This window comes from Pseudomonas asplenii (assembly GCF_001293465.1).
GTDB lineage: Bacteria > Pseudomonadota > Gammaproteobacteria > Pseudomonadales > Pseudomonadaceae > Aquipseudomonas > Aquipseudomonas fuscovaginae_B.
The window spans coordinates 72548-117648 of sequence record NZ_JSYZ01000010.1; the positions used below are offsets into that span (position 1 = coordinate 72548).

Annotated in this window: 43 protein-coding genes and 4 pseudogenes; 22 read left to right on the plus strand and 25 right to left on the minus strand. The window is 57.4% G+C overall.

The genetic code is table 11. The annotated features are described in order from the left end of the window. The 7 genes from PF66_RS15385 to PF66_RS15410 all read right to left on the minus strand — a co-directional run. Positions 1–2686, minus strand: a 2686-nt coding sequence (locus tag PF66_RS15385; protein WP_275044502.1) for a calcium-binding protein, incomplete at its 3' end; no start/stop codon positions are given. A 53-nt stretch (positions 2687–2739) separates the two neighbouring features. After that, positions 2740–3210 (minus strand): hypothetical protein, encoded by a 471-nt coding sequence (locus PF66_RS15390; RefSeq protein WP_054063158.1) that lies wholly within the window; start codon positions 3208–3210, stop codon positions 2740–2742. Positions 3211–3408: 198 nt separating this feature from the next. Next, positions 3409–3954, minus strand: coding sequence for a hypothetical protein (locus tag PF66_RS32745; protein WP_152973031.1), 546 nt, complete (start codon positions 3952–3954; stop codon positions 3409–3411). A gap of 40 nt (positions 3955–3994) precedes the next feature. Beyond that, a complete protein-coding gene (locus tag PF66_RS15395) occupies positions 3995–5419 on the minus strand; it encodes an HlyD family type I secretion periplasmic adaptor subunit (RefSeq protein WP_054063159.1) in 1425 nt (474 codons plus the stop codon). 6 nt (positions 5420–5425) lie between these two features. Beyond that, entirely contained in the window at positions 5426–7570 is a 2145-nt protein-coding gene (locus PF66_RS15400) for a type I secretion system permease/ATPase (protein ID WP_054063160.1), read from the minus strand. Positions 7571–7737: 167 nt separating this feature from the next. After that, positions 7738–9201: a TolC family outer membrane protein gene (locus PF66_RS15405; RefSeq protein ID WP_054063161.1), complete on the minus strand. Its 1464-nt coding sequence runs from the start codon at positions 9199–9201 to the stop codon at positions 7738–7740. A 270-nt stretch (positions 9202–9471) separates the two neighbouring features. After that, on the minus strand, positions 9472–10164 hold the full coding sequence (locus PF66_RS15410; protein WP_152973032.1) for a hypothetical protein: 693 nt from the start codon (positions 10162–10164) through the stop codon (positions 9472–9474). A 143-nt stretch (positions 10165–10307) separates the two neighbouring features. Between PF66_RS15410 and PF66_RS15415 the strand changes: the two genes are divergently transcribed. The 3 genes from PF66_RS15415 to PF66_RS15425 all read left to right on the plus strand — a co-directional run bounded on the left by PF66_RS15415 (position 10308) and on the right by PF66_RS15425 (position 13647). Beyond that, positions 10308–11969 carry a hypothetical protein gene (locus tag PF66_RS15415; protein ID WP_054063163.1) on the plus strand — a complete coding sequence of 554 codons (1662 nt, stop codon included), beginning with the start codon at positions 10308–10310 and terminating at the stop codon, positions 11967–11969. A gap of 87 nt (positions 11970–12056) precedes the next feature. After that, positions 12057–12497: a hypothetical protein gene (locus tag PF66_RS15420; RefSeq protein ID WP_054063164.1), complete on the plus strand. Its 441-nt coding sequence runs from the start codon at positions 12057–12059 to the stop codon at positions 12495–12497. Between the two features lie 739 nt (positions 12498–13236). Then, positions 13237–13647, plus strand: coding sequence for a hypothetical protein (locus PF66_RS15425; protein ID WP_054063165.1), 411 nt, complete (start codon positions 13237–13239; stop codon positions 13645–13647). 173 nt (positions 13648–13820) lie between these two features. Here the strand turns inward: PF66_RS15425 and PF66_RS15430 are convergent, their stop codons facing one another. Then, a complete protein-coding gene (locus PF66_RS15430) occupies positions 13821–14372 on the minus strand; it encodes an STY4526/YPO1902 family pathogenicity island replication protein (RefSeq protein ID WP_054063166.1) in 552 nt (183 codons plus the stop codon). Between the two features lie 48 nt (positions 14373–14420). After that, positions 14421–14618, minus strand: coding sequence for a hypothetical protein (locus PF66_RS15435; RefSeq protein ID WP_054063167.1), 198 nt, complete (start codon positions 14616–14618; stop codon positions 14421–14423). Positions 14619–15460: 842 nt separating this feature from the next. On the opposite strand from PF66_RS15435, the gene PF66_RS15445 reads away from it, so the two are divergent. The 11 genes and pseudogenes from PF66_RS15445 to PF66_RS15490 form a co-directional block, all read left to right on the plus strand. Then, positions 15461–15853 (plus strand): hypothetical protein, encoded by a 393-nt coding sequence (locus PF66_RS15445; protein WP_054063169.1) that lies wholly within the window; start codon positions 15461–15463, stop codon positions 15851–15853. 88 nt (positions 15854–15941) lie between these two features. Then, positions 15942–16592, plus strand: a complete 651-nt coding sequence (locus tag PF66_RS15450) for a hypothetical protein (protein WP_054063170.1) — start codon at positions 15942–15944, stop codon at positions 16590–16592. A gap of 364 nt (positions 16593–16956) precedes the next feature. Beyond that, on the plus strand, positions 16957–17697 hold the full coding sequence (locus PF66_RS15455; RefSeq protein ID WP_054063193.1) for a TIGR03747 family integrating conjugative element membrane protein: 741 nt from the start codon (positions 16957–16959) through the stop codon (positions 17695–17697). A 250-nt stretch (positions 17698–17947) separates the two neighbouring features. Continuing rightward, the gene (locus PF66_RS15460; RefSeq protein ID WP_081009866.1) at positions 17948–18283 is read left to right on the plus strand and encodes an RAQPRD family integrative conjugative element protein; all 336 of its coding nucleotides are present in this window, start codon (positions 17948–17950) and stop codon (positions 18281–18283) included. After that, positions 18280–18513, plus strand: coding sequence for a TIGR03758 family integrating conjugative element protein (locus tag PF66_RS15465; protein WP_054063171.1), 234 nt, complete (start codon positions 18280–18282; stop codon positions 18511–18513). The genes PF66_RS15460 and PF66_RS15465 overlap by 4 nt, the downstream gene beginning before the upstream one ends. A gap of 38 nt (positions 18514–18551) precedes the next feature. Next, positions 18552–18926 (plus strand): TIGR03745 family integrating conjugative element membrane protein, encoded by a 375-nt coding sequence (locus PF66_RS15470; protein ID WP_054059682.1) that lies wholly within the window; start codon positions 18552–18554, stop codon positions 18924–18926. Positions 18927–18938: 12 nt separating this feature from the next. Then, complete coding sequence (locus PF66_RS15475) at positions 18939–19343, plus strand: TIGR03750 family conjugal transfer protein (RefSeq protein WP_054059681.1); 405 nt, start codon at positions 18939–18941, stop codon at positions 19341–19343. Beyond that, a complete protein-coding gene (locus tag PF66_RS15480; protein ID WP_054063172.1) occupies positions 19340–20008 on the plus strand; it encodes a PFL_4703 family integrating conjugative element protein in 669 nt (222 codons plus the stop codon). The genes PF66_RS15475 and PF66_RS15480 overlap by 4 nt, the downstream gene beginning before the upstream one ends. Positions 20009–20072: 64 nt before the next feature. Further along, a complete protein-coding gene (locus PF66_RS32750) occupies positions 20073–20312 on the plus strand; it encodes a DUF3438 family protein (RefSeq protein ID WP_152973033.1) in 240 nt (79 codons plus the stop codon). Continuing rightward, the gene (locus PF66_RS15485) at positions 20309–21781 is read left to right on the plus strand and encodes a TIGR03752 family integrating conjugative element protein (RefSeq protein ID WP_054063173.1); all 1473 of its coding nucleotides are present in this window, start codon (positions 20309–20311) and stop codon (positions 21779–21781) included. The genes PF66_RS32750 and PF66_RS15485 overlap by 4 nt, the downstream gene beginning before the upstream one ends. Before the next feature lie 103 nt (positions 21782–21884). Beyond that, a pseudogene (locus PF66_RS15490) lies at positions 21885–22277 on the plus strand (hypothetical protein); the annotation flags it as partial. A gap of 22 nt (positions 22278–22299) precedes the next feature. Here PF66_RS15490 and PF66_RS15495 read toward each other — a convergent pair. Continuing rightward, positions 22300–22815, minus strand: a complete 516-nt coding sequence (locus tag PF66_RS15495) for a hypothetical protein (protein ID WP_054063175.1) — start codon at positions 22813–22815, stop codon at positions 22300–22302. 47 nt (positions 22816–22862) lie between these two features. Between PF66_RS15495 and PF66_RS33465 the strand changes: the two are divergent. Next, positions 22863–23030 (plus strand): annotated as a pseudogene (locus tag PF66_RS33465) (IS5/IS1182 family transposase); the annotation flags it as partial. A 330-nt stretch (positions 23031–23360) separates the two neighbouring features. Further along, positions 23361–23492, plus strand: coding sequence for a DUF2256 domain-containing protein (locus PF66_RS32090; RefSeq protein ID WP_081009867.1), 132 nt, complete (start codon positions 23361–23363; stop codon positions 23490–23492). Positions 23493–23704: 212 nt separating this feature from the next. Here the strand turns inward: PF66_RS32090 and PF66_RS15500 are convergent, their stop codons facing one another. The 4 genes from PF66_RS15500 to PF66_RS15520 form a co-directional block, all read right to left on the minus strand. Further along, on the minus strand, positions 23705–24346 hold the full coding sequence (locus tag PF66_RS15500) for a DUF1349 domain-containing protein (protein WP_054063176.1): 642 nt from the start codon (positions 24344–24346) through the stop codon (positions 23705–23707). Positions 24347–24396: 50 nt separating this feature from the next. Next, complete coding sequence (locus PF66_RS15505) at positions 24397–24684, minus strand: hypothetical protein (RefSeq protein WP_152973034.1); 288 nt, start codon at positions 24682–24684, stop codon at positions 24397–24399. Between the two features lie 216 nt (positions 24685–24900). Next, positions 24901–25080, minus strand: a complete 180-nt coding sequence (locus PF66_RS15510) for a hypothetical protein (RefSeq protein ID WP_054063178.1) — start codon at positions 25078–25080, stop codon at positions 24901–24903. 703 nt (positions 25081–25783) lie between these two features. After that, the gene (locus PF66_RS15520) at positions 25784–26242 is read right to left on the minus strand and encodes an Hsp20 family protein (protein ID WP_054063179.1); all 459 of its coding nucleotides are present in this window, start codon (positions 26240–26242) and stop codon (positions 25784–25786) included. 155 nt (positions 26243–26397) lie between these two features. Here PF66_RS15520 and PF66_RS33470 point away from each other — a divergent pair. Together PF66_RS33470 and PF66_RS15525 are read left to right on the plus strand one after the other, a co-directional pair. Next, positions 26398–26493: pseudogene (locus PF66_RS33470) on the plus strand (DUF2256 domain-containing protein); the annotation flags it as partial. A 30-nt stretch (positions 26494–26523) separates the two neighbouring features. After that, the gene (locus tag PF66_RS15525) at positions 26524–27012 is read left to right on the plus strand and encodes a PAS domain-containing protein (RefSeq protein ID WP_054063180.1); all 489 of its coding nucleotides are present in this window, start codon (positions 26524–26526) and stop codon (positions 27010–27012) included. A 73-nt stretch (positions 27013–27085) separates the two neighbouring features. Here PF66_RS15525 and PF66_RS15530 read toward each other — a convergent pair. The 11 genes and pseudogenes from PF66_RS15530 to PF66_RS15580 form a co-directional block, all read right to left on the minus strand. Beyond that, a protein-coding gene (locus tag PF66_RS15530) for an IS3 family transposase (protein ID WP_152973035.1) occupies positions 27086–28238 on the minus strand; the annotation gives its coding sequence in 2 pieces (ribosomal slippage) (positions 27086–27998 and positions 27997–28238; 1155 coding nt in all). A 103-nt stretch (positions 28239–28341) separates the two neighbouring features. Next, complete coding sequence (locus PF66_RS15540; RefSeq protein ID WP_054063195.1) at positions 28342–29289, minus strand: GGDEF domain-containing response regulator; 948 nt, start codon at positions 29287–29289, stop codon at positions 28342–28344. 17 nt (positions 29290–29306) lie between these two features. After that, positions 29307–33362, minus strand: coding sequence for a CHASE domain-containing protein (locus PF66_RS15545; RefSeq protein WP_193394209.1), 4056 nt, complete (start codon positions 33360–33362; stop codon positions 29307–29309). Between the two features lie 26 nt (positions 33363–33388). Beyond that, positions 33389–33631, minus strand: coding sequence for a GGDEF domain-containing protein (locus PF66_RS15550; RefSeq protein WP_152973036.1), 243 nt, complete (start codon positions 33629–33631; stop codon positions 33389–33391). 41 nt (positions 33632–33672) lie between these two features. Continuing rightward, positions 33673–33894: a hypothetical protein gene (locus PF66_RS15555; RefSeq protein ID WP_054063183.1), complete on the minus strand. Its 222-nt coding sequence runs from the start codon at positions 33892–33894 to the stop codon at positions 33673–33675. Positions 33895–33951: 57 nt separating this feature from the next. Continuing rightward, positions 33952–35028 (minus strand): HD-GYP domain-containing protein, encoded by a 1077-nt coding sequence (locus PF66_RS15560; protein WP_054063184.1) that lies wholly within the window; start codon positions 35026–35028, stop codon positions 33952–33954. Further along, positions 35018–37891 carry a sensor histidine kinase gene (locus PF66_RS15565; protein WP_054063185.1) on the minus strand — a complete coding sequence of 958 codons (2874 nt, stop codon included), beginning with the start codon at positions 37889–37891 and terminating at the stop codon, positions 35018–35020. The genes PF66_RS15560 and PF66_RS15565 overlap by 11 nt, the downstream gene beginning before the upstream one ends. A 99-nt stretch (positions 37892–37990) precedes the next feature. Beyond that, entirely contained in the window at positions 37991–38872 is an 882-nt protein-coding gene (locus PF66_RS33945) for a methyl-accepting chemotaxis protein (RefSeq protein ID WP_416773525.1), read from the minus strand. After that, a pseudogene (locus PF66_RS33950) lies at positions 38849–39604 on the minus strand (MCP four helix bundle domain-containing protein); the annotation flags it as partial. The pseudogene PF66_RS33950 and the gene PF66_RS33945, both read right to left, overlap by 24 nt. A 236-nt stretch (positions 39605–39840) precedes the next feature. Continuing rightward, positions 39841–41208 (minus strand): ATP-binding protein, encoded by a 1368-nt coding sequence (locus PF66_RS15575; protein WP_054063187.1) that lies wholly within the window; start codon positions 41206–41208, stop codon positions 39841–39843. Continuing rightward, positions 41205–41867: a response regulator gene (locus tag PF66_RS15580; RefSeq protein ID WP_054063197.1), complete on the minus strand. Its 663-nt coding sequence runs from the start codon at positions 41865–41867 to the stop codon at positions 41205–41207. The genes PF66_RS15575 and PF66_RS15580 overlap by 4 nt, the downstream gene beginning before the upstream one ends. Before the next feature lie 259 nt (positions 41868–42126). Between PF66_RS15580 and PF66_RS15585 the strand changes: the two genes are divergently transcribed. From PF66_RS15585 to PF66_RS15595, 4 genes are all read left to right on the plus strand, one after another. Beyond that, positions 42127–42678 carry a cytochrome b gene (locus tag PF66_RS15585; protein ID WP_054063188.1) on the plus strand — a complete coding sequence of 184 codons (552 nt, stop codon included), beginning with the start codon at positions 42127–42129 and terminating at the stop codon, positions 42676–42678. A gap of 17 nt (positions 42679–42695) precedes the next feature. Next, positions 42696–42947, plus strand: a complete 252-nt coding sequence (locus PF66_RS32755) for a hypothetical protein (RefSeq protein WP_152973037.1) — start codon at positions 42696–42698, stop codon at positions 42945–42947. Positions 42948–43238: 291 nt separating this feature from the next. Beyond that, on the plus strand, positions 43239–43604 hold the full coding sequence (locus PF66_RS15590; RefSeq protein ID WP_054063189.1) for a DUF6124 family protein: 366 nt from the start codon (positions 43239–43241) through the stop codon (positions 43602–43604). A 196-nt stretch (positions 43605–43800) separates the two neighbouring features. After that, positions 43801–45101 (plus strand): chloride channel protein (locus PF66_RS15595; protein ID WP_054063190.1); only part of this gene is annotated, 1301 nt, incomplete at its 3' end.

Here is a 45101-nt window from a genome sequence, read left to right on the forward strand (position 1 = left end):
CGCCTTCCAGGCGGTCATCGCCACTCAGGCCGTGAAGAGAGTCGTTTCCTCCCAGGCCCCTAAGGTCGTCATTAACCTGATCCATACCAGTGAGTGTGTCGTCATCTCCCGTGCCGTAAGTCGTGATCACGGCAGCAGTTAGCTCTTGCTGTCCCCAGACAGTTCCATCCGCGAACTCAATACGGCTCAACTGTGAGTAGTTGCTGAAGCTATAGGCCGTTAGGAGCCAGTTCATGATCGTGACACGGTCTTGACCATTAATGTGCTGCAGCACCAGATTCGCACCGTCTCGACTGACCTGGATGTCCGAAGCCTTGATGCCAGCACCGAAACGCAACACGTCGGTGCTCCACATGGACTCTGCTTCATAGATAGTGTCCTGACCATCCCCCAGATCAAAGAGGTAGGTGTCGCTGCCAGTGGAGCCTATCAACACATCGTTACCGGTGCCGCCTGACAGGATGTCGATACCATACCCACCATTGAGCGTATCGTCGCCTAAGCCTCCGTTGAGAGTGTCGTTACCCTCACCACCGTCCAAGTTGTCGTTACCCGCACCGCCGATCAGCGTATCGTTTCCAGCACCTCCGGTTAGGCTATCGTTGCCCTCGCCGCCATCAAGCTGGTCATTGCCCGAACCACCAATGAGCGTGTCATCGCCACCCATCCCGTTTAAAACACTGTAGTAACCATCGATGCTGGTAATCTTGTCATTCGCTTCTGAGCCGACAACATCAAGTTTCCCATCTTTAAGCCACAACCCCACTTCAGAAATAATCTGATTTTTTACTTCTCCGGACAGCAAAGGGCTTTGGATCAGGTCCTGAAACTCCTCGAAGGCGTTAGTCAACGATACGGCGGATCGTTCCAGAAAAATCGCTTTGAGAGGAGACCAGTCCATACTCAGCGTTCCGCCTTCGAGCTTCATTTCGACGCTATCGATGTACGGTTTTAGGCGAGTCTGAAAAAGCAAGCCGGCATAGACGGACCGACGTAACTCTTCGTATGCACGATTGATAAAAGATGCCTGGGTTCCATCTATTCCCAGATTCGCTTCCGTAACAGTCGCCTTTCCATCTTGGGAAGAGATCAAACCAAGCCCATGAAGTGTTCCGAAAGTCATTGACAGCTGGTAGTAATTATTAACAACCACTCCAGAATTAAAGTTAAAGAAATTCTGAGAATTGAAGACTTCCAGTACCTTTATTCGTTCCAAAAGCTGCCGAGCGCCCTGCTGAGCAAGTGTGGGCGGTGCGCCACTTACATCCCATGAGTATTGAAAGCGAACGTCTAAGCCAGCCGTATCGAGTGCATCAATACGCTTGTCAAAGGTGGCATAGTTGGCACTTTTTGCCCAATCTGCAAGTAACTGGTCAATCAAACCAAGCTGCTCATCACGACTGTGCGCCTGACTGTAGGCCAACAATGTGGTTTTCAACTGATCATCCTGCATTGATGCCTCACGCAGATCGCGCACTGCACCAGAGCCAGTCATATTAGGCAAAGCCTTGACTGTCTCATCTAAAGGGATCTTGTCAGTAAACTCTCGATAGAACGGATTGGACGCCAGGTCCAGATTTGCAGCGAGGCTCTGATTGCCATTTACCGTGCCAGTATGTCCATCAGCAAAAGTAAAAGTACCGGTAGCACTGATGATATTGCCATTTGAGTTTTTATTAGAATCAGTCGATGCCAGATTTATCGACTGAATATGTAATTCATTCAGGCTTTTTAGCTCACCGGCTTGCGAGATACCATCTTGATTTTTATCTTGCCAGACAAGGACATTTTTGAACTCGGCATCTTGGGCATCGAACACACCGTCGCCGTTACTGTCCAAGTCACTTAGGGCATCAAAACCATTGCGAGCTTTCGCGCCATCTGACTTGACTGTATCGACACCAAACAGCTCACGCCCACTATCGATCAGTCCATTACCATTTCGATCAAGGACCAAGAACCCATCATCGCCCTTTACCCATCCAGTACCAGTCTTAACGCCATCACCATCGAAATCGAATGTAATACCGGTATCTGCAGAGGCCGTCTCGATTCCATCACCATCTAGATCTAGCGTAAGCGGATCAGCTCGCGGGACGAAATTTAGCGCTCCAACAAAGGAGTCGTTCACCCCACTACTTACTTCACTGCCCCCTCCAAGGCTAGATGCAAGCATGGATTTCACGCTCTTAGAGATCCAGTCATAGCCTGCACCCAAAGCCTCCTCAATAACTTCTTCAGTTGACCGTCCGGCTGACGCAAGATCTTCTATTACCTTAGCAACATCGATGTCAGGGTAAAGATCGCGCAAACCATCTGCCAGCCCATCGATATTCTCCGGTTCGGAAAGCCAATCTGACACTTCCTTTAGAACATCACTGAGCTCATCTCTTGACAACATCAACCCAAGCACAGCACTGACAATGGCGACCGGAACAGAGGCTTCAAGGACAATCGCAAATGCAGCCACGGTACCAATAATGGCCCCTGTGGCCCCCAAGATATCTTTACCAGATATGGAACCTTCGCTACCACCTTTTATTAATACACCTCCCTGCCAAATCAAATTAGAAAGCTGCAGGCCGGGGTTTTTTGCAAAAATTGCTGAAATCAGACCAAAAGAATTCGTCACACCTTCAAAAACAGTCTTTGAATCAATCAGGTCATCACCAGACTTGTTGATCATCAAGGCATCTATTAAATCTTCAAATAACTTTGTTCTCGCCACACCCAATTACCTCAAGGCAAAATTCTTTTAATAAAAACAACAACACCAAAGAAAATCAAAACCACAGAGTAGCTTCGTGCTGCCCGCACAAAACATGAGACCTTTTCCGAGAAAGGAATAACCTCAAATAACTCAGAGAACTTCACCTTCCCCATCCCTTTATCGAATTTCTCAAGATACAACTCCTGCATATACCCATAGAAAAAGATCAAGAAAAACAACAATAAACAAGCGAGATCTTTAACTCGATCACGCAAACTAACCGGAGGACCAATAGGCAGAACAAAATATAATACAAGGCTAGCAACAATCAGAAGCAAACCAAATACCGGCAGTACAGTGCCCCCCTTCTTCCGCGCCCTAAGATTCCCCATCAAATCATAAGGTTTGAATTTTTTATCCACATCAAATCTAGCCTCAATCCCAGAAGCATAGTAAGGCAAGAACAGAAGAAACCCCAAAAACATAACCAAAAAACTCATTTAAAAACCTCCACCCGCACTAGGAAATTAACCGCTAGCCAAGCAACACCACAGTCCATTTAAATAATATTTTCATCACCCCTTATCCTTGAGCAGACGAATGAAAATAAGTTTCAGGGTATGCTTCAACAGACCGAAGACGACTCAACCCACCCAACAGCGAGGCACTCATTTCCAATAAGACCATCATTCACTCCATTAATTTCCAATGGCTACTCTTGAAGTCAACACACCCAACACAAAATCATCAATGACCTTGAAATTCACATACCCCTTTGAAAATTGATAAAGAATTTCTAATCCCTGAAACGCCCGATTACCCTCACTAACATCCCCTCCACCAACATACACCCGCTGACCATCTACGCCCTTGAACCTAAATAGCTTCCTATCACCTGCCTCATAAAACTCAACACCGTCAACACTGGAAGCTAACGACATGTATTTAATACTTACATCACCACGTACCAAATCGCTCGAAATCTTGCGTACACGATCAACAACCACAGAGCCATCAATAGCCCTACCACTCAACACTTCACCACCTGGATAATTAACATAGAACGTCAAAACAGCCCCATTGAATCTAGCTTTTTTGCACTCCGCACCCGCCCCGTTGAACACCACCTTCGGGCCACTATCAAAGTAAAAATCACAGCTACCAAACGCCTTCGAGCCACACAAAAAAATGGCAGCCGTTAAGAGAAGCGGAGAGAACAATTTTGATCGCGCACACTTATCCATTCGCATTAAACTCCCATCGGAGAAAACCGGCACAGCGCGATTATCGCTCGCTCAAACTTGAACTCGCATAGGCCTCCAGAGGACTCAAGAAGTACTCGATCACGCGTCGCTTATCCGTCTTCGCCTCCGCCGTCACCGACATGCCGGGAGACAGCAAAACCTCTTTCCCTTGCACATTGACCTTATCCTTGAGCAGTCGAATACGGCTGCTATAGATCGGCCCGCGTTTCTCGTCCTCAATGGCATCGCTGGAAACGCTCACCACCTCACCATCGACTGTGCCGTACTTGGTGAAAGTGAAGGTCTCAACCTTCACGGTGACCGGCTGCCCAGGCCGCACAAAGCCAATGTCCTTGTTCTCGAACATCGCCTCGACCTCAACTGGCTGGTCACTTGGAGCAATGACCATCAGCGGCTGCGCCGCGGTCACCACGCCGCCAATGGTGTGCACCGCCAATTGCTGAACGGTACCGTCCACAGGAGCGGTCAGGCTCATCAGATGATCGCGCTGCTCGGCCTTGTTGAGTTCCTGGGTGAGTGACGCCGCCTTCTGTTCCGACTGCTGTTGCAGGTCCAGCATCGTGCGCCGCGTTTGGGCCAGCAGTACTGACCGCCTGCGCTCGGCTTCTTTTTTCGAGGCCTCGACTTCGGCGAGGCGCGATTGCTGCACGGCCATGTCCCTCTCCTGGTCCAAAAGAGCCTGCTGCTTTTCCAGGTAGGCGTGACGGGGCACGTACTGCTGCTCCAGCATCTGCTGGTAGTCCTCAGCCAGACGACGGGCGATCGGCAACGTTTTGTGCAAGGACGCCAGCGTTGCCTTGGTGGACTGTATCTCGGCGGACCGCTGTTCGATTTCTGCGTCGATCTGTTCCATCGAGCTGCGCAGTTCTAGGTATTGCCCCTGTAACCAGCGCTGGGCCGCCAGCTCTTGCTCAGGAGCCGCCTGAGGGATGCGCCCAACAAGTGAGCCAGGTTCCTTGCCGGTCTGAATGGCTTCGATCAGGGCTGTCGCACGTGCGGTGTCCACCTGGGCAGCAAGCAACTCGCTCTGCAAGCGTTTGATGTCAGCTCCGGTGGCACTGGTGTCCAACTCGACCAGCACCTCCCCGGCCTTCACAGCCTGCCCGTCGTGCACCTTGATCGATTTGACGACAGCAACCTCACTGGGTTGGATGGTCTTGCTCTTACCGCTGGCAACCACCTTCCCGGTGGCGGTGGCAACAACATCAATCTGGCCAAAAATGGACCAGAGCAAAGCCAGCAGCGCAAACAACATGATGACCCACTGGATGTAACGAGGCGCGGGGTGAACGGGCTGATCCTGTAGCGCCAACGCCGCCGGTAGAAACTGCACCTCATGGGGCAGGCGTTTGGGTGCATCCATCGACTTGCGCTGCGCCCACGCCTGTTTCCAGACACGACAATACCGTCGAAACAGCTCACGACCTGCTGAAGCTTGGCTCATGACAACTTATCCTTGTTGCAAACGGTACAGACGCGAGTAATGCCCTGCTTGAAGAGTCAGGAGTTCGGCATGACTGCCTTGCTCCACGATTTGCCCACGGTCCATGACGATGATTCGGTTGGCATCACGCACAGCAGAAAGTCGGTGAGCAATGATGATCACCGTCCGCCCTTTGCAGATCGCCTGCATGTTCTGCTGGATGATCCGTTCCGACTCATAGTCCAAGGCACTGGTGGCCTCGTCGAAGATCAGAATACGGGGGTTGCCGATCAGAGCCCGGGCGATGGCAACACGCTGACGCTGGCCGCCGGACAGGGAGGCGCCATGCTCGCCTACTACGGTGTCGTAGCCCTCGGGTAACTCTAGGATGAACTCGTGCGCACCGGCCATTTTGGCGGCGTGCATGACGGCCTCCAGCGGCGCACCGGGATCCGTCAGAGCAATGTTCTCGCGAATGCTGCGGTTGAACAGCATGTTGTCCTGCAGCACAACCCCGATCTGCCGACGCAACGAGGACACGTCCGCCAGTGCCAGGTCCATGCCGTCAACCAGTACACGCCCTCGCTCGGGTACGTACAGTCGCTGCAACAAGCGAGTCAGGGTGCTTTTGCCCGAGCCTGAGCGCCCAACCACGCCGATGACTTCGCCAGCCTCTACCACCAGCTTCACGCCACGCAGCACCTCCGAGCCCTCCGGGCGATAACGGAAGTGCACCTGGTCAAATTCGATACGTCCCTTGAGGGTGAGCAGCGCGCTGCGTGTGGCTTGGGACAGCTCGGTGCGGGTATTGAGGATATCGCCCAGGCGCTGGACCGAAACGCCCGTCTGCTGGAAGTTGGTCCACAACTGCGCCAGGCGCATGATCGGCTGGGCGACACGGCCGGCCAGCATATTAAAAGCCACTAGTTGGCCGACCGACAGTTGCCCATCAATCACCAGACGTGCCCCCAACCACAGAGTCGCCACCGTAACCAACTTACCGATCAGCGAAACGGCCTCGTTAGCGATGGTGGATAGCGTCTGGGTCTTGAAACCAGCCGACACGTAGGCCGCCAGTTGGTTGTCCCATTTGCGGGTGACCTGCGGCTCGACAGCCATCGACTTGACGGTGTCGATGCCATTGATCGTTTCGACCAGAAAGGACTGGTTCTCGGCACCGCGGGCAAAGCTCTCGTTCAGTCGAGCCCGCAACAGCGGCGTGATGAACAATGACACGATGAAGTACAGCGGCAACGACACCAGCACAATCAGGGTCAGCCACCCGCTGTAGAAACACATCACCGCAATGAAGACCACCGAGAACAGCACATCCAGCAGCAGCGTGATGGCATTGCCGGTCAGAAAGCTTCGAATGTTCTCAAGCTCCCGCACGCGTGCCACGGAATCCCCCACTCGCCGAGCCTGGAAGTACGCCAGGGGCAAGGTCACCAGGTGACGAAACAACCGCGATCCGAGCTCGACATCGATCCGGCTGGCGGTGTGGGCAAACACGTAACTGCGCAGACCACTGAGCGTAGACTCAAACAACATGATGCCCAACAGACCGATGGCCACGACATCAAGGGTGGTCAGCCCGTGGTGCACCAGCACCTTGTCCATCACTACCTGGAAGAATAACGGCGTCAGTAAGGAGAAAATCTGCAGAACCAGCGATACCAGCAACACCTCGCCCAGCAGCTTTCGATACTTGACGATGGCCGGAATGAACCACGTGAAATCGAACCGTGAAACCTCACCGGCCTGCGAGGAAGCCGATTGGACCAGAATCAGCTCACCATTCCAACGCGCCTGCAACTGCTCGGTGCTGAGTACCGTCGGGCGCTGCAGAAGCGGATCGTGGACTAGTGTTTTTTCCTGGTCGACACGGGCAATGATAAAAAAGCTACCGTCGTTCGAGCAGGCAATGGCGGGCAAAGGGGTTTGCGAAAGGCGTTCGGCGTAGGTACGGACGGCCTTGGTCTTGAGCTTTAGCTGCTTGGCAGCCAACAGGATGTCCGGCTTTGAAAATCGCTGACCTTCCGCGACATATTCGTGCGCCAATTGCTCCGGCGATGCGGCAACACTGTGAAACCTTGCCAACATGACCAGGCACGCAAGGCCAGTATCAACAGTATCCGAGGACCGAGCAGCCCCCCCGCCTTGTTCGTGCATACAACCGCATCCTTGCTAAAAGCTTCAAGCCCGTAATACCCCGTCAGACGCGGGGCAGGCAGATAATATGCGGACGGATTCAACGGCGGAAGGGCAAAACGACATCAGCCATGCATTTCCCAAACAATATTTCACTTGACACTCAAAAATATGGTTTAACGCCCGAATTAAAGGCTTTTGCTGTCTGCCCGAGGTGCTGAAAACCGCGACGAATCCAGGTTGGTGTTGGCCATTTCAGGCGGCAAAAAATCGCGCTGCGGGTCATAGTCCGCCTTCAGGTACTGGGCCAGGCTCTGCAAGTCTGCAGGACTGAGCGTGCCAGCCGACTGTTTCAGGCGAAGGTTGTTCAGGATGTAATCGTACCGGGCGTTGTTGTAGTCACGGACCGAGGTGAACAACTGCCGCTGGGCATTGAGTACGTCTACCGTGTTGCGACTGCCGATATCAGCGCCGACCTTGGTAGCCTTGAGCGAGCTTTGGGCCGACAGAATAGTTTTTTTTCGGGCCCGAATCTGCTCGATGTCCGAATTGACAGCGCGATAAAACCCTCGGGTATTGAGCACCACGTCCCGGCGCTGCCCTTCCCTCTGTTCCTCACTCTGGCTCAGCTTCTTGTAAGCCTCCCGAGCCTGGGAACTGGTTCGGCCACCGCTGTAGATCGGCAAGTTGACCTCAAAGCCAATCGAGCTTTGGGTGACGTTGTCACGATAACCGTCCCGACCAAAGTCGCTAGGGTTGCTGTAGCCGAAGCTATCGTTGTCGCCCTTGCGGTAAGAGGCCACTGCATCCAGTGTCGGAGCGTGCCCAGCCTTGCGCTGGGAGAGCACCTGTTCAGCCGACTCAACGGCCATGTCACTGGCCTGCAGTTTGAAGTTCTGTTTCATTGCGGCATCGACCCACTGTTTGGCGTCGGCTGGAACCGGTGCCAGCACTGGCAAATGATGCTCAATCCCTTCGATGCTGGTGTAGTCGTGATGGGTCAGATGGACCAGTTGTTCGAAGGCATCGTCGACCTTGCGCGCCGCCAGTTCCCGATTGGCTTGGGCATTGTCGTAGGCAGCCTCTGCATCGAGCACGTCGGTGATGCTGGCCAAACCACCTTTTAGGCGCCCGCGGGCCTGTTCCATCTGCTGTTTGAAGGCAACCTCTTCAGCCAGCGCCGCAGCATGGGTGTCAGAGGCGCGCAATGTCTCGAAGTAGGTCTCGGCGGTTTTCAGGATCAGTTCCTGCTCCGTCGCTGACAGCTCGATAGCGGCCTGGGAGACACTGGCCTTGGCGGCCTTCAGACCATACCAGGCATCCGCCCGAAACAGTGGCTGCCTCAGGTTGGCCTGGTAGGTAGTCCCACTGCGGGCGCGGGTCAGCTCGGGAGCATCGCGCTCCAGTCGAGTCGACTCGATCGTTGCACTGGTGTTGATTGCCGGCAACAGGTTGGCGCGTGCCTGCGCAATCGCTTCCTGTTGTGCTTCGAAGCCGGCCCGGGCAGCCTTGAGTTCGGCGTTGTTCGAGACCGCCTCGCGATAAACCGACATCAGTTCGGCGCGGTCAGATGGGAGCGATTCCAGTTGAGCTGCCAGTACACTGACAGGCGTCAAACACACCATCAACCAGACGCAATACCTGCGGGTCATGAACAAGTCCTTTTGTGAGGCCAAAAAACGAGAAAGGGGCACAGTGGCCTCGCGGGCGAGCACGCTATGTCAGTGCATGCGGCAAGTCAATTTCATCACACTCAGAAAGAAACGAAATAGTCCTGCGAAATACGGTGGGCTGCAAGTCTACGCATAGCTCGCTGCGCGATCTTCAGAAATGCTGAAAAAGGTGTTTTTCCATTCCACCAAAGAAGAGATTCGTACTCAGGCGCTCAACCAAGTGGGTGGTCTGATGAGCGCCCAAGCCACTTAGTGACGCAGGGCAGTTGTACGATCCTTAATGGGATCAAGAAAGCTACCAAGACTAAAAGCAATGGCTGACACCAAAGGAGGCAGTACTAGCGTGCTGTGCATTGCGCCAAAGAAGACACTAAGGCGGTACAGTTGGTTTTCGTAAATACCTCGCGTGGACTGCCCCACATCAGGTCCGAAAATTACTGTCGAGATCAGACCAGCACAAACCAACAGCCCGGCAAACGATATCCAGCTTTGCCGATAGCTCGAGACTCTGAAGAAGGTGAGAAAACTTCCCTTTAGCGAGAACCGACAAAATAGACACACCCACACCATCATGCAGGTCAACAGCATAAAGTCTTTTTCGTAGATCCAGGCAGCTTTTTTCAAAAAGTCCAACTGACCGTTAGCAACAAAGTAGCTCTCTGCACGGGCAATGACAGGCAACCAACGGTGCAAATCGCTGTCGAGCGCTATGTCGCTATAAAAAATACCCAAGCTGGTCAACCAAGAAATAACCCAATAGGTTATCCAGCCGTACAGCAAAGCTTTAAGCCCCATCCCTGAATTCCTTCCACCACATTTCAAATACGCGTACAGCACCTGATCAGCAACTTTTGCGCTGCAGCAACCGGGCCGATAATGCAAACCAACACCAATCGCAAACGATAATCGCTGTTGACAAGGGGTAGCCATCTTGGCATACATGCCGGCTTTTCGCCATAGGTCTCTTCGTCAACGCATCATGAAGACACCCAAAGGACAGGGTCAGGCGGCTAGGACGTCATGATGGGTTAGCCATCATGCGCGCAAGTCATCCGGCGTGTGGATGAGTAGAAGGAAATAAACGTATGGCCTTTACAGCCAAGGAAATCGAGCAAGCCAAACTCATCTCGGATCTTGTAACCGCGATGGGAAACTCGCTCAAAAACAACGGAAATCCGAAACTGAAGGCCTTGGGTGAGGCACTGGCCAATTCAGGAGACATCGGCGGTATATTGTCCGACTTTGCCAGTATGGCTGAGTCGACGGAGGACATTGCGAGTGTGCTCGATAGCGCGGCAAAAGTTTCCGCCGGGATGTTGGGGACTGTGGCTGGAGTGGCGGCACTAGAAGCCCTGATTACCATGTCGGTTCCTTTTGCCTTAGGGATCGGCGCCCTTACTACGGTATATCCCATCGTGGGAACCCTCGCATTAGGCGGCTTCCTCTACGGCGCCGGATGGGCTGGTAGCAAAGCAGCCGAAGGGATCTATGGTTTGAGCAAGCTAGCGGCAAGTGACTGGAGCAAGCAAGCGGCAAGAACTGTCTATACATTCATGAAGCTCAACCCAGCTTCGCTACCCGAAAACTTCGATATCAATCGACCGCCAGTGCTGGAACTCGACGTAACTTACGTCAATGGGCACTATGATGGGTATAACATCGAAGAAGGTACTCAGAGGTTTATTGACAACTATCAGCGAGGCTTGGACCGAGGCTTCCTTCAGCAGGCACAAAATCAAATCAATAATTTTAACTTCTCACTTTCAAGCCTGATCAAGCCAGGCGATGATTTCCTTCATTATGACAAAAATGGCCTGCTCCAGTGGAATGGAGGTTATAACGCACTTCAAGATTACGCGTTCAATCGTGGTGGGCTTGATCTCTCAGGCAGCGACAGTTGGCAAAGCGCTTTCAATGAAAAACTGACCAATCTGGTCGACTCGGCCAGAAATATGGAAGAGTTCATTAATAACAATTACGGCCGGGCTAACGAAGCGTTGGCAGGTCAGGCCTCCGCTCTTGCTGACAGAGCCGGTGAGACATCTAGCATCATTCAGGACGCACTAGCGGAGCTGACACCGCTGGCGTTTGACCTCAGCGGAAATGGGATTGGGACACGCTCAATTTTCGATGGCATCAAGGGCTTCGAATTTATTCCAGGAGAAAAAGGTGCCTACCACGGCTGGCTAGATGCCAACAGTGGGTTCCTGGCCCTGGATCGTAATGGCAACGGCACGATCGATGATGGAACCGAGCTGTTCGGCGGCCCAACAGAGGATGGTTTTACTGCTTTACGCCGACTTGACTCCAATGGTGATGGGCATATCGATGCCTCCGATGAGCTCTTCGAAAAGCTACTGGTTTGGCAGGATACCAATCAGAACGCCATTTCAGACGAAGGAGAACTCAAGACGTTGCGCGATGCGGGCATCAAATCGATTTCGCTGAATGACGTTGAGAGTACCCATCGCCCCGACATGAACGGCAACACTATCAAGTGGATCTCCGAGTACACCTTGGAATCGGGCGAGACCCGCGAGATCGCAGACGTCTATTTCAGCTACAGTAAACCGGCTTCGGCGGTGTCAGATAAGCCAACGACTAACAGTTCGATCGATCCGGTCGTGGAACAGCAGACACAAATGTTGATCAGCAGCATGGCCGCGTTCAGCCCGTCGGCTGGTGGCGAAGCACTGCAATCCACCAATCCGTCTGAACCGCTCAATGTACAACTAGCGGTCATTTGAGGGCCATGGCAACCGCTGTCGCGTCAGCGGTTGCCTACCAGTCCGGGAAAATTCGTAAGCAATCGCCTTCCCCCTTAGGAGACAAGCATGGATGCTCATAAAATCAAGAATCACAGCGACGTGACTGCCGATCCATTTCCTGATGTTCAGAAGGTTCTTGGAGATGATCTCGCCGCGCTTAAGAGCAGGATTTTCCATCTATTTTCCATCAGGTTCGAAATAGTCCTGCCCCACGAAATGGCAAAAACTCAGAAGATTGTCGTTTCTGTTCACCCCGACAACGCAGCGGATGATCACTTCTCACTGAGCGAGTGCTTCCAATACCTGGGCATACGATCCAGAGAGCGGGTGTTCATCAACTGGGGCCGATTCGATGACATCGACGCCTTACGCACCACGGACCTCTTCAAGGTGTTCTCCAGCATCTGGTACCCAGGTGTTGACGACATTGAGATCTTCGACGAGAGCCTGAATTGGATGGTGGCGATCGCTCACGACGGCACGGTGGCGTTGAGGTTTGGCCCCTGAGTGCCAGCAATCAAACACTGCGCTTTCTTGAAGGCCAACCCATACGTCCCAACCGCCAACTCAGGTGGCCTACTGCCTGCGCAAGGTGCAAAAGGGTTTCGGAACGGATCCACAGCGGCCTCAAGAATACTGATCTCTACACAAATAGAGCTATGTCTAGCTGAGTTCACTATACATAGCTAGATATCTATATATTTCACTAGAACTGCTGAACTGAAGGACCCAATCATCTACTCGGCTCAGGATTGCAGGGCCTCGCCTAACGTTCATCAGCCATTCATCTACTTGGGCTGATCAGAACGGCATCAAGGTTAGTGACAGCGCCAAGCAGCGTCGATAAACAAACGAGCGAGTCGCGTTTTCCCACACGAGATAGAGCCGCGCCTGAACCTTTTCCCGCACAGTCTCCTTCACCAAGCACCGGCTTGATATTTGTCGTACGTCGCTCACCAAAACTGTGGAAACAGCCCGTTGCAGATGGACTTTTGACAGCCCTCCTGAGCTTGTCCATTGTGAAGGCGCGTACTGCTGGCCTTGTCAGCAACATGCCAATGTAGCCGGGATCTGAGAGCTACGATGCGCCATTGCGCATGATCCATGCTCAGGTCGCCAAGCTTCCGGTAATGCGACCGATCGACTGCCATTGCGGTCGAGGAAGCACTGCTGTTCTGAATGTTTTCCCCCCATACGGGTCATGCCCGTATGGGCAGGCCCTCCCCTGTGAAATCTGGAGGTCTGAATGAAGACACAAACAACGATGTACCAAGCACTGTTGGCGGCTGAGTGTTGCGACACACACGCCACGTTGATCCTGCAGACACTGGATATCCCGAAAGATCTGCGACTGCTCTTTGAACCGGGCAGGCTGCTGATGACCGACGGAGTCCAGGCGCTTCAAGCCGTAGGTCTACTCGACGGCCTTCCCTACCTGATACGGCATCTGCTGTGCGACTGGGGAAACCTCAAGGCTGCACAATGGGCGGTCAACCTGCAATCGCTACAAAACGGTGAAGGACTGCTCTCGATCTATTACGCCGGTGGCAATGACGAAATCTGCCTGTACCTCTACAGCGCCCCAAGCCGGGCCTTTACGTTGATGTTGCTGGCAGACGAGCTTGACTGCATGCAACACCTGCAGACCCAGAGATAATTTAATCTGACTGTTCGCCTACTCACCGTCACCGGTGAGTAGGCTTTTTGCGATGCCAGACGGCGTTCAACAACGATCGATCGTTCTCGCGGTGGCCTGAGGCAAGCCGGCACAGTTCACGGTGTCGCCTGCCGCAGAGCGATGAATTGCTTTCTCGGTACCACTGCCAAACCTCAGACCAGGTCGTCGGAAATCCACTGTTGGATCTGGTTCCAGATCATCGCCAGGTTCAAGGTCGGCTCGCACTCGGTCATCAGCATCGCGACATGCAGCACCGAGCGCGGATCGTTCGGGTGGGTGCCCTGCTCCTTGGATATCCGTCGCCAGTGTTCCCACAGGCGCATTTCATCATCATGACCAATGAGTGGCCAGCGCCCCCGGCGGTGTTCAAGGCCCAGCATGTTGCGGCGTACAGCAACCTCCTTGGGCGGCAGCCCAAAGAGCTGGTGAAGCATGGGAGAGCTGGCGCCGAGGGTGAGAGCCCGGCGGATCAGGCCCTCCTCGTCATCACTCCGGACATGGGCCATCAGGCGCTGAACGACATCGCTGTCGACCAGCAGCTTGAACCAGGGCACCGGTGAATTCACCAGGGCCCCGACGCAACGGGGATCGATCAGGGCCTCCAGGTCCCGCTCCTGAAACCCCATGGCCAGACAATTGCGCAACTGGCCGCTCTTGATGTTGTTCATGATTTGAAAGGCGACAGCCATATTCAAAGGGTGCATATCAACCACTCCATGGTCAGTGATGGCCCGCGCGCGGGCCGGTGTGTTTCAAGCAAGGTACGCCTTTGGGCGAGGCTCAGGTTCGCCTGTGCGCCCAAATTCGAAGCCCAGGATTTCAGCGCCTGCAAAGCCTTCGATGTGGCCGACCAGCTCAAGCAGCAGGCCGTCACGCCGGCGTGCCTGCACGCTGATTTTGAGCAGGATCTGGCAGGTCTTTTCAGCGGTGTGTTCAGGACTCATGTCCATAGGTGAGTACTCCCTGTGATGCCTATCGCCTCCATCTGCGACGGGCTTGATGGATGAGCAGGCCGTGAGGCTTCACCCAGGCAGTGCGCGATGGGCCCCATGACGGGAGCGCCCTTCGCCTGCCCTGCTGCTCAATTGTGTGTTGCCCATGAATATGTAGTTGCTGGGACCACAACCCTCTGTAGGGCAAAGCATCGCGCCAGCGAGGAAAAGCAGGCGTCGTGTGTGAGGCATTGTGGGAGGCCCTTGGCCGGTGGAACGCTGGGGCAGTGATTGGCTCGCAGGCCTAAGCCCTGGAGGGTTGCCAGCCGAAGACTTGAACAGGGCAGTCATCTATTGGGTGGAGCTGATCCTGGCAGAGAGTCGTCGCCAGCGTTTGAACTCACCGCCAATGCCCGCTGAGCAGCACCTGGAGCGCGATGTCGGCCAGCAGGCTACCGCGCGCGTGCGCCTTTGCTGCCAGAGGAATCAGCCATGTCTGACCGATGCAGCGCGCGCCTTCCTGCGCCTGTCGAGGATGGCGTTCAAAAGGCGCAGGCGCGCTTTCGCACAGCGTGTCTGCGCCGGCAAAAACTTGTTGCAGTGGGTGTTTTGACAGCCCTGGGTGGGGGTGTTCATTGTGCAGGGGCGTACTGCTGGCCTTGTCAGCGACATGCACAGTAGCTTGGGATCGGAGGAGCTACGATGCGCCATTGCGCATGATCCACCCCATCGGTCGCCAAGCTTCCAATGATGCGACCAACCGACGGCGATTGCGGTCGGTGGAAGCATCGCTGTTCTTGTTTTCCCCGCACGGGTCTTGCCCGTCGGGGCAGGCCCATCCCATAAAATCTGGAGGTCTGATGAAACTGGATATGGCGCTCTACAAAGCCTTGGTCGCCGCCGGTGTCCCGGAGAAAAACGCACACGATGTGAGTGAAGCCCTGGAGTTCGAAAGAACCTCATTGCTCGCCAGCAAAACCGATGTCACCGAGTCTCGTCATGACCTGAAGCTGGAGATTACGGCGTTTCGCGCAGAGATGAAGTCGGACCTGTCGAAGATTCTGCTCGACGCCTCCACCCTGCGCGGTGAGTCGAAAGACACAGCCTTGGCGCTCAATACGAGCCTGATGATGATCAACACCAAGATGGACGCCATGAGCCACAAGCTGACCGTACGGCTGTTTCAGTCGTTCGCAGCCCTGGCGCTGGCGCTCGGTACCGTGACGGCCCTGAGCATCAAGTACCTGGCCTAACCCTCTGCTTCAACCCACCCACGCGGGGAATGTCTCCCCGTCGGGCGAGAGGTTCTCCGCGTTTGCCTTTGTGAACAGGAGAATCCCCATGGAAAAAATACTGGACGTGCTGCGGCCGCTGTTTCCGTTTGTCCGTAACCCCTACGCACCCCATTCGTTTCTGCGACTGGATGCGTTTCACAAGCAGTTCACCGTCGTCTGTACCGGCGAGATGAAACTGCCACTCAACGATCATGGCTTGGGCTATCGCCAGGTCAGTGCGGAATACACCATGGGTCATCGTAGCTCGATCGAGGACGCCATCCGCTTCTGTACCTCGAAGTTCCACGACCTGTATGTCTACCCGCAGATCAAGGCCGGTGCAGCGTTTGAGCCGCATCTGGTGGAGATCTTCTACACCGCGGGCAAGGCCTACAGAGCCAGCTCCCAAGCCTTGGGCCTGGGCGTTCCCTGCGTTCTGTGGGGGGTGGTCGAGGAGTCGGAGATCATCTGGCGCCGCCCTGATGAGGTGGTGAACGAGATCCACGAGTTCCAGTACTGGCTGGATACGTTTCAGCGTCAGTTCACCGCAGAGACCTGCACCGACGAGGTGGACATCGCCAGGATCGTCGGCCGAGCAGCCCCGGAGCTGAAGAAGTTTGCCGATCGGCTGAAATGGCGGAACTTCGCGCTCAAGGCGCTCGATCAAACGGGCGTGTCCTGCGTGACGGAGCAGTACCCCTCCAGCAGTGGCCGTTGAGACAAGATCGCTGCACAACCCTGCAGGTCAGGCCCCGCGCCTGACCTTCTGAAACACCCTCACCTCAGCCCGACTCTGTCGGGCTTTTCTTTTGTGCCACGCCCCGGTTGGTGACCACCCTCACCTGACCGAGTCTGGACCTGATCGCAGTGCCCTCATCCGCTTCAAACGCTGTGCGCCCTGGACGTGTGCTGCTCGGCAAAACGCTCCAAGGCGGGTCTCGTTTCTGCGGCGTAATAGCCCCGTCGATGTGCAAGCCTGTGCCCCATCTCACGTGAACACGCCTGGGCGCTCACCTCCTGCCCGCCCCGCTGCCGGCATCTGCCGAGCGGCAGGCGCTCACGCCCCTTGAGCGCGGATGCCCATGGCCAATACGACTGACACCGCAAAGAACCAGCAAGCCTACCGTGAAAAGGGGCCGATCAGCCGACTATTGGGCCTGCCCTTCACCCTCCTCGGCATCCTGATGGTGGCGCTGTTTTTCAGCATCGTCAGCGAGTGGGTCGGCCTGTTCTTTTTCTGGCCCGAGGAAGGCTGGCGCCATTCCCAGGACATGCTCAACAGTGAATTGACCTGGATCTCGACGGCCTTCCCCAACAGCCTGCTGCTGAACGAAGTGGAGCAAAACGCCCGCTGGATCATCGTGCAGGCCTATGAGTGGGGCTTTGAGAAAACCGGCCTGATCGAGTGGATCGTCCAACCCGCCCAACAGACCCACCCCGCGATGGCCGGACCTCAGCGGCATCTGCTAAAGGCCTATGCGTACCTCGAAGACTATGGCCTGGCGGCCGTGTACGCCGTGCTGACCCTGCTGGCGCGCGTGATGATCCTGATCCTTACAATGCCGATGGTGCTGGTCGCAGTCTTTACCGGTGCCGCAGATGGCCTGGTGCGCCGAGACCTGCGACGCTTCGGCGCCGGCCGTGAGTCCGGGTTCATCTACCACCGGGCCAAGATGCTGATCATGCCGCTGTGGGTGGCGCCCTGGATCATCTACCCGGCCCTGCCCATGACGGTCAATCCCATGCTGGTGCTACTGCCCAGTGCGCTGGCCCTGAGCCTGGTGGTGAGTATCACCGTGGGCAGCTTCAAGAAGTACCTGTAAGCACGGTAAGGAAGATCGGCGATCTTCATCGCTCCAGCGCTGACCACACCCCAGCAGGCAACGTGGGACAGCACTGGAACGAAGTTCCATGCGCTCGCTACCCCACAGACAATAAACCGACGATGCCCCTGCCCGGTGGGTTCGGGCCGTATCCTGGCGCTAAAACTGACCGGTCCGATCCAGTTTTCTTGCTGTTGCTCCTCATGTCCTACGGCACGCTCGGAGAACTTTCTTTGAGCGGAATGCCCCGATGCCTGCTGTCATCCCCCTCCCGCGCTACATCGCACTCAGTCTCGTCCTCAGCCTCAAGGCGACCATGGCGCAGGCCGAGCCCACGGCTCAAGAACGCACGCTGCTCAGTGCCTGGCTGCGCCAGCTCGACACCCTGACCCAACAGGTCCACACCCGTGCGGCCCAGCCCGTCGATGAGCAGGCGCGTTTTCACTTCGACTATCCACGCCTGGCCGCTGATCTGGAGTTGATCCAACAGGGCATCGAGCACTACCTCACGCCCTCGCGCGCCCAGCCCCGGGCCTTGCCTGAATTGACCGGCCACTACACCCAGTCCACCGAGGCCATGCCATGAGCATGACGGACTTTCAGCTCAAGGCCTTTGGCGCCATGGGCGGCTTTACCCCTGCGCAAACCACCGCCTTGCTCTGTGGCCTGGTCCTGGCGCTGGTGTTTGCCGCCTGGGCCATTGGCAGTGCCTACCGCGCGTGGGCTCGCGGACAACTGTCACAGGGCCGATGGGCGGAAATCACAGCCAAGGTGGCGCTGATCTACATCCTGCTCACCCTGCTCCTGCTCAATTGATTTCCCGACACACACTCAACCACGCCATGGAGGCACTGATGAACCGCTTCTCCTCCCTCAAATCCCATTCCCATTCCCTGGCTCGCCGGGTCATCACCCTGGGTCTGCTCACCAGCCATCTGCTATCGCCTTCGCGCAGCCTTGCCGGGCTGCCCGAGTTGGAAACCCCCAGCCGACCGGGCACCGGCATCATCCAGACCCTGCAAAACCATGCGTATGACATCGTTTCGCTGATCGCCCTGCTGATTGCCGCGGCCTCGTTCTGCGGCGTGGCCTACCACGCCTACACCACCTACTCCGACGTTCAGAGCGGCAAAAAGACCTGGGGCCAGTTCGGCCTGACCTGCGGCGTCGGCGCCGCGCTGCTGGTGATCAGTATCTGGCTGCTAACCAAAGCCACGTCGGTGCTGTGAGGAGAAACCGCCATGACACATGATGCTGACCATTACCTGCCCGACGGAACCATTCGGTTTCTGCCCTCACGCCTCAATCACCAACCGGTCATTGTGCTGGGGCTCACCGCTGACGAAATGTGGCTCACCGTGATCGCCGCCACCCTGGTGGGGGCCTGTCTGGGTACCGCCGCCGCCATCGGGTTCAACAGCATTGCCCTGGCCCCCACGGGGATTGTGCTGAGCATTGGCGGCGGCCTGTTGGTCGGCGGCAGGCTGCTGCGTCGGCACAAGCGCGGCAAGCCCCAGACGTGGCTGTACCGTCATCTGCAATGGCGCCTGGCACTCGCCTGGCCCTGGCTGGCTCCCTGGATCGGCGCAACCGGTCTGGTGATGCGCTCGGGGCTCTGGAGCACACGCCGGAGCCCTGGGGCATGAGTCGCTTCAAGAACGAGGTGAACCGACTGCAGGCCCATGTCACGTCCCTGCGCATCGGCTGCGCGGTGCTGCTGGGCACGACGTTGCTCTCGGGACTGGGCTGGTGGGATGCCCCACGCAACCTGACCATCAACATCCCGCCCGACCTGCGCTCAGGCAGTACCCGCAAATGGTGGGAGGTGCCGCCGGAGTCGGTGTACACCTTCGGGTTGTATATCTTCCAGCAGCTCAACCGCTGGCCGGCGGATGGGGAGAAGGACTATCCCTCGGCCATCCATCGGCTATCGGCCTACCTGACCCCCAGTTGCAAATCCCAGCTGGAACAGGATGCCCAGAAGCGTCAGATCGCCGGTGAATTGCGCAACCGCACCCGTGGGGTGTTCGAGCTTCCGGATCGTAACTACGGCCGCTCTCCTCAGCTACGCGTCCAGGTGCAGGGACGCGATCAGTGGCTGCTGAACCTGGATCTGGCGACCGAGGAGTTCTTTGGCTCGGAGCGGATCAAGCAGACCTTCGTGCGCTACCCCATCAAGGTGGTGCGTCGCGATGTGGACCCGGAAACCAATCCATTCGGCCTCGCCATCGATTGCTACGACGGCGTCCCCAAGCGCCTGTCCGCAGGCTCATCAGGGACGGCTGCAAGCGCGCAGGACGCAGAGGGTTGAGGCCTCGATTACGGTACGGCCTGCGCTCTGGCTGCTCGGTTACACCGCCCAGGCGGTCGAACTGATGACCTATGACCGTCTGCCCCAGAACGTACCGCTGCACCTCGATTCACCGCACCCGCAGAGCAACTTCATCCGTGCGGCCTTTCAGCCTCCGTGCGTGGGGTCGGCGCACCCGAGTCGTGACACCTCATTGGTGTATCGGGTCATGCGCAGACGCGACCTGGCGCAGGCCCTGCTGCCCGTCGTCAGTGCGCCCGCTGCCCCTGCGGGGCCCAACGCTGTAGAGGGACTTCCCCAATGAAAAGTAATGCCCTGTTCAAGTGGCTGCTGCTACCCGTGGTAGCGCTCGCGCTGTTTGGCCTGATCAAGGCCTGCAGCAGCCAGCAGAGCGCCTCCAATGACTCTGATCCCCATCAATACCGCCTCACCCCTGAGGAAATGAAGCAACTGGGCATCGACGGCGACACGCCGCATGACACGGTCGCCACCCTGGTGGCCCAGACCAAGGCCATGCGCGAGGAACTCAAAACCCTGCTCTCGGAAAACCGGCAACAGAAAGAGGAAAACGATCGCCTGAGGCTACGCGAAAGCGAGGTGGATCTGCGGATCCAGAAGGCCGTGAGTGCCGAGCGGGAGCAAATGGGCAACGGCGGTCGACCAGACCTGAGCCCGCAGCAGAAAAAGCACCTGCTGGACGATCTCAGGCAGGCGCTGTCGACCGAGTTTCTCAGCAAGTCGAGTGAGGACCTGCCGATTGGCCTGGGGCTTGAGGCTGGCGACAGTGCATCATTCTCCACGGACGAACACGAGCTGATCTGGATCGAGCCTCAGGATGCGACCGCTGTCGACGCCAATGGCAAACCCCTACCCACCGGTTCCGGCCAGCCGGCAAAGGGGGTGAGCTTCCCCAACGCCTTCATCGAGCCGCCCACCCCAGGCCAGCGCCAGCTCAAGGACAGTACCGCCCTGGAGGGCGGCAATCCCACCGCCAGCGCACAGAAGGCCCCCGCCAGGGCGGTCTACACCCTGCCGGAAAACAGCACCCTGACCGGCTCCATCGCCATGACAGCCCTGATCGGCCGGGTCCCGGTGGACGGTGTGGTCAATGACCCCTACCCGTTCAAGGTGCTGATCGGCCCGGACAACCTCACCGCCAACGGCATTGACCTGCCGGATGTGGCCGGTGCGGTCCTCAGTGGTACCGCCGCCGGCGACTGGACCCTGTCCTGCGTGCGCGGCCATATCGTGAGCCTGACCTTTGTCTTCAACGATGGGCGTATTCGCACCCTGCCCGCGCCCCAGAAGCTGACCGGTCGCCAGGGCAACAGCGCCAGCGGCAATGCCGCACCGGGCAAGATCCAGGGCGGTATCGGCTGGCTCAGCGATCCCTATGGGGTGCCGTGTATCGCCGGTGAACGGCGCTCAAACGCCCAGCAGTACCTGGGCACCAAGAGCCTGATCACCGCCGCCGGCGCGGGGGTGGCCAAGCTGCTTGAAGCCGATCAGCCCGATGTCAGCAACGTGGTCGCACCGGGCGGCAGCGCCGTCAAGACCGGACCTTCGGCGCTCAACAGCATCCTCTCCGGGGGCGTGAAGGACATCGGCGACTGGGTCAACAAGCTCTACGGCCAGGCCTTTGCCGCGGTCTATGTGCAACCCGGCGCCCAGGTGGCCGTGCACCTGGATCAGCAACTGGAGATCGATTACGAACCCGAAGGCCGTCAGGTGCGGCAGTTGGCAGGAGCCTCCCCTGCCGACAGCCTCGATTAAGGCCATGCCCGGTTTATTGATGAGCGCGCTGCGGGTCAGCGGCTGCGCCACCGACAAGGACCAGTTGCTGCCCCACGGTCCGCACACTATGGTTGACATATGGGACGGTCGGTCCCCAGAATCACGCCGCCTGCGCCTGCTGGAAATGGCCGACGCCATGGACATGTTCTGCCAGGGCGTCAATGTCGATCTGTTCAACCGCGACGGCACGCCCTGGCCGGAAGCCGACATCACCCTGGTGGACCTCGCGACCTACGCACACGAGGGCTACAACGCGCAGTTGGTCCTCTCCAAGTCGATGGAGGTGCTGTTTCGTGCGGTACCGCCCAGCCTCTACCTGATCATGGCCATGACCGCACCGGAAGAGAAACCCGAGCGCTTCGAGCTCATGAAAACCCAGGGGCTCAGTGAGCTGGAAGCGGCCATGGCCATGGCGCGCCGGATAGATCAGGCCCGTGGGATTTCCAACACCACGATACTCAAGGGTGATACCTGAGTGCGCGGGTGGCGGGCCGCTCTTAGAGCTTGATGGGGTTCTTGTAAGCCGGCCTGCTGGTCTTCTCGATCATTTCATCCTTCAGCATCGCCAGGGCACAGTTAGCGAGGGTGAGCACGCCAATCATCCAGCACAAACGCACCATTTGATCTTGAGTGAGCGTCACCACCTCATCCGATAGGAAAAAGATGCCAGCGGCTACGCCTAAGCCTGTTCGGGTAATGGTCAACAGACCGGTCCCTACTTCAGCGATGAGCTTATGAAAAAAGCCGAATACCTGCGTACCCCGATCTGAACCAAAGCGCATCACGTACTTGAAGACAAACAACAAACCATAAGGAATCAACATCCAACCAAAGTATTCAATCAATGGCCCGATTGCCAGAAGCCCCGACACCATCTCTTCGAAGTCCTTGGAAGTTTTGCTGAACACCCAAATCGGCAACGTACCCAGCAGAAAAGCAAAGCCCCATTCGGCTGGAAGCTTACTGATCAGCTTCAGGGTGTCACCTTTAAAATTGCTAGCCCTTTTTCCCATGCTCGCTCCTCAAATGCATGCCCTTCAGAGAGCACAATACCAAGAACGAGCGTTCGCACGTCACCAAAGCCAACACCGTCATCTTCCACCCCAGACAGACCGACTGCGCGGCATGTTCGGTGAAAGCCAAGTGCTGCCCGAGCACTTCGATTCGCAAGATTGCTCACAGCGTCCATGAAGCTGCTCGTGATGTGGCTCGGCGCATTGCAACGACAAGGTGCTCCACTGCCCCACTGTCGAGGTGCTAGTGGCCATGTGCGGACAGGGGCGATGGCCTGCCACTTCGCTAAACATCGATAGTTATTGCGCTGGGGCTCCCCATTCATGGTGATCGGTGGCGTGGACCCGACACCCAAACCATTTCACAATTAACCGGCGGCGCCTCGCTTGAGAACCGATCACCTGAAGCGCCACGACGATCGTCTGCCAGGCAATGAGCGTAGGGCCACGATCATACAATCGTGACCGAACGGGTGGATCTGAACAGGACGCGCAGCGCCGACGCGGTCCGTTGTACATGCCTAATCGAATGAGGGTGGATCATTTTGAAAAAAAGCGAGCTTCCAGTAAAAGTCTGCGTCACCTGCGGCCTTCCCTTCACTTGGCGCAAGAAGTGGGCTCGCTGCTGGGAGGAGGTTCGTTATTGTTCGGAACGCTGCCGGCGCACCAAAAAATGAAGCCCCTCAAAAGTGCGTGGACGCCCATCAATCTGAAGGTCATCGGAACCTGTCTGCGCTAGAAGCCGTTATCCATTCTTTCGCCTTCCCGGCGTCGTTTTGCCGGCGCACCACCACCTCAAGAAGAGGTGATGCAGGTCACGCGCGTGGGGGTTCAGCAATACGAGCTTGGAGATTAGCGAGCAAGATGGGACCTGCTCGCGAACGGTTGCCTAGCTCAAATCATGCAGATCTCGGCCCAACGGACGTGTTAGAGACCACTCGGAGAACCTCACCCTCAAGCCCTCACGCTCCGGTGTGCAGCACATCGGGCCCACCTGGTAATGGTTTGCCTTTGGAAACGGTGCCAGTCTGAGAAGCGGCCAGACTTTCCCATCGGTCGAATACTGCACCCGCAGCACACCGTCAGAGACCGTTACACGCAGCCAAAAGCTGGTGGGGTCTCCCGTAAAGTGAGCGGGCGCCCAGTCCGACTGGCCTTGGGTCAGGACGCTGCTGATCATCGGGTTCCCGTCGTTGAACTCGATGCCCGCTTTTACCCACGTCTGCTCATTGAGTCTGACCATCAGGCCCGCTTGATCGTACAGCTCACGAAAATCGGCGTTCACCCTGACTTGGGCGGTAAAGTCTCCCTCGGTTTCAAAGGCCAGCAGGTGTCCGCTGTCCCGTATGAAGCCATAGTGGGTTTCACGCCAGAAATCGGTCTGCAGGCTCGTCATCACCTCAAGTGAGCCGTCTGGGTGGGTGAGATAATGCTTGGGTTCATTGAGCCAGTGGGCCTTGGCCCAGACCGATTCATCAAAACGCTTAGCGATCGCTGCGCTTGTCTTTTTACTCGTCAAAATGTCCTCCATGATTTGACTCTCGCTACTGGCTGCTTAGGAATACCTCCCGACGTCCTCTGTCAGACACGGAGCTGGTCGAATAGCTCTTGCAGAAAAATATCGCCCTCCACTGAATCTGACAGCAAATAACGACCCGACCAATGATCCCAGCCCGCTGTGAGACTGAACTCGGCACAGTGGAAGGTTGGATGAATTTCTTCATCCATGCCTATGACGGAGGCGCCCACGCGCGTGAATCCTCGGCGCTTTATCAATTCGTCTTCCAGCGATCGCCAGCACGTCTCTGGCCACTCGTTGACATCAAGTGACAGATGACCGTTAGCTGCCTTATGGAGAGTCGGACTCATCTTCTATCGTCCAAGGGGTGATGCGAAGGTAACGCATAAATACGGCGGCGACCTAATCAAGCGTGCCGATCAGATTTCGCTTGCTGCACAAGCCACTGTTTCGGGCTGCCGGCGGTTGCGACAGGAACAGCTCATTCGGTACCCGGGAATTGTGGACCACTTCAGCGGAAAACCTATTGTCTCCTCAAAGGCCTACGTCCCCAAATGGGGTCAAGGTTACTCGAAGACGTAGGTGTGAACCCGAGAGGGTTCAATATCAATGTCCTCGCCATTGTGGACTTTGCGCGACAGCTCCGACATCGCTCGGCTTAACGCTTCAACGCCCTCTCGCGAAGCATCCTCGTCCTCCTCGAAAATACCTTCCACCGAGTACTCAAGAACCTCACCGATATTCACCTATCACCTCACTTTTCGCTTGAAGCTTCATGCTTCGAAGCCCATTTCAACATTTTCGCCAGTTGATCGCGATCGGAATAACCCGAATCGACTCAGCGTCATACCGTTCGCGAGGGTCGTCTAGACCCTATTGTGAACCGCTAAACACTGCGCAAAACCCAGTCACCCCGATTCCTGTTTTCCTGCTGTCCTCGTCAGCGCTCTTCGGCACGCACGATGAACCTTATCCCAGCGAGCCGCTCCCATGCCCCTTGCCTTCAGACACCTTCGACGTCTCGCGCCCTCAGCCAGCTCTGCTGCGTATTGGGGTGCGGACCGAACCCTCGGATCAGGAACGCACGCCATGGGCGGTTTCACGCCAGCAGAAAGCACCACCCTGTTGTCGGGCCTGGTTCTGACCGTAGCGCTGATCTTTGCGGCCTGGACACTCAGCATCGGCTATCAGCCAGGCTAAGCACCTCAGCGTGCGCACCTCAGCGCCGTTTGCCGACCCAACGGGCCAGTGAGATCGGGCAGTTGCTGCCGCCTCAGTGGATGCCGGCCTGACTTACGCAAGGTGAGTTGGGCGGACGCTTTCCACAATCAGGAGATTGCATAGCGCAACCGCCATGCTCTGAAGGTCAAGGTCACTGATGCGCCGTCAGGAAGGTGCCTGAGATACCCACAAGAAAGAGGCGCTCCGAAGAGCGCCCCATTATTCACCTTACTGCTCACTGACCGGCCTGGAGTGAGCAGACTCAGCCCCTCCGATCATGATGCGCTTAGGCTTCGCTTCCTCCGGTACCACTCTAAGCAAGTCTATGTTCAGCAAACCGTTAGCGAGCTTCGCGCCCTGCACCTCGATGTGATCCATCAAGCGGAACGACAGCCGGAAAGCACGCTGAGCGATACCTTGGTGCAGGTAAGTGACATCTCCGTTGCTTTCTCGCTTATCGCCGGCGACCGTCAAAACGCCCTTTTCAACCTGAATGTCCAAGTCCTCCTCAGCCAAGCCAGCCACCGCGATGACAATTCGATATTGGTCATCACCGTGTTTTTCAACGTTGTGAGGAGGATAGGAAGTTCCGGCCTCACTGCGAAGCGCCGATTCGAAAAGATCGTTGAAACGGTCAAAGCCGACCGAGTGACGGAAAAGTGGGGCCAACGAAAGAGTAGTAGCCATTGCTAAATCTCCTGAGTTTTCTCCAAGTGATTTGAGGCGCGACCCGCATTCGGCATCGCGCAAAATCCTAAGTAGGAATCGAAGACAAAAATTCAAGGGCGCTCGGGAAATTTTTAGCGGTGATCTGATCACGCCGTGATCTACCAGCTGGGAGGAAGAAATGGGCACTCTGCTGGGATGAAGTGCGTTACTGCTCGAAGCGTTGCTGGCGCAAATCGCCTCTCAAGGTCAGATCGGAAAGGTTGGTATAGACTTCTTTGAAACTCATAAGGGCTCCGAAAATGATCGATGCAGAACTGCTGAAACTGATGATCGAGTCTTCCAACGATGGCATTGTGGTGGCAGAGCAGGAAGGCGATGAACACATCCTCATCTACGCCAACCAAGCCTTTCAGCACCTGACCGGCTATAGCATTGATGACACCCTGTATCAGGACTGCCGGTTCCTGCAGGGCGATGATCGAGACCAACCAGGCATTGCTGCTATCCGCGAAGCAATAAAAAATTTTCAGCCTTGCCGGCATATCATTCGAAACTATCGCAAAGACGGCCGTGTTTTCTGGAATGAGCTTTCGATAACCCCAGTGTTTAACGACGAGGATCAACTCACCTATTACATCGGCATCCAAAAGGACGTTACCGTCCAGGTTGAGGCTAGCGAACGTGCCCGTCAGTTGGAGGCTGAAGTCGAGGATCTGAAAATTCAGCTGGCTCGATTACAACGAAGCATTTCATCGACTTACAGAGCTATAGAAAAACGGCAAAAATAGACGGACACCATCGCCCTTAAAACTGGAGTTCGGTAGGCGTGTTTGCCGTTCGCTTACGATTCAAACGCGGGTTCTACCCCATTTCCACGGACGGTTTGAAAAGGGCTGAAAACTTCAGATCTTGCCGGGCAACTCTACGACGCATTCGTGGGTTATGAAACCGCTTGATGTAGTCGAATAAATCCGCTCGTGCCTCATCACGAGTTCGATACGACTGATGGACAACGCGCTCCCGTTTGAGCTGACCGAAGAAGCCTTCACAGGCCGCGTTGTCGCCGCAGTGCTCGACGGCACTCATGCTGCAAACCAGTGTGTTGCGATTCAGAAAACGCTGGTAGTCGCCGCTGGTGAATTGGCTACCGCGATCCGAATGCAGGATCACTGACCAGTCACCCTGGCGCTGCCAGATCGCCATCTCCACCGCTCGAATCACCATCTGCCGATCCTGGCGGTGGTGCATCGACCAACCGATCACCAACTTGCTGTACAAGTCGAGCACCACGCATAGAAAGAGTTTGCCTTCCTGGGTGGCGATTTCCGTGAGGTCCGTGACCCACTTGCGCTCTGGTTCCTGCACGGTGAAGTTGCGCTCCAGCAGGTTTTTCACGCCTGCTGGACGGCTGCTGGCGACTCTCCCAAAGCCACGCCGCTTCCGGCGTGGCCAGCCTTGAATTCGCTCAGCCGCCATCAGGCGAGCAACTCGGTTCAGGCTGACGGCTTCGCCCTCGTCGAGCAGATCCTCATGCATACGTGGCGCTCCGATCACACCACGGCTATCTTCGTGAATCTCCCGAATGCGCTTCACCAAGCGCGCATTCTCCTGAGCTCGCGGGCTTGGTTCACGATCCTGCCAGGCGTAATAGCCGCTAGCGGAAACCTTCAGGCAACGGCACATCAATCGTACCGGGTAGTCTTTGCGGCAGCGCTGGATCACCGTGTACCGCTCGATGACTCCTTGGCAAAGTACGCTGCCGCGTCTCTTAAAAATCACGTTCCTTGGTGACTCGGGCTAACTCGCGCTTGAGGCGGGCAAGCTCCTCATCTCGCGGGCTTCCCGTTCCAGGAAAGGCTTTCTCAGTATCTGGTTGTGCCTCCCGTACCCAGCGTGTGAGCAGGTTGGGAGCAACACCAATCTCCAGGGCTACCTGTCGACAGCTCGCTCCTGAACGACGAACCAGCTCGATGGCTTCCCGCTTGAACTCGGGGCTGTATTTCTTGCGCTTCATGAACACTCCTTCAGCTCGGTGCGAGCTTACTCGAAAGTGTCCGTATTAGTGGGGTAGAACCCTGTAATTTACAGCGGTGCTTGGCACCAAAAAGCATGGACCTTCAGGGTGCAAGCTCTATGGGTACAAAGCGGCTACAATTTCGACCATCATGCTTAGCCTGATACAAAGCCCGGTCGGCTTCAGCAAGCAGCGCTGCAGCGATGGATGGTACATCGCTGGTATGCGTGCTCGGGGGCAGTAGCGAGCCCGCCTCTAAGCTTGCGACACCCACGGAAATCGTCACCCTGCCAAAGTCACTGGTTTCGTGCACCTCGCCCAGGCTGTGGACGCTCTGAACAATTTCGTCTGCCAACTGCCGAGCCCCCTCCTCGCCCGTTTCTGGCAGCAGTACGGCAAATTCCTCCCCGCCATAGCGTGCTACCAGATCAGTGGATCTCTGCACACAGCGCTTGAGCGTCTGGGCAACTGCAATCAGGCACTCGTCGCCTTGCAGGTGTCCATAGCGGTCGTTGTAGCGCTTGAAAAAATCGATATCCAGCAACAACACCGAAAATGCACTTTGGTTGCGTAGTGAGCGGAGCCACTCATACTCGATACGCTGGTCAAGCAAGCGACGATTGGCTAATCCGGTCAGTCCATCGGTCTGGGCCAGTAGGCTGAGCTGATCCATGGCCATTTTCAGGTTCAGGTGCGTCTTGACCCGAGCCGTGACGATCGCGGGCTTGACTGGCTTTCCGATGAAATCCACCGCCCCGAGTGCCAGCCCGGCCTCCTCCACCTGGGTTTCGGTATGACTGGTGATGAAGATGATGGGTACACCCTGCAGCAGTGGATCGGACTGGAGCTTCTCGCACACTTGGAATCCACTCATGCCGGGCATCTCGGCATCGAGCAGGATCAGGTCTGGACGCATTTCCTGGACAATCTTCAGTGTCTGCTCCCCCCCCGTCGCAAAACGGATCTGGCCCAGGCCCTGAAGGATACGGCTCAGCACGCGGATGGCAGAAATATCATCATCAACGATCAGCAAGCTAGGTGTGCGTTGCATCATGAGTGGCTCTCCGTTCACAAATTCGCACGTTCGAGCATGTGCAGCGCTCGCTCGAACTCCAATTCCTCGATGGCCTCCCACAGCTGTTCAACCAGCACCTGCCCGGCTGCCGCCCGCAGTGCCGGCGCAGCCGCTGCAAACTGATCCAGCGCGGCCAGATCGTGGTTTTCGAGCAAGGCATGCAACCTCGCCAAGGCCTGCTGAGCGGCTTCTTGGTCCGTCTCTGTACTCGGCACCGCCAGCACGGACTCCTGTACGTTGACCGTCTGCTTGAATAGTGCTGAGAGCGCCGCACTCAAGGCGCTGAGCACCGGCTCGGCTCCCTGCCCGTCGCGCAGCAGCGATTCAGCCTGCCCAGCCAACTGTCCCACCAGGGTGGCGCCCAGCAGGCCTGCCACGCCACGCAACTTATGCAGATCCGCGATCAACGGGCCAGGCTGCTGCTTGCGCTGCAACACCGCCTCGCTATCGGCAAATCCGGCAAACTCATTGAAAAAGCGTCGGACCGAAGTGCGGAACAACTGCACGTCGTTGCCAAAGCGGTAGGCGGCTTCGCGCATATCCAGCCCCTCTATCACAGGCCACTGCTCAGCGGGCTCATCCTGAGAGGTCGCGATGGTACTGACCGCAACGGAGGTACCACGCATCCTTTCGACGGCCCGCCGTATGGCACGGATCAGGGCACTCGGTTCCAGCGGTTTGGTCAGGAAGTCATCCATGCCCGCCATCTCGGCCTGTCGACGCTCCTCAGCCAGCGCTCCGGCAGTGAGCGCCAGCACCGGCAGGGTCTTGAGTCCCAACTCGTTGCGCAGGCGCCGGGTCGCCTCGTAGCCATCCATTTCCGGCATCTGTACATCCATCAGCACCGCGTCGAAGAAATCGGGGGTTTGGCGCAGACGCTCCAAAGCCTGCAAACCATTGATGCAAGTCTGCACCTGAGCGCCCTGCTGTTCCAAAAGCAGGGTCGCCACCTCCAGGTTGATCTCGCTGTCATCGACCAACAGCAACTGCAGCCCGCTCAACCAGTGGGTCATGCCGGTATCCAGTCGCGTGGACTGCAGGACCCGTTCCGTGCTGCCCTGGTACCGGGCAATACAAGCGTTGACCGCATTGAACAGTGCGGAACTGTCCAGCGGCTTGGACAGCACACGGTCGACCTGGTCATCGAGCATCAGCTCCGCAGCGCACGGGGTCACCAAAATCAACGGTAGTTGCGTGCTTTCGCGCAAGCGCCGCAGATCCTGCTCGATCGGGTCAAGCCAATCGACCAGCAGGATATCCGGTAAAGGCCCCTGGGCCTGATGGCGCTCCTGAAGCATCAGCCGCAATGCCTGCTCGTCAGTCACGCTCGACACCCGCCAACCCAGGCCTCGGCAGACCCGCTGCAGTGCCTGCGCCGAGGCGGTATCATCACTGAGCATCAACACTTCCAGGCTGCCACCGGTGATGGTCGCCTCCAGTTCGCTCGAACAGACCTGGAAGGGCAAGGAAACCTGGAACTCACTGCCGCTGCCCAACTCACTGCGCACCAACACATGGCCGCCCATCTGCTCGGCTAACCCACGCACAACGGATAGACCCAATCCGGTTCCACCAAAGCGACGGGTAGTGGAGGCGTCCGCCTGGGTAAACGGGGTGAACAACTGGCCCAGGGCATCGGCAGCGATGCCACAACCGGTGTCCTGTACGCTGAAGCGCAGCCAACAGTGATCGGTGGCATCTGGCTCGTGACTGACGATCACCTCGACCCGCCCTTGCGTGGTGAACTTTAGGGCGTTGCCCACCAGATTCATCAGGATCTGGTTGATCCGCAATGCATCGCCAATCAGCAGCCCGGGCAACTGCAGCGCTCCTTTCACGGCAAAGCTCAACCCCTTCTGCTCGGCCTGAGCCGCAAACAGATCACCCAAGTCCTCAAGCAACTGCCGTGGGCTGAACGGGTTGTGCTCCAGACGCATCTCGCCGGCTTCGATCTTGGCGATGTCCAGAATGTCGTTGATGATGCCCAACAGGGATCGTCCAGCGATCTGCAATTTGGTCAGCAACTGGCGCTGCTGCTCGTTCAAGGAGCTGTTCTGCAACAGATGGGCGATGCCGATCACGGCATTCATGGGCGTGCGGATTTCATGGCTCATGTTCGCCAGGAACAGGCTCTTGGCCGCATTCGCCGCCTCCGCGCTGGCCTTGGCCGTCTGCAATTCGGCGCTGTGGCGCAGGCGATCGGTGATGTCCTGAGCAATGCCCAGATGACCGGTCAATTCACCATCGGCGGTGCGAATCGGGGTGATGACCATCGACACCTGCACCTGCGAGCTATCCTTGCGCACATAGGTCCACTGCCGGGTTTCGGAGCCTTGCAGTGCAGCCTTGTAGCAAAAGACATCGATGCCTTCGATGGGAATGCCATATTCCTGGGTCAGTTCGACAGAACGCTCAGCGATCTCTTCAGGCAGATGAAAATCCGCCGGGGTCTTGCGCCTGACCATCTCGGCATGGCTGTAGCCCAACAACAGTTCGGCGCCGCGGTTGAACACGACAATCTGCCCCTGGGTGTCGGTGGCAATGATCGAAACCTCCGACGACGCATCCAGAACCGCCTGCATTAACCCGGCGAGCCTGGACAGCTCGGCCGTACGCTCGCTGACCTGCTTCTCGAGTTGGGCATTGAACTCCATGAGGTAGCGTTCGACCCGCTTGCGATCGGTGATGTCATGCATCATCTTCGCCGCGCCCAGGATAGCGCCATCGGCCTCCCGGATCAGACTGCAGGTGATGGTCACATCGATCAGCCGACCGTCCTTGTGCAGGCGTTGGGTTTCCAGGGTCGAACCGCGGTCACCGCGAGCGACCTGTTCCAGCAGTTGTTCGTCCTCATGCACGCGTTCCACTGGCACCAACAACGGTGCCAACGGTTGCCCCAGTACCTCATACTCGGTGTAACCGAACATCTGCTCGGCGGCGCGGTTCCAGGTGATGATCCGGCCATCCAGCGCCTCACCGATGATCGCATCGCTGGAGTTTTCAACGATGGTCGCGAGTCGGGCCTGACCGGCCACGACTTGCTGTTTGCGCTGCCGTGAGATCAGCAACGTGCCAACCAGCCCTGTCAACAGGAAGCTGGCCGCTGCGCCGATGGCAAAGACCCGGCTCGCCGGTACCGGATCAAGCGCATCGACAAACGCCTGGTGTGCGCCCACCTCCATCCGCCAGTGGCGCCCATAGATCTCTCGCTCAAAGGTATAGGTTTGCAGTACTTGAGGGTCCTGGCCATTTTCCGGGGTCTGATAGATCAGTTGCCTGGTATCCCCGACATCGTAGAGTTTCAGATGCAACCGGTGATTCGCCGGGTCCAGGCTGGTCATCACCTCACGCATGGTCAGGGGAGCATAGGTCCAACCAATCAGGTTCTTCTCCCGCAGCGCAACATCGGTTGGGGTCTCCGGCGTGTTATAAACCGGCGACAGGAGTAAAAACGCTCGCAGGCTCTCTTGAGCGTCCTGCTGCAGCGTGATCGGCGCAGTCAGCCTTGAAACCCCTGTGCGCATTGCCTCGATAGCCGCCTCACGACGACGTGTTTCCGAGGCGATGTCCAACCCAAGGGCCTGGGAGTTGCCAGCAGGTGGGTCGATGAACTGAATGATGAAACGATCTCCCGGGTGAACGCCCAGCCGGGTGAACTTGAAATCAGGCTGACCGTCAGCCCTGACGTTACGCATGAATTGCTCTTCGCCGTCAGCCGGTACCCGACGAATGAAGCCGAAACCGCGCGCCCCCGGGTACTCCTTTTCAATATCACGCCCCTGGCCAAAACGAGCCATCTGGCGGTTGCTGACGTAATCCAGGTTCAGCATCTGGATAGCACCGCGCATGCCACGAAGACGGTACTCATATAGTTTCAAGCGTGTCTGCAGGTTGTCACCGATTGCTTCCCCGGCGTCCTTGAGAACCGACCCGACATGACCCTCGATGGTCTTGGCCTGCTGGTAGCTGACGACGTAGCTGGCTGCCAGGCCTACCACTAGTATCATGGCCATCCAGCCCACCGACCACTTGAAAGAGTTTGCTTTCATCGACCCGGCGCTCACTGCAGAAATGATTACATGGGAGAGTCAAGGTACTGCACGACGACAGCATTTCGACCTGATTCCTTGGTCTGGTACAGCAGCCGATCTACGGCTTCAAACACAGTAGCAGTGAATTTGCCATCCAGACGCCAGCGTGCAACAGCCGCCGAAATCGTGATGCGCTCGATATCCGTGGTTTCCACAGTTCGCCGCAGTCGCTCTGCCACCTCGGTAGCCTCCATCAGTGAGGCGCTGGCAATCGGCTGTTCCTTCACCCTGCCTTGTTCCGCGCACTGCCGGCTATCCTGTCAGCGCTTTAGTCCAGCCTGAACAATTCGGCGCTGAGCAGTTGATCCACGCTCACGGGTATTCGGTAGCCATAGGGGGTTTTGTCCTCAAGGACATCGCTGATGCCCACGTCACGCTGCCCCGTATAGATAACCCATAGACTGTTGGCCAGCGTCACGCATGCCGAAAGCAAGGCAAACAAAAGAATAAGCGTTCTCAGCTTGAGCCTTGGTTGTTTCAGTGTTGACATCAAATCATTCCACTACATCAGCAAGTGTGGCTTCCACATGGATATTAAGGTGCGCACTTATGCCATCCCTCGCAATGTAACTTCCGTGTCCTCTTGGAACAGGTTCTCTATTTCACCGAAGACTTTCTGAATAGCCTCGACAAGCGAGGGATCGAAATGTCGCCCAGACTGCTCGGCCAGGTAGGACTGGGCTCTCTCAGCGGACCAACTGCTTTTGTAGGGACGCGGCATGCGCAAAGCATCGTAAACATCGCATAACGCGACAATACGCGCCGACAGAGGAATTTCCTCACCCGCAAGCCCGCGAGGATAGCCACTCCCGTCCCATTTTTCATGGTGGCAGTAGGCAATTTCTGCCGCCATGCGGGTCAGGTCACTTCCTTGCTCCTCATGCAGAATTTCATGACCGATGGCGGCATGCTTCATCATGTTCTGTCGCTCATCCGGGGTAAGCGGCCCTTCCTTCAGAAGTATTTCATCCGATATGCCTATCTTTCCAAGATCATGCATAGGGGCCGCCAAACGCAGCCTTTCACACCATTGAGCTGGCATACCGATGGTTTTTGCCAGTAATGCCGATGCATCGCCAATCCGGCGAATATGATTGCCGGTTTCATTGTCGCGATAGCTGGCTGCGCGAGATAAGGCCCTGATCGCCGCTTGGTGACTTTGCTGCAGTTGCAGAGTGCGCTCCACGACCTTCATCTCGAGCTCAAGATTCAGTGTTTGCAGCTTCTTGCTCGCTTGTGCCAGACGCAGACAATTGCGTACACGCAAGATCAGCTCAGGTAAATCCAGAGGTTTGGTCAGATAGTCGTTGGCCCCCAACTCCAACCCCAATCGCCGGCTGTTCGCATCGCTCAACGCCGTCAGGATGATGATCGGCTGCCGTGACCGGTCGCGGTCCTTGAGCTGTCGCAGAATCTCGAACCCATCCGGTTCAGGCATATCCAGATCCAGCAGCAGAAGATCCCAATCTTCATGCCGGGCACACTCCAGCCCTTGCCCTGAGTCGGAAAAGCTGACGATTTCATTCAACCCAAACGCCTTGAGACTCGAGGAGAGCAAGCGCAGATTGGCCGCGACGTCATCAATGATAAGAATACGGGTATCGAGAGGAATATCAGTGAACATTCGAGCTCTCCTTCTCCAGCAGCGCGTCAAGAACCTCACGCAACGCTTCCACTTCCAATGGTTTTTTCAGCACGGCCTGAAACTCAAAGCCCACCCAGGCCAATGCCTTGGGTGCAGACCCCAACAGCACGACCGACATGAACTCGGCGTTCAGACTACGTCTTAGCCTTCCAAGCTGGGCCGAACGGTTGGTATTTTCATCATCGCAATCGAGCAGCAGGATGCCAGGCGCACCCTCGGTGCCTGAGTCAACGACACAGCCCTCCAATGTTCCGGACTTGAGCGTGGCACGCTCTCCAGCAATGGTAGAAATGAATGGCAAAATAGACTCATCGTTCCCGGCATAAAAAATCGCAGTTCGTCGTTTTTCCCGAATGCCAGAGGGCTCGACCAGGTGCGTGGGGACAAGATCGATCCAGAATCGGCTGCCCTTGCCGGGCTCACTTGAAAGCCCCATCTGCCCGCCCATCAACCCGGCCAGCTCACGACACAGGGCCAGGCCGATGCCTGTCCCCTGGATAGCCGTGTTCTCCTTGCCAAGCCGCTGGAACGGTTCGAACAAGGCCGTTTGCAGAGCAGGCTCGATACCCAGCCCGCCATCCTCGACAAACAGGCGTATCCATTCCCCGACCCTCAGTGCACCGATCAACAGGCGACCACCGGGACGGTTGTACTTGATTGCATTGGACAAGAGATTCAGCAGGACCTGGCGTAAACGCCGCGCATCCGCATACACCTCTGCCGGCGTATCCGTCAGCTCGAGCTCCAGCTCAAGCAACAGGCCCGCCGCCATTGCCTGGGAACGAACCATGTCGGCACATTCTTTCAATATGCTACGAACCGGGACGGGCTTGAGCGTGAGTTTCTGGGGCTCGGCCTGCAGGCTGGACCAATCGAGCAGGTCATCGACCAGTTGCGCCAGGTGCGTGGTGGCGCCCAGTATCTCGTCCAGGTGTTGCTCGTCCGTTTCATGACGCGCGCCCATGCGCATCAACTGGGTAAAGCCCTGGATGGCATTGAGGGGAGTTCGCAGTTCATGGCTCATGCTGGAAATGAAGCGTGACTTGGCCTGGCTAGCCGCCTGGGCCTGCAAGGTGCGCTCACGCAGCTCCATTTCCGTCAGTTTCAGCGCATCAATGTCCACCAAGGTGCCCACCGCTACGTTCCCACCGTCCAGAACGCCCTTGATCATCCGGCCACGTCCGAGCAGCCACAGAAAGCTGCCATCCGGACGACTGAGCCTGAACTCGATATCGATACGACTGGTCTGCCCCATGCGCAGCGAGTCGAAAGCCTGCATCACGGCCCGCGCATCGTTGGCATCCAACCGGGCCAGGAAAGCTTCTCGACTCATCGACGTTTCAGGCAGCTCGAGCCTGACGACCAATCCCCCACGCAAGGTCAGGCTGTCATCATCCAGGTGGTACTCCCACAGACCGGTTGAGGCGTTTTCCATCACCAGCGCCAAACGCTCCTGTGCAACATGGCGCTGTTGCTCACTGGTTGCCAGTTGGCTGCCCATTGTCAGGACATTGCCGGCCATCTCGTCGAGTTCGGCGATCCCGGACTCGACGCGGGCCGGTTGCCAGCGCCCCTGGCCGATCTCGCGAAGCATCTGGACGATGCCCGAAATGGGCTGGCGCAGCCGTTCACTCAGCTTGCGGGAACGACGCCATAGGACCGTGAAAAACACGATATAGAACAATACCAGGCCGACAATCATCAGATAGCCTATGTTGCGAAAATGCCTGGCCAAACCGTACGTTTCAGCCATGACATCTTCTTTCTCGGCCAGGGCAACCAGCCGCCAGCCAGTATTCTTGATCGTTCGCCAGGCAAACAGATGTGGGCGGCCTTGCAGTGTTACCTCACTGAATCCTGAGTCAGCCGTCTCGAGCTCGTTTGCCATTACTACCGCGTCATCACGTTGCCCGAGGTTGAATGTGCGAGGTTTTAGGACATTCCCTGACACCACCGTCTTCGCATCAGGAGCCTTGAGTTCACTCATGCCGAAATCATCCTCAGCCTGGGGCGGCATCGCCATGATGGTCATCTCATTGCTGACCAGCAGCAGGTACCCGGACCATGGCACCCTCAAGTGCGCAATCTCATTCAGCATGCCGTCGACGGTGATGTCGAGCCCAACGACTCCTTCAAGAAAATCACCACGATATACAGGTGATACAGCGGACATCATCCACCCATGTCCAGCGGGATCTAGGTAGACTTCGGTCCAACGGGTCGCTTTTTGTGGATTGTGGGTCGCGTCCGCCAAATAGTAGAAGTTGAACTCTGGAATACGGATGTCAGCCGGATACTGCTCATTGGTGCGAAACCAAGGGTAGATCCGGTTGTAGCTGTCCCAGGAGTTGAAATAGAGACTGGCAATCATCGGGTCAGCCTGTCTGATCTGCTTGAACAGGGTATCGAGACTGGCAAGCCGCCGTACCTTGTCCAGATCCTGAAGAGCCAAAGGTGTCGCTGCTGAATAGAAAGAGGCCGCACCACCTAGATCCGTCGCGCTGTAACGCGCACCTTCGGGCGTCACGGCCAGCACTTCGCCTGGTACGCTGGCCGGCGTCAGCAGTGCTTGCTCTGTCATTGTCCCCAGCAGGCCGGCCACGCCGGTCAGGTGCTCGAGCTTGCTCTCGACAATGAGTGCATTCTGCTCGACACTGGCACTCAAGCTATCGACTGCACTACGCTTGAGATAATCGACCTGTGCCTCCCGTATGACCTGGTTGGTCAGTAAGTAGCTCGCAATCAACACCGTTTCCACCAGGATCAGTGGTATCAGCGCACTGCTCAGGAAGGCGCGCCAGATCCATTGGCGCAAGCGGATTTTTGGGACACCCTGTCTCATTAAGCCTCCTGATGGGCGGATCCCCTGTCAGCGACAGAGCAAAAAGCCATCACCCAGTTATAGTCGAATACGCTAGAGACAGGACCCGGGAGTCGGATTTCAGAAGCGAAACCCGGCGACAACGCCTTTCAAGTCTGTTGCCAGCCTAGACAGGTCATGGCTGGAATGACTGGTCTGATTGGCCCCTGCGCTGGTCTGGAAGGACAGGTCGCGGATACTGACCAGGCTACGGTCGACTTCCTTGGCGACGGCTGCCTGCTCTTCCGCGGCGCTGGCGATCATCACGTTCTGCTCGTTGATCGCGGCAATGGTACGCACGATGGCGCCCAACGACGCCTTGGTAGCTTCAGCACTCTCGACGGTCGCGCGAACCTGCCTGGCGCTGCCTTGCATCGTCTGGACGGTCTCGACCGCCTGCTGTTGCAATGAGGACACCATTTTCTCGATGTCCTGTGTTGACTGCTGGGTGCGCTGGGCCAGCATGCGAACCTCGTCTGCCACCACCGCGAAGCCTCGTCCCTGCTCCCCGGCCCGCGCAGCCTCGATCGCCGCGTTAAGCGCCAGAAGGTTGGTCTGCTCGGCGATGGCGCGGATCACATCCAGCACCTTGCCGACTTCCTGCATCTCATTCGCCAGAGCCTCCACTCGAGAAACGCTGGAGTGCACGTCATTGGCCAAGTTGCCGATCGAGACCACCGTCTCGTCGACCTGATTTCGACCCTGGCTGGCAGCCCGATCCGCCTCCCTGGAAGCTTCCAGCGTAGTCGCCGCGTTCTGGGCAACTCCGTCAACGGCTGCGCTCATCTGATTGCAAGCAGTGGCAGCCTGTTCGATTTCGTGGCTCTGTTGCTGAATTCCGCGGTGGGCATCCTCGGTGACGGCATGCAGTTGCTGTGAAGCCGAAGCCAACTGAGCCGAGGAGTCCGCAATTAGGCCCAAGGTACCGCGTAAGCTGCCTTGCATGTCTCGCAGGGCGTCCATCAGTTGCGATGCCTCATCACGCCCCTCATTGGGAATGCTCTGCGTCAGGTCCCCCGAGGCGACGGTCCGGGCAACGCGCACCGCTTGCAGCAGAGGCAATACGACGCTGCGCGACAAGATCATTGCCAGAATCGCCCCAGCTATCACGGAGGCCACCAGTATTCCGATCACCATCAGGTTGGCTTGGTCATAGGCAGCAGCGCTGGCCAGGGTCGCCTGCCTGGCTCCCGCGGTGTTCAGCTTGACCAAGGCATCCACCTCGGCCACGACGGCACTGCCCTTGGCATTGAGGACATTGTTGATCAACTCTATCGCCTTGCCGGTTTCATTATTGGCCAGCAGGACGACAATACTGGATTGGGTTTGCTCGTAATCCTGGCGGGCCTTGAGGAAACGCTCGTAGATCGCATGCTCTTCCGGGCTGGAGATCAATGCGCTGTAGGTACGCACTGCATCATCCAGTTGTTCCCGGGCACGTGTCACATCATTGGGCGTCTGGGAATTGAAACCGATGGCCGCACGCAAGGTGAGGGTTCGCAAGCGCATGACAGCCTCATCGATGCCGTTCAATGCCAGAATGCTGGGCAACCAGTTGCTATCAACTTCGTGGGAGCTCTGGTTCATCTTCCTCATCTGGGCCAGGGATCCCAACCCGATCACAAGCATGAGTACGATAAGACTGAGAAAGCCTGCTACAACCCGTGTAGAAACCTTTAGTCTACGCATGTTCATTTACTCACCCGTTTATCCCATTTTCGATATAGGCCCGGCTCACGGCGGCTTTTAATGCGTCAGATCAACAGGTCATCAACGCATCAGAACGTCAGTGCAGCGCCCACAGATTGATGATAGACGTGGCGACTGAAAGCCGTGATGTCACAATGACATTACAACCTTAAGGAAATCTGAAGATGGATTGATCGGGCACCGAGACTGCTCCCTTTCCTGAGCAAACGGCCAGGATGCTTCTAGGGACGCGGAATCGTCAACGAGGCACACAGTCCGCCCGCATCACGGTTCTCCAGGCGGACCTGGCCGCCGAACTGTAGGGCAATCGTCTGGACAATAGTCAGTCCCAGCCCTGCTCCCTGGTCGTTCCCCCGGCTGTAGAAACGCTCGAACAACCGCTCTCTCTGGCTCTCATCGATGCCAGGGCCCTGATCTTGCACAGACAGCTCGAATTGCCCCGCCCTGCTCGACAGACGGACAGAGATCAGTCCTGCGGCCGGGGAGAAATTGGCCGCGTTGGTGATCAGGTTGTGCAAGGCAATCGCCAGTGCATCGGCACTGATCCGGGCCTGGTACTCGCCCGGCTCAACATCGAACTCGAACTCCAGCCCCTTGTCCAGCAACCAGGCCCCCAACTGTGACAGGTTCTCGCGCAGGACCTGCTCAAGATCGATCAGTTGCGTCGCCGTGACGTCCCTCAATGGCTCAAGGCGGGCCATGGTCAGCAGTTGATTGACCAGCCGGGTGGTGCGATCCACGCCGCTGATCAGGTGATGCAAGGATTGGCTTCGCTGCTGCTCGGTTTCAGCCTCCAGCAGATTCTGGGCATGGACACGCAATACCGCCAGCGGGGTGCGCATCTCATGGGCCGCATCGTCGATAAAACGGCGCTCGCGCCCCAGCAATTCTTGCACCTGCACCAACACCCTGTTGAGGGCCGACTGCATGGGTTCAAGCTCCGAGGGCAAGGGCTCCAGGCGTAGCGGCTCTAGGGAGCCAGGATGCCTTCCTCTCAGGATCATGGCCATCTTCGCCAGGGGGCCCAGCCCCCAGCCAATGGCCAGCCAGGCCAGGATGGCCAGGATTAATGTGCCAAAGACATTGGGCCAGATGGTGTGGCGGATGATCCGATAGACCAGGTCGGAACGGACATCATCCCTTTCGCCGACCCAGATACGCTGGTGATTCTGCTTATCCTCGAGCAGAAAGGCCCGCCAGGCATGTTGCTTGAGGTCGACGACATCACTGAAGCCTGCCACGGACGGTAGTTGCTCAAAGACCGGAGCGCTGGCCGTTCTCACCAGCACTTCTCCTCGGGGGCTCCAGACCTGGAAGGCAATCTTGCGCTCGTAGGGGTGGCCATCGGACTTCGACACGCCCTCCCCCAGCGCCTGATTGAAGGCCTCATAGAGTTTGCTCTCGTCGCCCTGTACCAACGGCATGCGCATCACGCCCTGAAGCAGACGGGCATTCTGCGCCAGCTGCGCATCGTAGACCTCGTCGATCTCCCGATTGCTATCGTGCAGACTGAGCAAGGTAATGATCAATCTCCCAACTAACAGTATCCCGATGATCAGCGTCACCGTGCGACGCCGTATCGAAATCATGAAGTCTTTTCCATGCGGTACCCGACACCGCGGATAGTCCGAATCAAATCGGTGGAGAACTTCTTGCGCAGATTGTAGATATGAACCTCCAGCGTATTGCTCTCGGCCTCATCCCCCCAACCGTACAGCAACTGAGTCAGGCGCTCGCGTGTCATCACCCGTCCCGGCGGTGAAAGCAACTCGTAAAGCAGCTGGTATTCCTTGGGTGTTAAGGTAACCGGCTGGCCTCCCCAGCATACCTGCTGGCTGACCGGGTCAAGGGTGATGCCGGCATGCTCGATCAGCGGGCTGGCCCGCCCGGCGCTGCGCCGCAGCAACGCGCGCAACCTGGCCTTAAGTTCAGCGAGGTCGAAGGGTTTGACCAGATAGTCGTCGGCCCCGGCATCTAGGCCAGCGATACGGTCATCCGTCGCATCCCTGGCGGTCAGCACCAGCACGGGCAGGGTCGAGCCGCTCTCACGCAGCCGACGCAACACCTCCAGACCGTCAAGCCGCGGCAACCCAAGATCCAGCACGGCCAGGTCAAAGGTCTCACTGAGCAGAGAATGCAGCGCATCCTGTCCGTCGTGAACCCAATCGACGGTATAGCCCTCACGGGCCAGCGCCTGGTGGACACCCTCTCGCAAGGCCACATCGTCCTCGATCAGCAATAGCCGCACGATCTTTCCCTTCAATAGTTTGATCTTCCAGGCATCCCCGTTGGCTTTACGATAGAAGTGATTATCCCGCAAGTACAGGCCGGCAGGAGGTCTCCAGAACCGCTCCATCGCCTCCAAGCACCGAACGCGACAGCGGCTGTGGAACGGAGGTATCCCCTGATGATTGAGCTAGACCCGAGAAGGCCTTCAGATGGGCTTAAGATTTCGTCAGTAGGCTCAGCACATCGTCGTTCCCCACTAGGATTTCATGAGGTATGTCATGACCAGAGATACGAAGCCTCAGCGCTATGCAACACTTTCCATCACCTTGCACTGGTTGATGCTGGCTCTGTTTGTGGGTGTCTATGCCTGTATAGAGATCAAGGGCTATCTACCTCGGGGAAGCAATGCTCGCAGCCTGTTGCTGGGATTGCACGGCGCATTCGGAATGAGCATTTTTACGCTGGTCTGGCTTCGCCTGCTCGGACGTCTGACTCCACGTCCGCCGATTACTCCCAGGCTGGTGAAATGGCAGGAAAACCTTTCCCAAGTCATGCACCTGGCCCTTTATGGACTGATGATCGCCACACCGCTGTTCGCCTGGCTGATGCTTGCCGCAGCGGACAAACCGTTTCCCTACTTCGGCTTCAGCGTGTGGGCCCCGGTCCAGGTCAGCCCTGACCTGGCGAAACAGCTTAAGCATTGGCATGAATTCATCGGCAGTGCGGGTTACTGGTTGATCGCGATGCACGCCGCAGCGGGCCTCTTCCACCATTACTGGGTCAGGGACAATACGCTGGTACGCATGCTCCCGATCTCTCGCAAGAGCTGAATAAAAGGGGGCCTTCGATGAAGTCCAGATTCGTGGTGATCCCGGCGGTTTCTCAAAACAGGGTTTCCTATCCTCGTCGCGGCACATCGTACAGCGCTGAACCGGCTCCCCCCCGCTTCGACATTTACGACAACGAAGAAAAATGTCGGATCATTACTCTGTTTCATAGCCAGGTCGAAGCAGAGATGGCCTGTGCTGAAAAAAACCGGAGTACACAGTACGAACTGCAGCTGGCCTCCAAACCAGACAACTCCCTTTCCCTTGAGTGAAATTTCCTAGAAAATCCCGAGCGCTTGTTTTGTGCCTGATCACGAGGCTAGGCTCCGGCTTGTCACTGCCAATTCAGTGACCGGGTTTAGTAGCCCGCCATGTGACTAGGCGCGAAGTGCCCCCTTCTGCCAGGCTCGTTTTTCAGCCTTCGCTTTATGGTGGCCGTGCGCAGGGCGCCTTCGTGCGCGCCGGGCCTAGTCACCGGTCTACTAACCTGCGTTCGGCCGCCACCCTATCGTTTAGTAGCGATGGATGCGGCTCTCTCAGTTGACTGACTGGAGTCACGCCACATGTTCAAACCTACCCCCAATCCGCCGGCAAGATCCAACGCCGGAGCCATCGATCCGCGCATCGCCGACCGGGCACTGTCCCACTATGACCTGGGGCCAGAGGCAACACCGAAAGCCGTACCGACGTTTGCTGTCTCTGCGGCAGCCACGCCACCTGGGCAGCCTCCGCTCTCGTTGAACCACGAGGCTACTCTTCTCGACCTGCATTCGATTCTGCAATCGGCAGCGGCCACGGCCTACGAGAACGCCGACAACCAGACCGGCTCGAATCGCAAGGTGGCGATGGGTGTGGTGCACCTGATTGAGCTGGCGCAATTGAGGATGGATTCGATGCTGGAGAAGTCGATCGTCTGTGCCAATGGCTGACGTCATTCTGCCGTGGAGCGGGAAGCCCAGCGTCCCGTTTTTTGCCCAGCAGCAAGAGGTGCTCGGTGCGGATCAGTACCAACTCCTGGAGCAATGCATGCACGACCTGGCCTTCCAATGACAACGTGCTGTATCACCTGTATGGGCAGCAGATTTGAGTAGAATTGCCCCTTGCTCCACGATCCTGGTCGCGCCGATGTCCGAACACCCCAACCCAAACGTATCACCCGTAACCACCCAGCCACGACGCTTCCGACGGCCACGCTGGCTGGAGTGGCGACAACGCCTGGCGTTCTGGGTCGGCGCGCTGCTGGTGGGCCTGGTCGCGCTGGCCTTCGCCTGGCTGGCGGACCAATCCTTCGCTCTGTTTAAGCACATGCTCGGCGTCGCCTCCTGGCTGCCGCTGCTGGTCACCCCGGCGGGCTTCGCCCTGTTGGCCTGGATCACCCAGCGCTGGCTCGTTCAGGCCAGGGGCAGCGGCATTCCCCAAGTAATTGCCGCACTGGAGTCGCCCTCGCGGCGCTTGCGCGCCAGGGTGCTAGCGTTACCGGTTGCCGCCGCGCGAATGCTCTTCACCCTGGCCGCCCTGCTGGTCGGTGGCTCGGTGGGCCGCGAAGGGCCTACGGTGCACGTCGGCGCCGCCGTCATCTATGCCTTCGGTCGACGTCTGGGCCTGCACGGCAGGCGCACCATCGCAGGACTGATTCTCGCCGGCGCCGCCGCCGGCATCGCTGCAGCTTTCAACACGCCGCTGGCAGGTATCGTTTTCGCCATCGAGGAACTCAGCCGCACCTTCGAGCAACGCTTCAGCGGCCTAGTGCTGACAGCGGTTCTAATCGGCGGATCCATCACCCTCGGCCTGATGGGCCACTACTCGTACTTCGGTGAGATCGGCGGCAGCCTGCCCGCCGGCTGGGGATGGAGCGAAGTGCCAGCCTGCGCCCTGCTCGGCGGCCTGCTGGGCGGGCTCTACGTCAAACTGGTGCTCCCCACCCAGGCCGGCTGGCTTGGCCGCATGTGCCGGCTGCGCGAGCGCTTCCCGGTACCCTTCGCCGCCGCCTGCGGCCTGTTGCTGGCGCTGCTGGGGCTGGTCTCCGGCAACCATGTGTTTGGTACCGGCTACGAAGAAACCCGCGCCCTGCTCGAAGGCCACCCGATGACCGGGCAGGACTTCCTGCTGTGGAAGTTCCTGGCCAACGTGGTGTCCTATCTCTCCGGCATTCCTGGCGGCCTCTTCTCGCCCTCGCTGAGCATAGGCGCGGCTTTCGCCCCGCTGCTGTCGTTGCTGCCCAACCTCAACCCACAGACCTGTGCGCTGCTGGGCATGGGGGCCTACCTCGCTGGCGTGACCCGCTCGCCCCTGACCGCCTCGGTGATCGTGCTGGAACTGTCCCATAGTCCCGACCTGCTCATCCCCATGCTGGCCGCCACGGTCATGGCCGCCACCATTTCCGGCTGGATCGCCCCAGTCTCGCTGTACCACGCGCTGGCCCGGCA

What these genes read in the sequence shown, in the direction of transcription:
- PF66_RS15395 (WP_054063159.1), bottom strand. Translation starts at nt 5,419, where the DNA reads ATGAGCCAAGCTTCAGCAGGTCGTGAGCTGTTTCGACGGTATTGTCGT.
- PF66_RS15575 (WP_054063187.1), bottom strand. Translation starts at nt 41,208, where the DNA reads ATGATTTCGATACGGCGTCGCACGGTGACGCTGATCATCGGGATACTG.
- PF66_RS15485 (WP_054063173.1), top strand. Translation starts at nt 20,309, where the DNA reads ATGAAAAGTAATGCCCTGTTCAAGTGGCTGCTGCTACCCGTGGTAGCG.
- PF66_RS15555 (WP_054063183.1), bottom strand. Translation starts at nt 33,894, where the DNA reads ATGTCAACACTGAAACAACCAAGGCTCAAGCTGAGAACGCTTATTCTT.
- PF66_RS15445 (WP_054063169.1), top strand. Translation starts at nt 15,461, where the DNA reads ATGAAACTGGATATGGCGCTCTACAAAGCCTTGGTCGCCGCCGGTGTC.
- PF66_RS15455 (WP_054063193.1), top strand. Translation starts at nt 16,957, where the DNA reads ATGGCCAATACGACTGACACCGCAAAGAACCAGCAAGCCTACCGTGAA.
- PF66_RS15565 (WP_054063185.1), bottom strand. Translation starts at nt 37,891, where the DNA reads ATGAGACAGGGTGTCCCAAAAATCCGCTTGCGCCAATGGATCTGGCGC.
- PF66_RS15525 (WP_054063180.1), top strand. Translation starts at nt 26,524, where the DNA reads ATGATCGATGCAGAACTGCTGAAACTGATGATCGAGTCTTCCAACGAT.
- PF66_RS32745 (WP_152973031.1), bottom strand. Translation starts at nt 3,954, where the DNA reads ATGGATAAGTGTGCGCGATCAAAATTGTTCTCTCCGCTTCTCTTAACG.
- PF66_RS32750 (WP_152973033.1), top strand. Translation starts at nt 20,073, where the DNA reads ATGACCTATGACCGTCTGCCCCAGAACGTACCGCTGCACCTCGATTCA.
- PF66_RS15470 (WP_054059682.1), top strand. Translation starts at nt 18,552, where the DNA reads ATGAACCGCTTCTCCTCCCTCAAATCCCATTCCCATTCCCTGGCTCGC.
- PF66_RS15520 (WP_054063179.1), bottom strand. Translation starts at nt 26,242, where the DNA reads ATGGCTACTACTCTTTCGTTGGCCCCACTTTTCCGTCACTCGGTCGGC.
- PF66_RS15450 (WP_054063170.1), top strand. Translation starts at nt 15,942, where the DNA reads ATGGAAAAAATACTGGACGTGCTGCGGCCGCTGTTTCCGTTTGTCCGT.
- PF66_RS15460 (WP_081009866.1), top strand. Translation starts at nt 17,948, where the DNA reads ATGCCTGCTGTCATCCCCCTCCCGCGCTACATCGCACTCAGTCTCGTC.
- PF66_RS15545 (WP_193394209.1), bottom strand. Translation starts at nt 33,362, where the DNA reads ATGAAAGCAAACTCTTTCAAGTGGTCGGTGGGCTGGATGGCCATGATA.
- PF66_RS15540 (WP_054063195.1), bottom strand. Translation starts at nt 29,289, where the DNA reads ATGCAACGCACACCTAGCTTGCTGATCGTTGATGATGATATTTCTGCC.
- PF66_RS15420 (WP_054063164.1), top strand. Translation starts at nt 12,057, where the DNA reads ATGGATGCTCATAAAATCAAGAATCACAGCGACGTGACTGCCGATCCA.
- PF66_RS15480 (WP_054063172.1), top strand. Translation starts at nt 19,340, where the DNA reads ATGAGTCGCTTCAAGAACGAGGTGAACCGACTGCAGGCCCATGTCACG.
- PF66_RS15475 (WP_054059681.1), top strand. Translation starts at nt 18,939, where the DNA reads ATGACACATGATGCTGACCATTACCTGCCCGACGGAACCATTCGGTTT.
- PF66_RS15390 (WP_054063158.1), bottom strand. Translation starts at nt 3,210, where the DNA reads ATGAGTTTTTTGGTTATGTTTTTGGGGTTTCTTCTGTTCTTGCCTTAC.
- PF66_RS15410 (WP_152973032.1), bottom strand. Translation starts at nt 10,164, where the DNA reads ATGTATGCCAAGATGGCTACCCCTTGTCAACAGCGATTATCGTTTGCG.
- PF66_RS15585 (WP_054063188.1), top strand. Translation starts at nt 42,127, where the DNA reads ATGACCAGAGATACGAAGCCTCAGCGCTATGCAACACTTTCCATCACC.
- PF66_RS15425 (WP_054063165.1), top strand. Translation starts at nt 13,237, where the DNA reads ATGAAGACACAAACAACGATGTACCAAGCACTGTTGGCGGCTGAGTGT.
- PF66_RS15405 (WP_054063161.1), bottom strand. Translation starts at nt 9,201, where the DNA reads ATGACCCGCAGGTATTGCGTCTGGTTGATGGTGTGTTTGACGCCTGTC.
- PF66_RS33945 (WP_416773525.1), bottom strand. Translation starts at nt 38,872, where the DNA reads ATGGACGCCCTGCGAGACATGCAAGGCAGCTTACGCGGTACCTTGGGC.
- PF66_RS15400 (WP_054063160.1), bottom strand. Translation starts at nt 7,570, where the DNA reads ATGCACGAACAAGGCGGGGGGGCTGCTCGGTCCTCGGATACTGTTGAT.
- PF66_RS15495 (WP_054063175.1), bottom strand. Translation starts at nt 22,815, where the DNA reads ATGGGAAAAAGGGCTAGCAATTTTAAAGGTGACACCCTGAAGCTGATC.
- PF66_RS15500 (WP_054063176.1), bottom strand. Translation starts at nt 24,346, where the DNA reads ATGGAGGACATTTTGACGAGTAAAAAGACAAGCGCAGCGATCGCTAAG.
- PF66_RS32755 (WP_152973037.1), top strand. Translation starts at nt 42,696, where the DNA reads ATGAAGTCCAGATTCGTGGTGATCCCGGCGGTTTCTCAAAACAGGGTT.
- PF66_RS15590 (WP_054063189.1), top strand. Translation starts at nt 43,239, where the DNA reads ATGTTCAAACCTACCCCCAATCCGCCGGCAAGATCCAACGCCGGAGCC.
- PF66_RS15430 (WP_054063166.1), bottom strand. Translation starts at nt 14,372, where the DNA reads ATGCACCCTTTGAATATGGCTGTCGCCTTTCAAATCATGAACAACATC.
- PF66_RS15435 (WP_054063167.1), bottom strand. Translation starts at nt 14,618, where the DNA reads ATGGACATGAGTCCTGAACACACCGCTGAAAAGACCTGCCAGATCCTG.
- PF66_RS15465 (WP_054063171.1), top strand. Translation starts at nt 18,280, where the DNA reads ATGAGCATGACGGACTTTCAGCTCAAGGCCTTTGGCGCCATGGGCGGC.
- PF66_RS15560 (WP_054063184.1), bottom strand. Translation starts at nt 35,028, where the DNA reads ATGTTCACTGATATTCCTCTCGATACCCGTATTCTTATCATTGATGAC.
- PF66_RS15505 (WP_152973034.1), bottom strand. Translation starts at nt 24,684, where the DNA reads ATGAGTCCGACTCTCCATAAGGCAGCTAACGGTCATCTGTCACTTGAT.
- PF66_RS15415 (WP_054063163.1), top strand. Translation starts at nt 10,308, where the DNA reads ATGGCCTTTACAGCCAAGGAAATCGAGCAAGCCAAACTCATCTCGGAT.